Source organism: Streptomyces sp. NPDC059169, assembly GCF_042755225.1.
Taxonomy (GTDB): Bacteria; Actinomycetota; Actinomycetes; order Streptomycetales; family Streptomycetaceae; genus Streptomyces.
Map to the genome: position 1 here is coordinate 1 of NZ_JBHZCF010000030.1, position 50,127 is coordinate 50,127.

Below are 50,127 nucleotides of genomic sequence, written 5' to 3' on the forward strand. Positions count from 1 at the left end.
GTTTGTGTGCCGCGTTTGTGTGTGTGGCGGTGGGGAGGAGGCGCTGGTTGGGGGGGGGGGGGTGTGGTTTTTTGGGCACCCTCCTCCCCCCCCCCCCCCCACCGCCGGCGCAGCGCACCGTTTCGGCTCGATGCCGACCAGGCCCAGTAGCTCGAGCAGATTCCCGCCGAGGCCGTGACGAAGCCCTGCAGGGCGAACCCGCCAGGACCTCGACGCCGTCGTCGCCTGGCTCAGCAACTGCCAGAGATCCGGCGCCGTCGCAGTCCACGGTGGCAGGGCAACGCCGAGCGTCTGACTCCGCTGCAGGGGTTGTGCTGCGACCGGACCCGCCCGTCCACCTTCCCGCCTCCCTGCCGCCGCTCGTACGCGGCGGCCCGGACCAAGCGAGCCGAACTGGGCTACTTCAAGGCGGAGTTACTGTAAATTCCTGCCATGAATCAGGGCAAGGTGAGCGAGAACCCCGAGTTGCGCTTCTCCGCGGTGCTGGTGGGTTCGGCCAGGCTTCCGGGCGTGCGGATCCACCGGGAGACCTACCTCCGGAAGGCGCTGGCACGCTACTGCTCCGAGGAGGAGATCCGCAGGGCGGTCGAGGAGACCCCCGCGGCGGCGGGTATCGCCGCCGACGTTCTGGACCGGGCGGCCGACGATTCCATCCGCTACGAGACCGCCAAGGTCAGCGCTCTCTCAGCCGCTGCCGGGCTTCCGGGCCTCTTCGCCCTCCCCGCCACAGTGCCGGCCGACCTGGCCCAGTACTTCGGCCATATGCTGCGCATCTCGCAGAAGCTCGCCTACCTCTACAGCTGGCCCGACCTGTTCTCCGACGACGGCGATGACGTCGACGACGCGACCATGGGGATGCTCACGCTGTTCTTCGGCGTGATGTTCGGTACCCAGTCGGCGAATGCCGCCGTGGGGAAGGTCGCGGGGATGATGGCGGAGCAGGTCGCCAAGAAGCTGCCGCAGAAGGCGCTCACCCAGGGTGTCGTCTACCCCGTGGTGAAGAAGGTCGCGGCCTACATCGGTGTTCAGATGACGAAGCAGACCTTCGCCAAGAGCGTCTCGAAGGCCATCCCGGTCCTCGGGGCCGCTGTGTCCGGCACGCTCACCTTCACGACCTACCGCCCCATGGCCAGGCGGCTGAAGAAGCACCTCTCCGAGTCGGTTCTGGCGAAGCCGACGCACCACGTCGTGGTCGTGGAGGTCGAGGAGGTCCGCGAGACCTTCGTCCCGAAACCCGCCGAGGGCTCCGCCACCGACGGAACCGCCGCCACGGCGGAGCACCTCCGGCCCTCATAGCCCACCCAGGCCCTGCTGCTGCGCGACCACACGATGGTCCGCGACATGGCCGAACGCGTCCTCGGCAACGCCGTCATGTACACCGTCGGCTGCATGGAGCATCCGGAGGTCCCCCCCGGGCGTCGGCAAGCTCGTCGACATCGGCGTTCACCAACTCATCCTTGACACGCCCGTATGGTGGGCCCTCTGCGACGCGTACAACGAGGGCCGCTACAAGCACCACGCCCCGTTCATCGAGCGCCGCCGCGACGGGCTGTGCCTGCGCACGGCGGACTTCCTGAAGTCCATCGGCTTCGACATCGACGAGGAGCTGTGGGCGATCGACGGCACGGACTGCTCGCCGTGTGACAACAAGGTCCCCGACAGCCACTGAACGGTCCTGCGCGGGCCCCCGTCCTCGGCTCCCGGAGGACAGGGGCCGGCCCTTGCGAAGAGGAATCGCCTTGCCCGCACAGCACGACATCGCCGCCGAGACGCAGCTGTGGGACGCCTTCGCCGCTTCCGCCTTCAAGGACGACGCGGAGCCGAGCTTCTGCTGGACCCAGTACGCCGGACACGGACCCGGCCCGGAGCTACTGGGCGATCCGCGCTCCGTGCTGGAGATCGGCTGTGGCACCGGCTCTCGCCTACCTCGCCGAGCGAGGCATCGATGCCCGGGGTGTCGACCTGTCTCCCGTCATGGTCAAGAAGACCACCGCGAAATGGGGCGGCACCGGCGCAGAGTTCGTGTGCTCCGAGGTACTGGAGTACCTGAGCGAGCACGAAGAGGTGTACGACGCGGTCTACTCGATCTTCGGCGCTGCCTGGTTCACCGACCCGGGCCGTCTCTTCCCCCTGGTCCGCCGGCGGCTCAGGCCCGGCGGCGTCTTCGCGTTCTCGCAGCCGCCTGCCATCCCCGGCGCGTACGGGCCGCAGGGCATGTACAAGGGAGGCTTCGCCGGGAAGGCGATGTTCACCTACCGCTACAGCTCCCGTCCGGCCGTCTGGGAGCGACTGCTCACCCGAACCGGGTTCGCCATGGCTGACGCACAGGTCCTCGACGCTCCTCAGACTGGGCACATCGGTACGCTTCTCGTCCGTGCGGTGGTTCCATGACGGGCCCCCGTGACATGGGGGCGCTCGCCCTCCCACCCCACTGATCACCGCGAGCCGCGAGACCCCCCCGACGCTCCGGTCACCTGCGGCGGCTCCAAAGGGGTGATCTCCCGGTCGAAGAATGCGTGAAATTCCTCGCCGCGTTCGTACAGGGCATCGAATCCCGCGTTCGTCTCTCGGATCAGTGACCGATCGGTGTAGCGGTTGGCTCCGTCCGCGTTTCCGAGGTCGTCGTAGACGACCTCGTACATCACCGCATCGCCGAGAACGACGACCTCCGGAACGGGCTGAATCCGCTCGATGCCCGCAATTTCGCGAGCATCGAGAACCTTGATGTCGTCGCCCACCTCCGCGCGCACCCGCAGGACGTGCAATTCCCATTGCACGTACGGCGTGACCGGAAATTCCACGACGCGAAGACGGCGGTGTCTCACGCCCGATTGCGACGCCCGGCGCAGCTCCTGCGCATACTCCTCACGCCTCTCGTCGGCCAGGGTCAGCGCTCTCTCCCAGTCGCCGGCGGCGAAGGCCTCCCAGCTCGGGAAGCCGCGCTCCTGGAAGTGCTGGCCGCGCTCCAGCTTGTTGAGGAAGTCGATCCCGCCACCGGAGTAGATCCGGCCGAGGTCGGCGTGGTACGTGGGGCGGTCCAGGCGTTCGGAGGCGCCGCCGGGGAAGGAGTCAAACACTGGGGATGTCCGGCTTCGCCGCGATGAGCATGTTCCTCGGGATGACCACCAGTCGTTCGTCTGATCCGATCGAGACCCCGTCGGGCAGGTTCTTGCCGAGTGACTGGGTGAGGTCCCGGCCGATGACGGCGATGTCGCCGTTGGTGAGTTCCCAGATGTCAGGGCAGTCGGGAGTTCCGGTGGTGTTTCCGAGTTCCTGGGGTGATTTTCCAAGCCGCTGCTTGAAACTCGTGGCCGGATCCGCTTCCCATGGCCTGGACATCCCCATCGCCCCCTCGATCGGTCGGGATGCATCACTGTAGCCTGCAGCGGGATGACCTGGCCAGGTGTCAGACCTGGCCCGTAAGGGTATTGGCGAGGACTGATTCCTCCTTGTCCCATGGCGCTCAAGGCAGGAATGAGATTGACCGCAATGGCGATCACGTCACGTCTGACGAGTGACACTTTTCAGTTCCGCTGTCGGAAAATCAGGTGAACGGAGGGGGTGGCTGTGGACGCAGAAGTGGCATTGCTCGCACAGAGCGCGGGGACGACTCTGGTCGCGTTGATGGCGACCGACGCCTGGCAGCACATGCGTGACGGGATCACACGGCTCTGGCGCCGGACGCAACCCGAGCGCGCCGACACCGTCGCCGCCGAGTTGGAGGCCGGACGCGAGGACGTCCTGGCCGCCATCGCGACGGACGACCAGGAAACCCTGGACGAACTGCGCCTTCAGTGGCAGGGCTCGGTCCGGCGGCTGCTGGTAGCCCGGCCTGCCGCCGTCGAGGAACTGCGCGCGCTGCTGGACCAACTCGACCCCGATGGCTCGGCCGCCCGGCAGATCACCCAGCACGCCACCGCGTCCGGTCAGGGCAGGGTCTACCAGGCGGGACGTGACCAGCACATCACCGAGCGATGACAGGTGGCACGGACGGCCACGCCGAGGACCACGGGCGCGTCTACCAGTCGCGGGGCGATCAGCACATCACCGAGCACCACCACCACCACCGCAGTGAGGGTGCGGAGCACGGCGGACCGGACTCGGTGCGACGCCCGGCGGTCGGAAGGTGCCCCGTCGCGCTGCGCGACCGCAGCGAGGTGATGGAACGCCTGCGGGAGAGCGTCGGGGTGGAGTGCGGCGGCCAAGTCTATGTGTTGTTCGGCATGGGCGGCTCGGGTAAGACGGCGGTCGCCTGCGCACTGTTCGAGGAGGTCACCGGGGACCAGGGCCGGGTGGGCCTGTGGGTCAACGCAGCCGACCGCGCGAGCCTGCGCGCCGGCATGCTCGCCGTCGCCGCCGACCGAGGGGCGGCCGACGGCGAACTGCTCGCCGCGCGCAACGGCCTCAGACCTGCCGCCGATCTCGTCTGGAGATACCTCGACCGTTCCGCCGAACCCTGGTTATTGGTCCTCGACAACATCGACGAACCGGAGATCCTGCGGCACGGCAACTGGCTGCGCACCAGCCCGCGCGGCACCGTCCTGGTGACCACACGGCGCGCTGCGGCCCGGTGGTGGCCCGGCGCCGAGTTGCAGCACATCGGCGTTCTGCCCCGTGAGGACGCCGCGCTCGTCCTGCGCGATCTCGCACCGCACAGCGGGACGCCGGAACAGGCGGCGCGGGTCGCGGACCGGCTCGGGCGGCTGCCCCTCGCCCTCACCCTGGCGGGCGGCTTCCTCTCCCACCAGGTCATCGACCCCTGGACGATGGACGCCTACGGGGACCAGCTCGACGGAGACGAAGGGGTCCGGCTGATCGACCGGGGAGCCGACGCGCTGTCCGAAGCGGATCCCCGTCAACTGGTCGGCCTGACCTGGCAACTCACCCTCGACGCGTTCGAGGCGCGCGGGCTGCCCGAAGCGGTGGCCCTGCTCAGACTGCTGGCCCGGTTCGCCGCCGAGCCGTTGCCGCTGACCCTGCTCAACCACGGCGAGATCGGGGACGTGTTGCCTCGTGCCCGCACCGAGACGGCCCTCAGAGCCCTCCTCGACCAGTCGCTGGCCGAACTGGTCGACGCCGCCGGCACGCGCTGCGTGCAGAGTCACGGCATCCTGCTCGACAGCGTCTCGGCGGCCACCGCCGCGGATCTGGTGCCCGCCCTCGACACGACCGCCCTCCGGCTGCTCGACGCGGCCGTGCCCGTCACACCCGACGCGGGGCCGCACGATCCGCGGCTGCGCCTGCTGGTCCCTCACGCGCTGGCCGTGCTACGGCACATCGGCGAGCCGTCCGCAGCCGACGCACTGGCCGTCGCGACGCGGCTGGCGGTCGCCCTGCACCGGACCGGTGACTATCTCTCCGCCTGGGAGACCGCCCGCACCGCGGCGGACCTCGGACGGCGGCACCTCGGCGCGGACCACCGTACTGTGCTCGCCGCACGCTCCAGGGCGGGGCGGGCGCTGTTCCGGCTGGGCAGGTACGCCGAGGCCGAAGTGCAGCTCCACGCTGTCCGGGACATCCAGGAGCGTCTGTTCGGCGCCGACGACCCCGATACCACGGACAGCGGCTACGGGCTCCAACTAGTGCTGGCGAACCTCGGGAGACGCGAGGAATCCGTCGTACTGCTCCGCGACACCGTCGCAGGGCGGCGCTCGGCGCTGGGCGCCGAGCATCCGCTGACCCTGCGGGCCCGCGCCAGTCTGCTGGAGATGCTGCCCGCGGCCGACGTGGTCACCGAGGAAGGCGGCGCGCTGCTCGCGCTGCCGTCGGAGTGTGAGCGGTTCCTCGGCCCCGACCACACCGTGACCCTGGGGGCCCGCCACAACCACGCGTGGGCGCTGTACCTCCTGGGCCGCTTCGAGGAGGCGGACAGCGAGATCCGGCAGGTCGCCGGGACATACGTACGGCGCTTCGGGCCCGAGTACCCCGTCGTGCTCGCAGCCCGGCAACTCCTCTCCCGGACCCGGGCCGCCCTCGGGCACGTGGACGAGGCGATCGCGCTGATGACCGACGTCGTCGAGCGGCGGAAGCGCGGCCTGGGCCCCGAGCACCCCTTCACGGCCGCGAGCCGGCAACTCCTGGACGCCTACCGGTCAGGGCGATGGCGGCCGTAGTGCTTGCGACAGGACGGGGACGGCCGCACGGACGGTGCGCGAGGATATACGGCAGGTGGTCGCCGGGAGTACGGATGTAGGGTGCTGTGCGCAGGCCGTACGGGTGACGTTCAGGACGAGTCGGACCGGCCTCGGGCCCCGGCGGCGGACCCCGCGCGTCCGCGTACGAGCAGCAGCACCGACCACCGTCAGGGAGAGCGAGACCCGTAATGGCCCAGCCGCCCCTCCTCCACGATGTCATCGACATCAAGAAGAAGATCTCCACTTCGGACTTCGTGCTGTCGCTCGCCGAGGCGACGACACCCGAGGGCGCGCAGAACGCGCTCAAGGACTACGTCGTCACCGAGCGGCTGCGGGAGAACTTCGACGAGGCGCTGGCCCTGATCAAGTCCTCTCTCGACGGGCACCGCTCCAAGGCTGCCTACCTGCACGGCTCGTTCGGTTCCGGCAAGTCGCACTTCATGGCGGTGCTGTACGCGCTGCTCAGCGGCGACCCGGCCGCCCGTGCCCGTACCGAGTTCGACCCGGTGCTGACCAAGCACGAGTGGCTGACCACGGACGGCAAGAGGTTCCTGCTCGTGCCCTACCACATGCTCGGCGCGAAGGCCCTCGAGCAGCGGGTGCTCGGCGGGTACGTCACGCACGTCAAGAAGCTGCACCCGGACGCCCCTACCCCGCAGGTGTACCGGACCGACTCCCTCTTCGCCGACATCTTCGCCATGCGCGCGAACATCGGCGACGAGGCGCTCATCCGCGGCCTGGGCGGCGGGAGTGAGGCCGACGACGGCGAGGAGGACGAGTGGGGTGAGGGCTTCGCCTGGACCCCGCAGCTCCTCGACACCGCGCTCGCCGCGGAGGAGGACCACGAGGGGGGCACGCCGCTCAACCTCCGCAACCCCTCAACCCCGGTCGAACTGCGGGCCAAGCTGGTCAGCGACGCCGTCACCAACCTCTTCCCCGGCTTCGCCAGGAACGCGGCCGAGGACGAGCACGGCTTCATCTCCCTGGACGCCGGTCTTTCCGTCATCGCCGAGCACGCCAAGTCGCTCGGCTACGACGGCCTGATCCTGTTCCTGGACGAGCTGATCCTCTGGCTCGCGACCCTCATCCACGAGCAGAAGTTCGTCGCACGCGAGGCCAGCAAGATCACGAACTTCGTGGAGGGCGGTGACGCCCGCCGCGCCATCCCTGTCGTGTCGTTCATCGCCCGCCAGCGCGACCTGCGGGAACTCGTCGGCGAAGAGGTGTCCGGCGCGGCGGAAGCCTCCATCCAGGACACCCTGAATCTCGCCTCCGGACGGTTCGACAAGATCACCCTGGAGGACCGCAACCTCCCGCAGATCGCCCACGCGCGCATCCTCAAGCCGAAGGACGCCGAGGCGGAGCGACTCGTCGACGCGGCCTTCGAGCAGACCAAGAGGGTCGGCACCCAGGTCTGGGACACCCTGCTCGGCTCGGAGAAGGGCACGACCGGCGCGGACGCGGATTCGTTCCGGCTGACGTACCCGTTCTCGCCGGCGTTCATGGACACCCTCGTCCACATCTCGTCCGCGCTGCAGCGTTCCCGTACCGGTCTGAAGCTGATGGGCCAGCTGCTCGCCGACCACCGCAACGAGATCCGGCTCGGGCAGCTCATCCCGGTCGGCGATCTCTACCCGGTGATCGCGGAGGGCGGCGACAAGCCGTTCACCGACAGCCTGAAGGTCGTCTTCGAGGCCGCCGACAAGCTCTACAAGACCAAGCTGCGGCCCTATCTCCTCACCTCGTACGACATCACCGAGGACGACGTCGAGCAGTACGTCAACCGGCCCGAGGCCATCACCGACCCGCAGCGTGCCAACCGCTGCCGTATGTTCGTCGGCGACAACCGGCTCGTGTGCACGCTGCTGCTGTCGGCGCTCGCGCCGAGCGTGCCCGCGCTGGCCGAGCTGACCATCCGGCGGCTCGGCGCCCTCAATCACGGGTCGGTCCTCGCGCCCATCCCGGGCGCCGAGGTCGGCATCATCAAGAACAAGATCGCCGAGTGGGCGGCCAGGTTCCCCGAGATCAAGGAGACCGGCACCGACGCCAACCCCGGCGTACGGCTGGAGCTGTCCGGTGTCGACGTGGACTCCGTCATCGCCAACGCCCAGGTCAACGACAACCCCGGCAACCGGGTCGCCCTCGCCCGGCGCCTGCTGTCCGAGGAACTGGGCGTCGAGCACGGGCAGTTGAGCGATCAGCTCGGCTTCGTGTGGCGCGGAACCGCCCGCACCGCCGAGATCGTGTTCGGCAACGTCGCCGATGAGGACGAGCTGCCCGACCACGACCTGATGCCGCAGGAGGACGGCCGCTGGCGGATCGCGATAGACCTCCCCTACGACGAGGGCGAGTGGGGCCCCGTCGAGGACGTCAACCGCATCCGGCGGCTTCGTGAGCGCCAGCAGGGCGAACGGTCCCGTGTCGTCGCCTGGCTACCCGCCCACCTGTCCGCACAGCGCTTCGCCGACTTCCGGCGTCTCGTCGTCATCGACAAGGCCCTCGCCGACGAACACCGTTTCGACACCCAGTACGCAGGCCATCTCAACGCCGACAACCGCAGCCGTGCCAAGGGCCTCCTCGAAACCCAGCGCGAGGCGCTGCTCAAGCAGGTCAAGGGTGCCTTCAAGCAGGCGTACGGGCTCGCCCAGAAGCAGCCCGCCGACGTCGTGCCCGACTTCGACGACCATCTCGTCCCGCTCCCCGACGTCGACGGCCTCACCCTGTCCTTCGGGCAGAGCCTGCACGACGGCATCCGGCACATCGCGGGCAAGCTGCTCGCCCACCAGTACCCGGCGCACCCCGACCTCGACCCCGATGGCACCGGCATCGCCGTCAAATCCGCCGACAGCCGCAAGGTGTTCACCCATGTGCGGGCCGCCGCCGAGGCGCGGGACGGGCGAGTGGAAGTCCCGGCCGCCGACCGCAAGCTCATGCAGCGAATCGCCGGGCCCCTGCGCCTCGGGCAGCAGAAGGAGGCGTACTTCGAGCTGTCCCGCTACTGGGCCGACCATTTCCGCCAGCTCGCCAGCGCCCAGGGCGTCACCGGAGACCTGTCCCTGATCACCCTGACGGACTGGACGGACAAGCCCGACCCGCGCGGCCTGCCCGACTTTCTCGCCCGGCTCGTCGTCACCGCGTTCGCCGAGATGGACGACCGCGTGTGGGTACGGGGCGGCACCGTTCTCGATCCCGCACCCGAACTGTCCGCGATCAAGGACCATGACGCGCTGCGCAGCCAGCCGCTGCCCGCCGAGTCAGACTGGGACACGGCACGACAGCGCTTCGAGACGATCTTCGGGAAGAAGGCTCCCGCCCTGCGGCGCGGCCGAATGGTCAACCAGTTCGCACGGCAGCTCATCGAGGCCGCCCGCGACCACCGGGACCATGCGGCCGACCTGGTGCACCAGTTGGAGGCCCACGCCTCCTTCCTCGGCCTCGACCAGACCGTCGACACCGGACGGCTCGCCCTCGCCCGCCGCTCCCTACAACTGCTGGACGCGCTCACGGCGGAGGCGGGCAAGGGCGCGGCCGGGGCGAAGAAGACCGTGGAGGCCCTCGCCTCCTTCGACCTGGGCGAGACCAGCGCCGACCGGTACGGGACGTCCATCAAGCAGGCCCGCAGCGTCGCGGAGGCCGTTGCTTCCGCGTCGTGGAGCACCCTCGAACTCGCCGCCGGACTCGGTCCCGAGGGCGCGGCACTACTCGACTCGCTGTGCAACGTGGCCCGCGACGACCAGCGCACCGCGGACCTGTGCGAGGCCTTGACCCGCACCCAGCGCGAGGTCGTCGCCCTGGTCAAGCGCAGCCAGGCCGCCGCCCCGCGGCCGCCCGCGCCCGTCGCGCCGCAGCCCACGGCCGACGACCTGTCCCTGAACACACCGACCAGCGACCCGCGCATCCCGTACACCCCGCAGGAGCCCGCCGCACCGGCTTCCTCCGGCAGTGGCTCCGCGCGGAAGGCCGGTGGTCGCCGTACGACCGTGGCACGCGCTGCCGCCGACCTCCAGGCGGAACTCTCCGAGCTGGCCGCCCGCCACCCCGACGCGACCATCGAGATCACCTGGAAGGTCGTCGAATGACGAACACCGTCGCCGCGGCCCCGGGCGCCGTCCGGCTGAACAGCGCAACCGTCACCCAGTACCTGTCCTCGCAGTCCTCCCTCACCGCCTCCCTGACCGCGGACGGCGGGGGCAGGCGCCGGGTCGTGCTGCTGCGGTCCGCGCCCCAGTGGGACGGGCCCGCCGAACCCGCCTGGGGCGAGGGCCGGACGGCCGGTGTCGCGCCGGCGCCCTCACCGCTCGCCGTCCACGAACTCGTCCTCGACCATCTGACGGGCCGGCGCGCCGGCCCCGCCGTCCTGGTGGTCCTCACCGACCGTGAGCAGAACGAACTCGACCCGGCGATCACCGCCCGCGTCCACAAGCAGCGCATCGACATGGTCGACAGCTGGGACGTCGTGCGAGAGGCGTTCGGCGCCCGGCAGATCGACCCGCGCCTGAAGGACGTCAACTGGGCCGCCGAAGCGTTGCTCGACGCCACCCCGCCAGGCGGTTGGCCGCCGGTGCCCGGCGGCTGGCTGTCCCGGCAGTACGCCCTCACCGCGCTCGCCCAGCGCCGCCTGCGTCTCGGCCGCTACGACACCGAGGGCGGCCCGCGGCGCCCCGGCGAGGACCGGCTCGACGCCCAGACCCTGTTGCACTGGTCGACCCGGCCCGGAGCCCCCGAAGGACTGCTGGGCCTGCGCGGTCCCGAGCGCTCCGGGCTGACCGCCTTCCTCGGCGAGGAGGACCAGGCCGGTCTCGCCGGACGTGCTCTGCTCGCTCTGGTCGACGCCGAGCGCGGCGCGGACGCCGCCGCCTACGGCCTCGTGTGCGCGGCCTTGTGGCAGCACGCCGCACCCGCGCCCGAGACGTATCAGGCCCGGGGGCGTGCCGAACGCTACCTCGGCGACCAGCCTCCGGCCGTCGGCGACCAACTCGACGCACTGGTGGGCGTCTTCGGACGGTCCGCCGAGGAGTACGTGAGCACGCTGCTGACGGCCGGACACCGGGGAGGTGGCGCCGACGCCGACCGGGCCCGCGAGGCGCGCCGCACCAGCGGCATCGTGCTCGACCGGGCCGCCGTGCTGGCCCGCCAGTTCGGCGCGGAGGCGGCCGTCGCGGCGAGCCCCGTCCTGCGCGGCGGACTGGAAGCACGTTGCACCGCCGTCGGCCAGGCCCTCGCGGCGGGCGACACGGCCGCGGTTGTGGAGGCCGTGCGACGGCTCGCGGACCACCGGCTTGCCACCGACCCGGAGGAGTCCGCCCGCATCGAACGCGCTCGCATGGGGCAGCGTCTCGCCCTCTGGCTGGCCACCGACCCGCTCACCGACGCCTCCAGCGTCGGCGCCGCCATACAGCGGCACATCGCCGAGACCGGCTGGGCCGACCTCGCCCTGGAGCACATCGAGGCCGGTGGCGACCCGGACTCCGAGCTCAAGGCCGCCTACGACACCCTCGGCGCGCGTGTCAGGGACCGGCGGCGGCAGATCGACGCGTCCTTTGCGCGCTTGCTGGCCGGCTGGACGGAAGACGGCACCCACCCCGGCGGCATGCTCACCGTCGAGACGTTCCTCGACCGGGTGGTCGGACCCGCCGTCCGGCGTGGGGAGGAACGACGGGTGCTGCTGGTCGTGCTCGATGGCATGAGCGCGCCCATAGCGAACGAGCTCGGCGAGGAACTGCGCCGGTCCTGGGCGGAGTTCGACCCGCTGTCCGAGGGCACACCGCGTCGGCGGGCGATGGCCGCCGCCCTCCCCACCGTGACGGCCGTGTCCCGGACGTCGCTCTTCGCAGGCACTCTGATGAAGGGCACCCAGGCCGACGAGAAGAGGATCTTCCCTGCGCTGAAGTTGTGGAGCGGGGCTCCGGCCGCCGTCTTCCACAAGGACGACCTGCGCACCGAGACCGCGGGCGACACCTTCGGTCCTGTCCTCACAGAAGTGCTCGCCGACGGCAGGACCCATGTCGCCGTCGTCCTCAACGCCATCGACGACCGCCTGGCCAAGGAACAGAAACTCGGCGACGGAACCTGGCGGGTCGACGACGTGCCCGGCCTGCGCGACCTGCTCCGGGTGGCGGCGGCCCAGGGCATGGCGGTGATCGTCACCAGCGACCACGGCCATGTCGTCGACCGGCACGGGACGAAGGTCGACCCGGCCACCGAGCCCGCGTCCGCGCGCCACCGCCTGCCGGGGGGTCCGCTCGCCGAACGGGAGATCGCTCTCACCGGCCCTCGCGTAGTCTGGCCCGAACCCGGCGCGTCCATCGTCGCGCTCTGGGACGCAGACTCCCGCTACACCGCCCTCAAGGCCGGCTACCACGGCGGTGCCTCCCTCGCCGAGTTCACCATCCCGGTGCTCGCCTTCCTGCCGTTCGGGGCGGAACCGCCCAAGGAATGGCGGGAGTTGGGTGATCAGCGGCCACCCTGGTGGGCTCCGGAGGAGGCGGGGAAGCCGGTGTCGGACGAGGGCCCGGCTCAGTCGGCAGGCGCGGTTCCGAAGAAGGGGACGACGAAACCCCGCAAGAAGCAGCCCGATCCCGAGTCGCTGCCCGACGCGCTGTTCGACGTGGCGCTGACCGCCGGGGGAGACGACGCCCTGCTCACCCCGATCGTCGTCTCCCGGACCGAGGTGCTCGTTACGGCGCTGATCGACTCGGAGACATATCAGGTGCAACTCGACGGTCTGGCGCGCAAACCGCAGCAGGAGCAGGTCCACAAGGCACTCGCCGCCCTGCTCGACGCGGGCGGCACGCTGCCTGTGACCGCGCTCGCCCAGCGTGCGGGCATGCCCACCGCCCGGGGCGACGGCTTCGCCGCCGTCCTGAGGCAGCTCCTCAACTACGACGGCGTACAGGTGCTGGAGACCCTGCCGGACGGGCGCACGCTACGGCTCCAAGAGGCGCTGCTGCGTGAGCAGTTCGCCCTCCGAGCGGGCTGACGGCATTCGGGGTGCCTCCGCCGTGCGAGTCGAGGCACCCCGCCGCCTCAGGCCACGAACGCCCGCAGCAGCTTCGCGAACGTCGTCAGCTCGTCGAGCAGCTCCTGCGGAAGCGGCTTCTCGTCGAAGTGGGCGATCCGGTTGCGGATGTCCTTCACTCGTTTCAGGCGGCCGATGAACTGCTCCCTGGGCATGTTGGGCCACTTCAGGGCTTCCCAGTTGGCGTCGGCACGCTCGGCCAGCGATGTCTTCGTCTGGTCGCCGTCCAGGAGCCTCAGATAGTCGCCGAACATGAGGTCGGAGACCTGGCCGGTGCGGTGCTCGGCCCTCTTGTTCGTCTGTACGGCCTTGATGGTCTCCTCGTCCAGCGCCCCTCCCAGGCAGCGGCGCAGCAGGGACTCGATCTCCCCGACGATGAAGAAGGGCCGTGCCGCGCCCTCGAAGCGGTCCGTGACGTCCGCCGCGGTGACGATGCCCGAGAGACAGCCGTCGTCCCCCCGGACCAGGAGGTAGCCGTGCTCGCGGATCACCGGCAGGGCGGAGAAGAACTCCTGGCGGGTGTCGGCGACCGGAAAGGAGTCCTTCTCCATCGCGTTGTCCAGGGTCGGATGCTTGCCCGCCTCGTACATCTTGGCGACGGACCCCCAGGTGACCACCCCGTGGATCTGCGCCATACCGGTGGTCACCGGGACCTGGGCGATGCCCTTCGTGCGCATCAGGAACGTGGTTTGCGCCAGCGGCATACCGGGACCGACGGACACCAGGCCGCGCCGCGCCGACGGAATGTCCCCGAGCAGCAGACGCTGAGGAAGGGCGGCCGAGGGCAGGGCCTCCTCCGTCTCGTCCTCCTCCGCGTCGGCCGGAGCGGCCTGCGCGGGGACGGACGCGAGCGGCACCACGTCGACGTTGCTGCGCTGGCCGCACACGGCGAAGTCCGGCAGCGTCGTGAGACCGGCGTCCGTGAGTGCCTGAGAGATACGGTGCACCGTCCGGTGGTCACGGACCCTGACCCGGAACAGGTCGAGGATGTCCTGCACGGGGACGGTCCTGCCCTTGAGCGCGGCGAGGTCCTGGCCGCTCGGTGTGGTCGTCATCGGGTGTCGCCCTCCGTGAGGTCACGGAGCATGGTCCGCTTGCCCATGGCGGCGTGCACGAGTTCCTGCAATTGTTTGGAGCGGTCGCGGTAGAAGCGCCCGTAGTCGTTGTCGCGGAGTGCCGCCGGATCGATGAGGTGAGTGGCGAGTACGTCGTCGAACCATTCGGGGCGCATGTCGGAGGCCGCGACCATGGTGGACAGGTAGGAGGCCGGTGCCCCGGTCATGTCCATCGCCGCGCGGTAGGACAGCGGAGTCTTGTTCACGATGGAATTCGCGGGCAGGCCCTCACTGTTGCCCCGCCGGAACCATGCCTTGGGGAAGATCTGCCGGACGTCCACGCCGTACTCGTCCAGCCGGCCAGGGCTGAGCGGCCTGTCCGTGTAGTGCCAGTCCACTGCCCCCTGCTTGACCAGCAGGGCGTAGATGCCCTTGTAGGCGGCGCTGTTGCGGGTGGTGAGGCTGTCGAGGCGGTCGGCGAAGAAAAAGGCGTCCGTGACGGTGTCGGGCGCCCGGTCGTCCTGCGCGATCCAGGGGACGAACTGCTCGACGTCACGGGTGAAACGGGTCTCGGTGGAGCCGCCGTACATCTCGCCGAGCACCCCGCACCAGTACCACTGCTCGGTCTTCTCCTCCGCTCCCAAGCCGTCCAGGGCCGTGTCGAGGATGGCGCGGACGGCCGCGAGCGGGACGAGCTGCGTCTGATACGGCAGATCGTTCGGCCGGACAATGCACTGCCGTTCCAGGAAGTCACCCACCCACGCGAAGGCATCGGCGAGTTTCGGCGCCAGCCGGACGAAGTCGGCCAGTGGGAGGTCCAGCAGATCCCGGCGCTTGCACGACACCGTCGCCCCGGTGCCTGCCTGCTTCCGCTCCCAGGTGCGTACCAGCGCGATGGCCTGGAGAAAGTCGATACTGCTCAGCCCGTTCTCGATGCCCCGGTCCAGACGGCCGAAGACCGGGTACTTGGCTGCCAACCCCTGCTTGATCTCCCGCCACACTTCGGGGAGCTGGTAGTAGTCCCCGGTCCGGTCCACGTACTCGCGGTCCCCGGCGTAGGTCGCGGTGAGCAGTTCGAAGACGTTCAGGGGCACACCGCCGGTGTTGACCCGCTCGAACACCGCGCACACGGCGTCCATGGAGGTGGAGGAGGCCAGCCGGATCATCGGGACCTGGAAGGCACGGACCTGCTGGAGGACCGACTCGTCGAACTGGCCCCACAGGTCCCAGTTCCGGTCCTCGTCCGCCTTGATGTACGCCTTCTTCCACTGGTTCACGCGCTGGGCGTCGAAGACGAGGTGCAGAGGGAAGAGGCCAGCCGTGCACTCACCCTCCGTGGTGGTCAGATCCAGCACCACCGTGCGGTTGAAGTCGGTCCGGAGCACCTTGTCCGCCGGGACTGACAGGATGGCTTCGTCGCGGTCTGCGGACGGTCCGACGGCCTTCGCGATGTCGACGTAGTACCAGCGCTCGATGGGCTTGCCCCGGGCGTCCGCGGTTTCCACCGGGGCGTCCAGCCACAGGGCCTGGAAGAGGGAGGTGAGGCGCTGCTGCCCGTCCAGCAGGAGGAGCTCCGCGGCCGGATCCCCGTCCGGGCGTGCTCCGGTGAGCGTCCGGGAGCGGAATCGGGTGGCGCCGCCCGTCTGCAACGTCATCACCACGCCGAGCGGATAGTCCAGCGTCACCGTCGCGATGATGGCGCGGATCCGGTCGTCGTCCCATTTCCAGTTCCGCTGAAAGTCAGGCAGTTGTAAGGAGCCCGACGCCACGTCAGCGAGTACGTCCTTGAGCTTCACATTGTCGAGTGCCGCCATGTTCGTCCCACTCTCACCCTGGCATATGTACGGAGAGTGATTCCAGCAGCGCCTCCAGGTGACCGTCAACCGATTCAACGAACTGGGCGCCTTGCCAGGACGCCGCCGGAGGCGCGGACCCGTCGACGGCCCCCGTACGGGCGTCCCCGGCGAAATGGAAGACTGGTTCCTGTGAGCACCACCGGATCCCAGCGCCCCGCACAGGTGAGCGCCGCCCGCCGCCGTACCGTCATCGACGCGCTGCGGCGCGGTGCCGTGCCGGACAGTGGACTCGACCTACTGGCCACCGGACTCGACCGGTTCGAAGCGGCCCTTGACGCTGAGCTTGATGCCGTAGCGGCCGGCGGCTCCGTATTCAAGGCCGTGCGGGGTGAGTACGGGTCCGGCAAGACGTTCTTCACTCGCTGGCTGGGAGAGCGGGCCAAGCGCCGAAACTTCGCGGTTGCCGAGATCCAGATCTCGGAGAACGAGACCCCGCTGCACAAGCTGGAGACGGTCTACCGACGGCTCACCGAACGGCTCGCCACCTCCAGCTTCCCGCCGAGCGCACTGCGGCCCGTGGTCGATGCCTGGTTCTATGCCCTGGAGGAGGACGCCCTCGCGGCCGGTTCGACCGAGGAGGAGCTTCCGAGCGAGGTGGAGACGCTGCTCGTCGCACGGCTCGCCGAGGTCTCCCGGCACGCCCCGTCGTTCGCCACCGCTCTGCGCGGCTACCGAACCGCCCTCGCGGCCGGCGACGAGGCGACCGCCGCGGCCGTCCTGGCGTGGCTCGGTGGCCAGCCGCACGTCGCCGCCTCCGCCCGCCGGGCCGCTGGGGTGCGCGGCGACCTCGACCACTTCGGCGCGCTCGGGTTCCTGCAGGGGCTTCTCACGGTGCTGCGCGACTCCGGGCACACCGGGCTGTTCGTTGTCCTCGACGAGGTGGAGACACTACAGCGTGTTCGGTCGGACGCCCGCGACAAGGCACTCAACGCGCTGCGGCAGCTCATCGACGAAGTGCACTCGGGCCGCTTCCCCGGCCTCTATCTGGTCATCACTGGCACCCCGGCCTTCTACGACGGCCAGCAGGGAGTGCAGCGACTGGCGCCGCTCGCCCAGCGGCTGGCCACCGACTTCACCACCGACCCGCGCTTCGACAACCCTCGCGCCGTGCAGATCAGGCTTCCCGGCTTTCACCAGAAGTCCCTGGTCGGACTCGGCCTCACCATCCGTGACCTGTACGCCGACGCCGCGGAAATTCCCGAGCGTGTGCGGAAGGTCGTCGACGACGCGTATGTAGCCGACCTCGCGGTGGCCGTCGGCGGGGCGTTGGGCGGGAAGGTCGGAGTAGCCCCCCGGCTGTTCCTGAAGAAACTTGTCGGGGACGTGCTCGACCGCGTCGACCAGTTCGACGACTTCGACCCCCGGAAGCACTACCGGCTCACCGTCGCCGACAGCGAACTCACCGACATCGAGCGGAACTTGGCCGCCACGGTCTCAGGTGTGTCCGCGTCGGCCGATGACATCGACCTGGAGCTGTGATGGCGGACGTGGGACTCTCGGCCGGGAAAGACTCGGGTGACGAGGACGCCGACGTACTGGACCGACTCGACCCCGTCGTTCTGCACCACATCGTCAACACTCTCGGCTGGCCCGATCTGCGCCCCCTGCAGCGAGCGGCGATCACGCCCCTCATCGAGGGACAGGACGCCGTACTGCTGGCTCCGACGGCGGGGGGCAAGACCGAGGCGGCCTGTTTCCCCCTGCTGTCGGCGATGACCGAGCAGAAGTGGACCGGCACATCAGTGCTGTACCTGTGCCCGCTCAAGGCACTCCTCAATAATCTGGTCGGTCGCGTCGACGCGTACGCCCAGTGGCTGGGGCGACGAGCCGCGCTCTGGCACGGTGACACCAAGGAATCGACTCGCCAGCGACTCCGGACCGAGACGCCGGACATCCTGCTGACCACGCCCGAGTCGCTCGAAGCGATGCTGATCGGTGTCAAGACCGACCACGCCCACCTGCTGGGAAGCGTCCGGACCGTCGTCATCGATGAAGTGCACGCGTTCGCGGGGGACGACCGGGGATGGCACCTGCTCGCCGTGCTCGAACGGTTGGAGCGGGTCACCGGACGGCCCATCCAGCGCGTCGGCCTCTCGGCGACCGTCGGCAACCCGGCCCAATTGCTGCACTGGCTGCAAGGCGCGGGCGTGGGTAGTCGCACCGGTCAGGTGGTCGCCCCCGGAGTGCACCTGCCGGCCACCGGCGGTGGACACGGTGACCAGGCGAGTCCCGAGCCGGCCGGCAGGCCTGCGGGCGAGGTGGAGCTCGACTACGTCGGTTCACTCGACAATGCGGCCAAACTCATCGCGGCGCTGCACAGGGGAGAGAAACGGCTCGTCTTCTGCGACTCGCGCCGCCAGGTCGAGGAGTTGGGCGCGGCGCTTCGCGCGCGCGAGGTGACCGTCTTCCTCTCTCACGCCTCGCTCTCCGTCGATGAACGCACCCGTTCCGAGCAGGCGTTCGCCGAGGCCCGCGACTGCGTCATCGTCTCCACGTCAACCCTTGAGCTCGGCATTGACGTCGGTGACCTGGACCGCGTGATCCAGGTCGACTCGCCGGCATCCGTCGCCTCGTTCCTGCAGCGCATCGGCCGCACCGGCCGGCGTCCGGGCACGGTGCGGAACTGCCTGTTCCTCACCACCTGCAAGGACACACTGCTGCAAGCGGCGGGCCTGTTGCTGTTGTGGTCGCGGGGCTGGGTGGAACCGGTCGTCCCCCCGCCGGAACCGCGGCACCTGGTGGCCCAGCAACTGCTTGCCGTCACCCTGCAACAACACAAGCTCGGCGACCAGTTGTGGGACCGGCAATGGAACGGCCTTGTCCCCTTCGACACGTCGGCTGCCCCCATCCTGCGCTTCCTCACCGAGGAGGGCTTCCTCGACAGTGACGGTGGGATGCTGTTCGTCGGCCCCGAGGCGGAACGCCGCTTCGGGAAGAGGCACTTCATCGAACTCACCGCCTCCTTCACCGCACCTCCGCAGTTCACCGTCCTGTCCGGACGCACCGAGATCGGTCGCACCGACCCGAGCGTGCTCACGGAAGAGCGCCCCGGCCCCAGGCGATTGTTGCTCGGTGGACGCAGTTGGCAGGTCACGTACATCGACTGGCTGCGTAAACGTGTCTTTGTCGAGCCGGCCGACGGCGGCGGAATCGCCAAATGGATGAACGGCGGCGTCGCCGGACTGTCGTACGCCCTGACACGCGCCATGCGTGAGGTGCTGCTGGGCACGGATCCACTGGTCTCCCTCACTCGGCGGGCGGAGGCGTGCCTGGCCGAACAGCGCGAATCCGACGCACCCAACACCGTCCACCCGGGCGGCACGCTGATCACACGTGTCGGCTCCGACGTCCGTTGGTGGACCTGGGCCGGCTACCGTGCCAACGCCACCCTGGCAGCCACCCTCCAGCCGGTCACCGACCCCCTGCAACGGCCCACCGACAGCTGGCTGCGCCTACGCGAGGACCTCACCCCGGCCGCCTGGAGCGCGGCCCGTGAGAACATCGGTGAGAATCTCGTCCTGCCCGATGTGGACCGCCGGGCCGTACGTGGCTTGAAGTTCTCCAGCGCCCTCCCGGAACGCCTCGCCGTGGCCACGGTGGCGGCCCGTTTGGCCGACTTCGAGAGCGCCCACTCGGTGCTGGGCGAGCCGACGCGCTTTCAGCACGAAGGCTGAAATGGGAAGCGCCGCCGAGGCCGTTTCAGGCGGACGCCAGCTGCTCCCCTGCACCAACTGCTGCGTCCCACTCCGAGCGCAGCTGTCAACGTAGCCACACCATCACCCCCTGGCGCGATTCCACAGGTCATAGCGTTGGGGTGCTCACCCCGGCCGACAACCCGGCTCGTCTGCCGGATCGGGTGTGCCGGTTCGCGATGGGCCTTCCGGCCTGATCGCGATGCCGAGGCGCGAGAGTTCCCGGTGAAGGGTCGGTCTCCCGGGACGGCGTGTGAGGTTGCAGTCCCTCAACGCCGCTTTTGGGGGCCGAGGTTGAGCAGCACCTCGCCGAGCTGGTCGGAAGTGAGCGCCGGTGCGGGCAGAGGAGGTGCAGCCTGGCTGGTGCGGAGGCCGTCGAGGAGCAGGGCGAGCGGGCGGATCCAGGCGTCCGGGGCGATCGTGGTGAGCGCGGGAACGGCCCGGCCCAGTGCTGCCAGGGTGAAGAGCAGGTCCTCGGTGAGGAGGTCCGGGCGGATCGTGCCCTGTTCCTGACCGCGCCGGAGCAACTCGTCGATGGTTGCGCGATTGTGGGCGTGGATCGCTTCCAGGGACGTGACGCCTTCCAGGTTCGTGGTCATGAGGTCATTGGTGCCACGGTCGGCGGCCAGGCCCGCGAACACGGTTCGTAGGTACTGCGTCAGTCCCGTCCATGCGTCCTCGGCGGTTCGTGCCCGTTCGCCGGCTGCTGCGGTCTCCGTGAGCGCATCCCGGAAGACCTCGTCGACGAGCGCGGCACGGTTCGGGAAGTGGCGGTAGAGGGTGGCGTTGCCCACGCCCGCCCGCCGGGCGACGACATCCAACGGGGCGTCCAGGCCCTGTTCGGCGAACACCTCGCGGGCTTTGTCCATCAGCAGCTTCCGGTTGCGCAGTGCATCGCGGCGCCCTACCGGCGGATGCTCGCCCATCGCGTCTCCCTCTTCCCGCCCCGTACCGGGGAGTCTTCCCCGGTACTGATGCTATCGTCGATCGAGTAAACGGGGATGCCTCCCCGTTTACTCCCCGCGGGCGGGGTGTCCGCGGTCGTTCACGTGGAGGGGGCAGCATGCGCGGCACCGCACTCGTGCTCGGTGGCGGCGGACCGGTGGGCGGAGCCTGGTTGACCGGAGTGCTCGCCGGGCTCACCGAGGCCGGGATCGATCTCGGCAGCGCCGACGTCGTGATCGGTACTTCCGCCGGTGCCGTCTTCGGATCCCGACTCCGGTCCGGCGTCCCGGCCGCGGACCTCTACGAACGTCAGCTCTCCGGAGCAGACGCGGTCCGTCTGCCGGTGACAGTGCGCCAGACAGCGAGCTTCCTCTGGGCGGCGCTCGGCTCCCGCGATCCCCAGCGTTCCGTCGAACGCCTCGCCCGGGCAGCACTTCGCACCCGGACCGGCCCGGAGTCGGACGTCTTCGACGCGGTCGGTGCGCTCCTGGGCGACGTGTCCGACTGGCCGGAGCGGGAGCTGCGGATCGCCGCGGTCGACGCGCAGAGCGGACGGACCGCAGTGTTCGACGCGCACTCCGGGACGACGCTCCTCGAAGCGGTCGCGGCGAGCTGCGCCGTGCCGGTCGTATGGCCGCCGGTCACTGTGGCGGGCCGGCGCTGGATGGACGGCGGCAGTCGATCGACCGCCAACCTCCAGCTCGCACGCGGGTACCGCCGGGTACTGGCGGTCGTGCCGATCCCCCGTGCGGTCGGGCCGCATCCGAGTTCCTCGCAGCAGGCCGCGCAATTGTCCGACGACGGAGCGCGAGTCCTTCTGCTGTCGCCGGACCGCGCCGCGCGCCGCGTGATGGGCCGCAACATGGCAGACGACACACGCCGGCCGGCTGCCGCCCGCTCGGGCCGCGCCCAAGCCGGCGCGCTGGCTTCTTCGGTGGCCGACGTCTGGCACGGGTGAGGTGCGCGAAGCGCGCGTTCCACAAGCTCCTTGACCGCGGGAAGGCGAGGCCGTCTGCCGCAGGGGACCGCCCGCCGGCGAGTGCGCCCGCAGCGCTCCCGGTACCCGGTGACGGCGACTGTGTGCGGGTTCGTCGACTGCGGTCGGGGCGCGAGGACGGGCGGCGCGGCGCGGGGGTGGGAGAACGGCGGCCCGGTCGGGTACGCGGTCCTAAGGCCAAGGCCGGGCGATGGTGGCGAGCATCCGCGCCTGGCCGGTCGGGCCACGTAGCCCCGCTGGTGGTCGTCCTGCCCGTCAACCCAGCGCCCGGTCCAGGTTGAACGCCGCGCTGATCAGGGCCAGGTGGGTGAATGCCTGGGGGAAGTTGCCGCTCTGCTCGCCGGTGCGGCTGATCTCCTCGGCGTACAGGCCGAGGTGGTTGGCGTACGTGAGCATCTTCTCGAAGGCGAGGCGTGCTTCGTCCCGGCGGCCCGCCCTGGTCAGGGCCTCGACGTACCAGAACGAGCAGATCGAGAACGTGCCCTCCTCGCCGCGCAGCCCGTCCGGACTGGCCTGTGGGTCGTAGCGGTACAGCAGCGAGTCGGAGACCAGTTCCTCGCCGAGCGCGTCCAGGGTGGACATCCACTTCGGGTCGGTCGGCGAGATGAACTTGGCCAGCGGCATCATGAGGACGGCGGCGTCGAGCACGGTTCCTCCCTCGTGCTGGACGAACGCCTTGCGCTCCGGAGACCAGCCGTGCCGCATGATCCGCCGGTAGATCGTGTCCCGCGCGTGCGCCCATCGGACCTGGTCGGAGGGCAGCCCCCGGCGCTGGGCCATGCGCATGCCCCGTTCGATCGCCACCCAGCACATCAGTCGCGAGTAGAGGAAGTTCTTGCGGCCGCCGCGGGTCTCCCAGACCCCCTCGTCGGGCTGGTCCCAGTTGTCGCACACCCAGTCGACCAGATCGCACACGGTGTCCCAGTGCTCGCTGGAAATCGGCTCGCCCCATTTGTCGTAGAGGTAGATCGAGTCGATGAGCGCGCCGTAGATGTCCAGCTGCAGCTGGTCCACGGCACTGTTCCCGACCCGGACGGGAGCGGAGCCCAGGTGGCCCTCGAGGTGGGGGAGCTCGCGCTCGGGCAGGTCGCAGCGGCCGTCGATGCCGTACATGATCTGCAGCGGTCCTTCGGCGCCGCTGTCGTGGCAGGCGTACTCGGTGAGGAACCGCATGAAGGCCTTGGCCTCGTCGGTGAAGCCCAGCCTGAGCAGGGCGTAGACGCAGAAGGCCGCGTCCCTGATCCAGACGTAGCGGTAGTCCCAGTTGCGCTCGCCGCCGACCTGCTCGGGCAGGCTGGTCGTGGGCGCGGCGACGATGGCGCCGGTCGGGACGTAGGTGAGCAGTTTGAGGGTGAGTGCGGACCGGTGCACCATCTCGCGCCACCGCCCCCGGTAGCGTGACTTCGACAGCCACCGCCGCCAGTAGCGCACCGTCGCCTGGAACAGGTCATCGGCCTCGGCGAGGGGGCAGGACCGTGGTCCGACCTCGCCGCCGACCCGGTCGAGGGCGAACACGGCGGCTTCGCCCTCGTGCAGCTTGAACAGCGACCACACGTCCCGGCCGTCGTGCTCGACGGGAACGCTGGCGGTCAGTGCGAGGGACAACGACGGAGACTCGAAGACCGGGCAGCCCTGCTCGACCCGTACGGTGTGCTCGTCTGCGCCGTAGCCGAAGCGGGGCGCGACCCTGGCCCGGAACGGCAGTGACCCGCGGACGCAGATCACCCGGCGGATCAGTCGGTGCCGGTCCGCCTCGCGTGAGTCGTCGGTGATCGGCATGAAGTCCTGGATCTCGCCTACTCCGTCGTCCGCGATGAAGCGCGTGATCAGTACGTTCGTGTCCGGGAAGTAGAACTGCTTGGTGCGGGTCGGGACGTCGGGGGAGAGCTCGAAGCAGCCTCCCTTCTCGGCGTCGAGGATCGACGCGAAGACGCTGGGCGCGTCGAAACGGGAGCAGCAGTACCAGTCGATGGTTCCGTTCGTGCCGACCAGGGCGGCGCTGCGCAGGTCCCCGATCAGTCCGTGCTCGGACACGGGCAGGTAGCGGGGGCTGCTGGCGCTGCCGGGAGCGCGAGCGGGATCGGGGGCTTCCTTGATGGTAGGAGCCTCAGCAGTCACGGGGTTCTCCCTCCGCCGGGGCGGCATGTACACCCGTACCTCTGTTCTTCAGGTTAGTCCGCCCCGGGGCCCGGTGACCGCCGGTGGTGGTTCCGGGGGCGGGGGCTCGCGCGGAGCGTGCGGGGCGCGCCGGAGAAGGGGCGGGAGAGAGGCGGAGGGGCGGGAGCGCAACACGGAGGGGCGACGACACCCCTGGGGGAGGGGGTGTCGTCGCCCTGGAGGGGGCCCGAGCCCTTCGGGGCCGTCGGGCGGCTAGAAGACGAAGGGGCCGGGGTCCTGCGGCGAGGTGGCGTTGCAGGTCACGGTGAAACCGAAGACCACGATCGTGAGTGATGTCGCTTCAAGGCTGTCACCTGCGGCGACCTCGCCCGTGAGCGGTCCGGTGGACACGGCCCCGCCCGCCGGGACGGCCGGGTTGGCGTTGCCGGTGAACGTCGCCGAGTCGGAGCCGTTCTTGGTCAGGGTGAGGGTGGAGCTGACCGAGTTCGCGTCGATGGGCCAGGGCGACGTGAGGGCGGAGGTGGAGAGCTCGATGGTCGCGGTCGTGCCGTCCTGGGCGGCCGTGAGGGTCGCCTGGCCGGAGCCGATGGATCCGCAGTCGAACGCCAGCGTTGCCGTCGTCGGCTCGACCGCGTTCGCCGGAGCCGCGGCGAGGGTGCCGGCGGCTGCCGCGGCCAGCAGCGCCGTGCCGAGTCTCATGGCGCGGTGTCTCGTGGTGCGGTGCTTCATGGTCCCGCCTTTGGTGTGTGGGGGTCACGGGGTGTGGTGTCACCGGCCGGCCGTCGCACCGCGCGCCGGGTCCGGGGGTGTGACGCCGTGCGGGTCAGGGAGGAGGGCCTGTTCGCGGGCGGTGGACGCCGGTGCGGTGAGTGTTGACGGGCAGTCAGTGACCGGCTCATTGCCGCAGGAACCCGCCGAGAATGCAAGGCCGTTCACCCGGGACGGATGCGCGAACGGCCAAAAAGGGACCCCTTCCACGACGCCGGGGGTGGGCACGGCGGCGCCGCCTCGGGACGGGGTGCGCGGATGCCGTGCGGGACCACGCTTTCCTGGCTGGGCTGGTGCTGGTGCCGGTGGACTCGGGAGCGTCGTGCGGGCGCACGACCGCGACGGGTCGGAACGCGCCTGCGTGCGGCTGCACCAGACGTTCCGCGTGGTGCAGCCGTGGAACTCCGCCGGCCGGACGGCGGCTCGCGACCCTGCCGACGGACGTGCCGCACGTGCCGCGAGCCGAGGCCGCCGTGCTGCCTGGGGCTGCCGTGCTGCTCGGGGTGGCTGTGCTGCCCGGGGTCTCGTGGGGAGCGGGTGCCGATGGCGGAATCTGCGCGTCCGGCGAGCCCGGCGGGACCGGTGAGGCGCATGCGACGGCAGCGACCGTTGGCGAGTATGCGGCGGTGGCCTTCGGCGAGCATGCGGCAGCGGAACGGGGGACGAGCAGCGGGTGGCGACAGAGGCAGCTGTCCGCGACCCGGCGGACGGCGGATGCGCCGACCGGACCGCCGAGCGGGCCGGGTTCGAGCCCGTCATCGGCTGGTTCGCGCTGCCGCAGTGGGCGATGGCGGTCCTCGCCGTGCTCGAGGCCGAGGACGTGCGCCCCCGCCGTCACCGGCGGCGGCGTACCGGCCCCTCGTCCCTCAGCCGATCCGGGCCGCGGTGCCGCTGACCCGTACCCGTGGGTCGCCGGCGCGCAGCGACACGGTGAGGACGCCCGGGCGCCCCAGGTCGCCGCCCTGGTGCAGGGTGAGGAGGGCGTCTTCGGGCACCAGCCCGAGTTCGCGTGCGTACGCACCGAACGCCGCGGCCGCGGCACCGGTCGCCGGATCCTCGACGACGCCGCCCACGGGGAACGGGTCGCGGACGTGGAAGACGGTGGCGGACTCCCGCCAGACCAGCTGGACGGTGGTCAGGTCCAGTCGGTGCATCAGGGATTCGAGGCGCGCGAAGTCGTACGCGAGGTCCGTGAGCCGCGCACGGGTCGTGGCAGCGAGGACGAGGTGCCGGGCCCCGGCGAAGGAGATCCGGGGCGGGAACGCGGGGTCGAGGTCCGCGGCCGGCCAGTCGAGCGCCGCGAGGGCCTCCGCGAGGTCGTCGTCGGAGACCGCCTCGACGTGTGGTACCACGCTGGTGAGCGTGGCCCGCAGGACCTCGTCCTCCTCGACCACCGACACCGGGACGTTCCCGGACCGGGTGGCGAACACCATGTCCCCGGGGCCGGTCCGCTCGGCGAGCGCGACGGCGGTGGCGACCGTGGCGTGGCCGCAGAACGGCACCTCCGCCCTGGGGCTGAAGTACCGGACGGTGTGGGTCGCCCCCTCCGCACCGCTCCCCTCGGGCGGGGCGGTCAGGAACGCGGACTCGGAGTACCCCAACTCGGCGGCGACGGCGAGCATGTCGTCGTCCGACATGCCGGTGGCGTCGAGCACGACCCCTGCGGGGTTCCCGCCCGCGGGGTCGCTCGAGAACGCGGTGTAGCGGAGTACCTCGGGAGCACGCTCGTCGATCGTCATGATCCGTCAACACGCGGTACGCCCGCTGTGTTCCTTCCGCCGGGACCGGCCCGTCGCACCGGACCTCAGCCGCGACCGACGTACGGCATGGCGGTTGCCATCACGGTCGCGAACTGGACGTTCGCCTCCAGCGGCAGCTCCGCCATGTGCAGTACCGTCCGGGCCACGTCCGCCGCGTCCATCACCGGTTCGGGGGCCACGTCGCCGTTGGCCTGGAGGACACCCGTCCGCATGGCCGCGGTCATGTCCGTGGCCGCGTTGCCGATGTCGATCTGGCCGCACGCGATGCGGTACGGACGGCCGTCCAGGGAGAGCGACTTGGTCAGCCCGGTCATCGCGTGCTTGGTCGCCGTGTACGCCACCGAGTGCGGTCGTGGCGCATGGGCCGAGACCGAGCCGTTGTTGATGATCCGGCCGCCCTGCGGCTCCTGGTCCTTCATCTGCCGGAAGGCCGCCTGGGCGCACAGGAACGACCCCGTGAGGTTGACGTCGACCACATGGCGCCAGGCATCGTAGGGGAGGTCCTCGACGGGAACGCCGCCGGGGCCGAACGTGCCCGCGTTGTTGAACAGCAGGTCCAGACGGCCGAAGCGGTCGCGCACGACGGCGAAGAGGGCCGCCACCGCGTCCGGTGACGTGATGTCCGTGGGGACGCAGAGGACGTCCGCTCCGCCCGCCGAGGACGCCGTCTCCTCCAGGGCGGCGGCCCGTCGGCCGGCCAGGGCCACCGACCAGCCGGCGCCCGCGAGCGCCAGCGCCACGCTCCGGCCGATGCCCGAGCCCGCACCCGTGACCAGCGCACTCCTGCGTTCCGTTGCCATGGCGTCCATGACGCCGCAGCGTACGGCAGGGCGCTGCCCGTGGATCTCATCCGTCCGACACGTGGATGTTCTGTACCCGTCAACCCGAGGTCGTTCCCTCCCGCTCCCCTGTGTTGAGGACAACAGCCGCCAGGGGAGGGGTACATGACATCCGTACACCAGCACTCGGCAGAACTCCGCGCCGCCGCCCGCGCCTTGGGCCGCCGCCGCTTCCTCACCGCCACCGGCGCCGCCGCCGCGCTGGCATTCGCCGTGAACCTCCCCGTCGCGGGCGCCGCGAGCGCCGCCGAACTCGACGCGCGGAAGATCGACCGGGATCCGTTCACCCTCGGGGTGGCGTCAGGGGACCCGCTGCCCGGCTCCGTCCTGCTCTGGACCCGCCTTGCGCCCCGCCCGTACGAGCCCGGCAGCGGCCTGCCGAGGGCCCGTGTCGAGGTGGCGTGGGAAATCGCCCGAGACGCCCGGTTCGCCCGTGTCGTCAGACGTGGACGGGCCACCGCCCACCCCGAGTTCGACCACACCGTCCACGCCGAGGCCACCGGCCTGGACCCGGACCGGGTCTACCACTACCGGTTCCGCGCGGGCAGGTGGATCAGCCCGACCGGCCGGACCAGGACCGCACCCCGTCCGACCGCCCGCGTCTCCCGGCTGAAGCTCGCCGCCGTGTCCTGCCAGGCCTACCACGACGGCTACTTCACCGCCTACGGGCACCTCGCCCAGGAGGAGCTGGACGTCGTCTTCCACCTGGGTGACTACCTCTACGAGTACGCGGTCGACGCCGTCGGCGGCGCCCGCAACCACGCGGACCGGAGGCTGCCCGCCCACTTCAACCGGGAGGCCACCACTGTCCAGGACTACCGGCTGCGCTACGCCCTCTACCGCAGCGACCCGGACCTGCGGGCCGCCCACGCCGCGCACCCCTTCGTCGTCACCTGGGACGACCACGAGACCGAGAACAACTACGCGGGCGACATCCCCGAGAACGACGTCCCGCCCGCGGAGTTCCTGCTGCGCAGGGCCGCCGCTTACCGGGCCTACTGGGAGAACCAGCCGCTGAGGACGCCACAGCTGCCCGAGGGACCCGACATGAAGCTCTACCGCCGCCTCCACTTCGGCAAGCTCGCCCAGTTCGACGTCCTCGACACTCGCCAGTACCGCTCCGACCAGGCCTACGGCGACGGCTGGCAGCGGCCGGGACCCGCGTCCGAGGACCCCTCGCGCACCATGACCGGCGCGACGCAGGAGCGCTGGCTGCTCGACGGCTGGAAGGCGTCCGGGGCCGTCTGGAACGTCGTACCCCAGCAGGTCACGTTCGCCCAGCGGCGCGACGTCCCGCGCCCCGACTTCAAGCTCTCCATGGACGCGTGGGACGGCTACCCGGCGTCCCGGCAGCGGATCCTCGACGGAGCGGGAGCCGCCGGCGTCGAGAACCTCCTCGTGCTCACCGGTGACGTCCACGTCGGCTACGCCCTCGACCTGAAGGAGGACTTCGACGAACCGTCCTCGCGCACCGTGGGCACCGAGATCGTCGCGACCTCCATCAGCAGTGGCAAGGACGGAGCCGAGAAGCCCGCGAACTGGGACAACCTCACCCGGGCCAATCCGCACATGAAGTTCTACAACGGTCGCCGCGGCTACGTGACGGTCGCACTCACCCCGGAGCAGGCGCGCGCCGACTTCCGGACCGTGTCCGCCGTGACCACTCCGGGAGCGCCCGTCAGGACGGCCGCGTCCTTCGTCACCGAAGCCGGGAACCCGGGGCTGGAGCCCGCGTAACCTCCGCACGGCGCGACGGACGGGTCCCGTGGCGCAACCGGCCCCGGTGCGGTACCGAACCGCGCCGGGGCGCGGGCCGCCCGCGGCTCCGTGGCACGCCCGGCTCCCGGCGGCCCCGCGGTACCCCTTGGTCCTCGTCCCGGGCCGCCCGCCGCTCCCACCGCTCGACGGCCACTGCCCGCGCCCACCGTGCGCACCCGAATCCACCGCCCCGGTCCGCATGTCCGAGCGAGCTGAGAACATGGGGGCGACTTCACGGACAGGAGCTACTGATGGCGGAGAGCGCCCCGACCACCCGAGGACGCCTGGCGCACAACCCGCAGGTCGCCCCCGCTGCCGCGCGCCGCGCGGGCTTCCTCGTCACCCTCGTGCTCGGCGGCCTCACCGCGCTGCCGCCGCTCTCCATGGACATGTACCTCCCCGCGCTGCCGGAGGTCACCGGCGCGCTGCACGCACCGGCCGCGACCATCCAGCTCACCCTCACCGCCTGTCTCGCCGGCATGGCCCTCGGGCAGCTCGTCGTCGGCCCCATGAGCGACAAGTGGGGGCGTCGACGCCCGCTGCTCACCGGCATGGTCGTCTACGTCGCCGCCACCGCCGTCTGTGCGCTGGCCCCCGGCGCGCAGATGCTGATCGCCTTCCGGCTGCTCCAGGGCCTGGCCGGAGCCGCGGGTATCGTCATCGCCCGTGCCGTCGTGCGCGATCTCTACGACGGCGTGGAGATGGCCCGCTTCTTCTCCACCCTGATGCTCATCTCGGGCATGGCCCCGATCGTCGCGCCGCTCATCGGCGGGCAGATCCTCCGCGTCACCGACTGGCGCGGCGTCTTCTACGTCCTCGCGGTGATCGGCCTACTGCTCACGGTGGTGGTGGCGAGGTGGCTGCACGAGACGCTGCCCCCGGAGCGACGGCACGGCGGCGGGGTGGGGCAGGCCCTGCGCACCATGCGGAGCCTCCTCGCCGACCGGGTCTTCACCGGGTACGTGTTGGCGGGCGGGCTCGCCTTCGCCACCCTCTTCGCATACATATCCGCGTCTCCGTTCGTGATCCAGGAGATCTACGGGGCGTCGCCACAGACCTTCAGTCTGCTCTTCGGGCTCAACTCGGTCGGTCTGGTCGTCGTGGGACAGATCAACGGCAAGCTGCTGGTGGGCAGGGTCAGCCTCGACAAGGCCCTCGGGGTCGGGCTCTCGCTGATCGCCCTGGCCGCCCTGGCCTTGCTGCTGATGACCTCGGGGGCGTTCGGGGAGGTCGGTCTGGTGCCGGTCGCCGCCGGGCTGTTCGTGCTGATGTCCGCGATGGGCCTCGCGCTCCCGAACACCAACGCGCAGGCCCTGAACCGCACTCCGCACGCCGCGGGCTCGGCCTCCGCGCTGCTCGGCACGACGTCGTTCCTCGTCGGGGCGGTCGCCTCGCCGCTCGTCGGGATCGCAGGTGAGGCGACCGCCGTGCCGATGGCCGTGGTCCAGTTGGTCTGTGCGCTGGGCGCGGTCGGCTGTTTCACGCTCCTGTGCCGGCCGTGGCGCACGGAGGTGCCGGGCGCGCAGGAGACGGCGTAGGCAGGGGCACACGGCGTAGGCACAGGGGGCATACGACGTCGGAAGCCGACGGCGTCCCGTCCGCCGGGCGCGCTCGACACGTGAACGTCCCGCAGCGGCAAGGACGACCCCCCGGAGCCGGCTTCTTCGTCGTCCCCGGCTGATACCGGGTCCCGGACGGCGGGAAGGCCGCGCACGTCCAGCCGAGCCCTCCGGAGGGCTGCGGACCGGCGATGGGAGTGGTCACGGCGACCGCGACCCTCGGACGGCCGGTGACGGACGTCGTCGCCGAGCCGGACGAGGGCAAGCGCCGTGCAGGCGGCCGTTGCCGTCCGTGCGGACGATCCGGGACGGCTTCGTGACCGCGTCGTGCGTGAGCACCGACGCCGCGCGGCCGGTGATCGCTCGGCAGCCGGCCCGCTCGGCCGGCCGCCGACGTCCGGACCGCTGACGGCGGCTGCGAGGACCCGTCTAGAATTCGCCGGTGAACGCCACCCTCCCCGATGCCCTCGCCGAGCTGCTCGACGGCCTGCCGCAGGGGCGTGTCGCCCAGGCCGTGGACCGGCTCATCGCCAGCTACCGGGGGGCCACGCCGACCGACGCCCCGATCCTGCGGGACAGGGCCGACGTCGCCGCGTACGCCGCGTACCGGATGCCCGCCACGTTCGAAGCGGTCCGATCCGCCCTCTCTGCACTGCGCGGGGTTGCGCCCGGCTGGGCACCCGCCACCCACACCGACATCGGTGGCGGCACGGGGGCGGCGAGCTGGGCCGTCGCCGACGCCTGGCCGGTGGGCGCCCACCGCACCACGGTCCTCGACTGGGCGGAGCCCGCGCTGGCCCTCGGCCGTCAGCTGGCCGCCTCGGCGGACTCCGCCGCACTGCGGGACGCCGAATGGCGTCGGGCCAGGATCGGGCGGGCGATGGGTCTCGAACCGACGGACCTGATCACGGTCTCGTACGTGTTGAAGGAGCTGGACGAAGCAGATCGCGCGACCGTCGTCACCCAGGCCGCGCAGGCCGGCCAGGTGATCCTGGTCGTCGAGCCGGGCACGCCCGACGGCTACGAACGGATCATCGCCGCCCGCGACCTGCTGGTCTCGGCAGGGCTGCGCATCGCGGCGCCCTGCCCGCACAGCGCCGACTGCCCGATCGTCCCGGGTACGGACTGGTGCCACTTCGCGGCACGGGTCAGCCGCTCCTCGCTGCACCGCCAGGTGAAGGGGGGCTCGCTCGCTTACGAGGACGAGAAGTTCGCCTACGTGGCCGCCACCCGTTTCGCGGTGGCCCCGGCCCCGGCCCGGGTGGTGCGCAAACCCCAGATCCGCAAGGGCCAGGTGCTCCTGGAGCTGTGCGCGGCGGACGAAGCCCTGCACCGGGAGACGGTGAGCAAGCGTCACGGCCCCCTGTACCGCACGGCTCGTGACACGGACTGGGGCGACGCCTGGCCGCCGGCCGGCTGACGGGAACCGGAACGCAGGCGCGCCCCCGCGGACGTACCGCGGGAACGCGCCCGAGCGCCCGCATGGTCAGGAGCGGAGCTCCTGGGTGCAGCACTTGACGCTCCCGCCGCCCTTCAGCAGTTCGCCGAGGTCCATACCGATCGGTTCGAAGCCCCGGCTCCGCAGGGGATCGAACAGACCCAGCGCGGCCTGCGGCAGCAGGACGTGGCGGCCGTCGCCGACCGCGTTGAGGCCCAACGCCGCCGCGTCGGCCTCACGGGCGATCAGGGCGTCGGGAAACAGCCGGGCGAGGACCGCCCGGCTGCCGGGCGAGAAGGCGCCGGGGTAGTACATGATCTCGTCGTTCTCGTCGTCGAGCACGCACAGGGCCGTGTCCAGGTGGTAGTAGCGCGGGTCCACGAGGTCGAGACCGATCACCGGACGGCCGAAGAACTCCTGAGCCTCGCTGTGCGACAGCGGACTCGACCGGAAGCCCCGTCCCGCCAGCAGGTAGGTCGACGTCACGGCGAAGTCGCCCTCCCCCTCGTTGATGTGGGCCGGCTCGTGGATCTCGGTGAAGCCGTGCGATCGGAACCAGTCCAGGTGCGCCTCCGCCTCCGCCTCCCTCTCCCGGTGCGCGAAGCGGGCGCCGAGCACCCGCCCGTCGACGACGGTCGCGCCGTTGGCGGCGAAGACCATGTCCGGCAGGTCCGCGCGTGGCCGCAGCAGTTCGACGGTGTGGCCGAGTGCGCGGTAGCGGTCGCGTAGGTCCTCCCACTGGGTCATGGCCAGCGTGAGGTCGACGGGCTTCGCGGGATCCATCCACGGGTTGATGGAGTACGTCACTTCGAAGTGCGCGGGTGGGCACATCAGGTAGCGACGGGGTCTGGCGTCACGAGGCAATGCAGGCTCCTCACGAACGAGACGGGTGCACGGTTGTGCGTGCAGCCATCGTGCGCCGTCCGGAGCCATTGCGCAGTGATCCGAACGGGTGATTCATCACATGGACGCCGGTCGTTTTGGGCGCGAGTCGAATCGTTACCGTCACAGGCTCCGTCGCCCGCGACCCGGCGCCCAGTTCGGGGAGAAGCTCCTCGAAACCCGACGGTCGGGCCGCGTGCCGAGTGAGTGACCGACCACACGATCGGGGGGTGCGGCCACCCGGCGCGCCCGATGGTGGGACGATGGCAGCGGCGTCGACACGTGGCTCCGCCGTACTGGCCTGGCGCGAGCACTGAGGTGTGAGGGGATAGATGGGCGACGGTAAAGGCCGCTACCGCGGCACGGAGAGCAGGGCCTCCTGGGAGAACCGGCTGCCGAGGTGGCTGCGCCGGGGCACCCGTGAGGGCGCCGGGGGCGACGCCGCGTCCTCCGACGCGCACGCCGCCCGACTGACCCTGCTGCTGGCCGTCGCCGCCGCCGGACTGCCGCTCGCCCCCGCCGCGTACCCCTCCGGATTCCGGTGTTCCTGCGAACGCATCGGCTGTCCCACCCCGGCCCGACACCCCGTGTCCTTCGCCTGGCAGACGCAGTCCACGACGGACGGTGAGCGCATCGAACGCTGGGCCGCGGAGCAGCCGGAGGCGAACTTCATCACCGCCACCGGCATGGTCCACGACGTCCTCGACGTGCCCCTGGAGGCGGGGCGCAGGGCCCTGGAACGCCTGCTCGCGGACGGTACGGACGTCGGCCCCGTAGCCGAGTCCGGGAGACCGGCCACACCGCAGGGCGCCCGAGGGGAGGCCCGGATGCTGTTCTTCACTGCGACCCGGGGCACGCCGGAGGACGAGGACGAGTGGTGGCCCTGTGAACTGGACTGCCATCCCGAGACGATGGACGAGCACCCGGGACTGCGCTGGCACAGCCGGGGGTCCTACGTCCTCGTGCCCCCCGCCCGCCTGCCCGACGGGCTCGCCGTGCGCTGGGTGCGCGGCCCCGAGCACCCGCTGCCCGATCCACTGACGCTGCTCGAGGCCCTCGCCGACGCCTGCGGCAAGTACGCGGACGAGACCGGGCAGGCGGACCTGGACCACCACTCGGTGGCCTGGCCGACGCGCCGCTGACCCGCCGGTGACCCCTCCGGTCCGCTCTGGTGACCGGTGACGGTGACCGGTGGCGTATGGCGGGAGGATCCCGTGCGGGTCCGGGCCCCGAGACCCTCACCGGCTCCGCACGCTCAGGACCCCTGTGCCGCCACCACGCCCTGCAGCCTGCTCATGATGGTCACCGCGGGCCGGCCGTTCGCCCCGCTCGGTTCCACCTTCACCGCCTGGCTCGACACCCATTCCTTGGTGAGTGTGTTCTTCACCTCGCCGGTGGTGAGCGCCTTCACGTCCGGACTGACCTTCGGCCGGTAGCCCTGTGCCGCGGTCTGCCGGTCGAAGTACCGCAGGGCGAAGAACACCAGCGCCCCGCCGTCCTCGGTGGCCAGCCCGAGCGGTGCGAAGTCGCCGGTGTCCAGCGGCTGGTCGACGTACTGGGTGGTCAGCCCCGCCCGCTTCAGGTTGCGCTCGCGCTCCTCGCGCCAGCCCGTGGTCTCCGGGCCCGGGGCGAAGTGGTCGGGCTTGCCGCTCTGCAGGTACGCGGCGTACTCCTCGCTGAGATCCCGCGGGGCGACCGCGGTCCGTGCCGAGTCCGGCTCCACCTGCTCCGCCCAGCCGTCCTGGTCCGTACGGAACTTCGGCACGTCGCGCGGCGCCAGGATGGCGAGGTACGCGGCTTCCCACAGCGCCTTGCTGCTGTTCTTGACGAACACCACGATCCAGCGGCTGTCCTGGGGGCCGGAGTCCGTGTCCCGGTTGCTGTCGGTGTCCGCGAGGAACCAGCGTGGCCAACCGGCCTTCTTCGGCACGTAGAACTTCGCGTCCGACAGCTCCAGGGGGACGTGCCGCGGATTGCCGTCCGGGCTCGTGATGTTGTGCGCCTTCAGCCCCGCCTGGTTGATCGCGCCGAGGGCGCCGGTGACCCGGCCCGCGTCGAGGGCCGGGTCATACGCCTTGTCAGCCTTGTTGTAGGCGTCGGTGAAGTCCTTCAGGGCCTCCGCGGCCTCACCCCTGCTCGCCGACGGTACGACTTCCAACTCCCCGTGCACCGTCACGCACCCGCTCGCCGTCAGCGACAGCACCATCACCGTCGCGAGCCCCGTCGCCACCCGACCCAGCGTTCTCATCGGTTGCCTTCTGCTTCTCGACCCGCACTGAACGTCCGAACCCTACCGGGGCGAGGAACAGCGCGAGTGTCGGTACCAGATACAGGGCCCACACCGACAGCTGGACGACGGTCGGATCGGGCTGGAAGTTGAACACGCCCTTCAACAGTGTGCCGTACCAGCTGTCCGGCGGGATCGTCGCGCTGACATCGAAGGCCTTGTCCGCCAGACCGCCCAGGAAACGGGCCTCCTGCAGGTCGTGCACGCCGTAGGCGAGCACGCCGGCGGCGACGACGACGAGCATCCCGCCGGTCCATGTGAAGAACTTCGCCAGGTTGATCCGCAGGGCGCCCCGGTAGAACAGCCAACCCAGCACGATCGCCGTGGCGATGCCGAGCAGCACCCCGACCAGCGGTCCCGTCGTGCCGTCGCTGGAGGCCCGCACGGACGCCCAGACGAACAGCGCCGTCTCCAGGCCTTCCCGTCCCACCGCGAGGAACGCGGTCGCGACCAGCGCGCCCGTGCCCATCTGCAGCGCACTGTCGAGCTTTCCGTGGAGCTCCGCCTTCAGGTGCCGGGCGGTGCGCCGCATCCAGAAGACCATCCACGTCACCAAGCCCACGGCGAGGATCGACAGCGAACCGCCGAGCAGTTCCTGCGCCTCGAAGGTCAGCTCCTGCGAACCGAACTCCAGGGCGGCGCCGAAGGAGAGCGACAGCCCGCAGGCCACCCCGATGCCGATCCAGATCGGCCTCAGGGCGTCCTTGCGGCCCGTCTTCACCAGGTACGCGACCAGGATGCAGACGACGAGGCTGGCTTCCAGTCCCTCGCGCAGGCCGATGAGGTAATTGCCGAACACGGCGGGTCCCTTCTGACTACGAGAACAGCGCCCGGCCCCACCAGTCGTCCTTGTCGCGGACGCCCGGCGGCACGGCGAACAGGGCCGAACCAACGTGCTGGATGTACTCGTTGAGGTCGTCCGAGGAGAGGTTGCGCTGCACCGGGATGAATCCCTTGGCGACGTCCCGCTGGTAGGCGAGGAAGAACAGGCCCGCGTCGAGGCGGCCGAGTCCGTCCGTGCCGTCGGTGAAGGAGTAGCCGCGGCGCAGCAGCTTCGCACCTCCGTTGGAGTCCGGGTGGGCCAGCCGCACGTGCGAGGTCGGCAGCATCGCGGGCAGGAACGGCTCGTCGCGCTCCTTCGCCCTGCCGACCGGAGCACCCTCGCCCTTGTCGCGGCCGAAGATGTCCTCCTGCTCCTGCAGCGGCGTGCGGTCCCAGGCCTCGATGTTCATCCGGATCCGGCGGGCCACGAGGTAGGAGCCGCCGGCCAGCCAGGACGGGCCGTCCTTCTCGGACACCCACACGTGCTTCTCCAGGGCCGCGTCGTCGCTGCCGGAGATGTTCCGCGTGCCGTCCTTGAAGCCCATCATGTTGCGCGGCGTCTGCTCCTCGGGCGTGGTCGAGGAGGTCTTGCCGAAGCCGAGCTGGGACCAGCGCACCGCGATCTTCCCGAAGCCGATCCGGGCGAGGTTGCGGATGGCGTGCACGGCGACCTGCGGATCGTCGGCGCAGGCCTGGACACACAGGTCACCGCCGCTGCGGGCCGGGTCCAGGTTGTCGTGCGCGAACGCGGGGAGGTCGACCAGCGCGGCGGGCCGACGGTCCTTCAGACCGAAGCGGTCGTCGAACAGCGAGGGGCCGAAGCCGATGGTGAGCGTCAGCCGGGACGGCTTCAGTCCGAGGGCTTCTCCCGTGTCGTCCGGCGGTGCCTCGGCGAGTCCGCCGTAGGCGCCCTCACCGACCGCCTGCCCTGCGGTCATCTGCCGGGCGGCCCTCGTCCAGTCCTTCAGCACCTGGATGAGTTCGGCACGGTCCTTGGTCTTCACGTCGAACGACGCGAAGTGCAGCCGGTCCTGCACGGCGGTGGCGATGCCCGCCTGGTGCGCCCCGTGGAAGGGCACCGCGGCTCCGCTCATCGCCGCGGGGACCGTGGTGTCCCCGGAGCGGGTCACGGCGGCGGCGGCTCCGCCGGCCACGGCTGCGCCGAGTGCGATCCCGGCACTTCCCCAGCCGAGCAGGGTGCGCCGCGACGGGGCGGCCGTGGCGGTGGACCCGCCGTCCTTCTCTTCAGCGGCCGTTCCGGCGCCTTCGGCCTCGGCCGCGCCCTTGTGCGTGGTCTCCTGCGACATCTTCAGGTCCCCCCTGCTGGCTACTTGACGACCGCGGCGCCGAGCTTGGACAGCGGCTCCGCAAGGGCGTTGACACCGTCGGACAGCTCCTTGCGCTGCGGTGCGGTGACCTTGTCGTACGACGTGAAGACGTAGGTGTTCTTGTCCGCGCGGTACGTGTCCAGCAGCGCCTCCATCGCGGCGAACTGCTTGTCCAACTCGGCGACGAGCTTCGGGTCGTTCTTGGCGGCGACCGGCTTCAGCAGCTCGAAGGACTTCTGCGCGCCCTCGACGTTCGCCTTGAAATCGACCAGGTCGGTGTGGGAGTAGCGCTCCTCCTCACCGGTGACCTTGCCGGTGGCGACCTCGTCCAGCAACTCCTTGGCGCCGTTGGCCATGGAGGTCGGGGTGATCTCCGCCTTGCCGACGCGCCCGGCCCAGTCGGCGAGGTCCTTGTCGAGGGCGTCGGCGAGCGCCTTCTCCTCGGGGCCGAGCTTCTTGTCCTGCCACAGGGCCTTCTCCAGGCGGTGCCAGCCGGTCCACTGCTCGCCCTTCTTGAGGTCGGCCACTCCGTCCTCGCGGAGGTCGACCTTCGGGTCGATGTCACCGAAGGACTCGGCGACGGGCTCGGTGCGCTCCCAACCGATGCGGGAGTCGGCGTACGCCTTCTTCGCGGCCTCGACGTCGCCGGCACGGACGGCGTCGGTGAACACCTTCACCTTCGGCAACGTCTCGTCGGCCTGCTGCTGGACGTAGGTGCGGAAGTCGGCGACGGCCTTGTCCATCTCCGGGGACCGCTTGACGGTCTTGCCACCGGTCGCCTTGACCTGCTGGCGGATGCCGTCGCCCTTCATGCCGGGCTTGCAGGCGACCTCGTAGTCACCGGCCTTGACCTCGGCCGTGATGCTCGCCTTGGTGCCGGGGCCGATGTTCTCGCGCTCGGTGACGATGCGGGCGTCCGGGAAGAGGAGGTACACCTCGGTGACCTTGGAGCCCTTGTTCTCGATGTCGAAGGTGACGTGCCCGGCGGGGAACTCCTTCTTCGACACCTCGCAGGCGTCGTCCTTCGCAGTGACGGTGATCGCTCCGTCGCCGCCCTTGGCGTCGCCCTTGTCGGCACAGCCCGTGAGGGCGGTCAGAGCGGTCACGGCGGCTGCGGCGGTGACAACGGAGAGACGGACGGGTCGCATACTCAGGCTCCACGGGGACGGGACACGGGTGAGGCGGACCTAACTTAACCGAGGCTTACCTGACTGATACCCGTCAGTGGCGTGATTCAGCTCTCATCCGGCCGCGCCACCCCGGGCTACCGAAGGGTCGGACACGGGGAAGACACGGGGAAGACACGGCGCGGTCGCGGACGGACCAAGCGAGGGTCAAGTCCCCGCGGAGGCGGTCGGGTGCGGTGGGCGGGCGCCACGCAACGGCGGCCACGCGGTGGCCGCGACGGTCGGACGGCGTGACTCGGCGGTCCGTCGGCGTCGAGCAGTCGGTGCAGGTCCGGCGAGGCCACGGCTTCGGCGGGCGGCGAACAGCGGTGTGCCACCCGGGCGTGCCCACTCAGGCGAGCGCCGTGTGTGCCTCCCGGCCGCCTCCGGTGTCCCCGCCGCGGCAGGGGCGGGCGCGGTCGCCATCGTGCGCCGTCGCGCAACCGCCCGCCCCTGACACGTCCGTGTGACGATCGCCGCTCCGGTCGCTCTGCGTACGCGGGCAGCGATTCACGCGTCCGGGTGCTTCAATGCCCGGGTGAACGAACTCGACGTGCTCAAGGTCTTCTGTGCCGGTGACGGCCGGTTCGGCAACACGCTCGGTGTCGTGCGCGACCCGCGAGGCTGGCCCGACCAGGCGTCCCGGCAGGCACTCGCCGCCGAACTGGGCTTCAGCGAGACCGTGTTCGTGGACGATCCCGAGCGCGGCAGCGTCGACATCTACACCCCCGGGGTGCGGCTGCCGTTCGCCGGTCATCCGCTCGTCGGGGTCGCCTGGCTGTTGGACCTGGAAGCCGTCAACCCGCCCGCCGGTGAGGTGTGGGTGCGCGACGACGGCGAGTTCACCTGGATCACCGCACGCGCCGAGTGGGCGCCGCCCCGCCGACTGGAGCAGTACCCTTCGGCCGCCGACGTCGAGGACCTGCCGGCACCGCCGCCGGGCGAGGGCTGGCTCTACGCCTGGGCGTGGGAGGACGAGTCGGCCGGACGCGTGCGGGCGAGGGCCTTTCCGCGACGTGACGACGGCATCGTGGAGGACGAGGCGACCGGTGCGGCGGCCCTGCTGCTGACCGCCCACCTCGGGCGCGCCCTGAACATCACCCAGGGCCGGGGCTCGCAGATCCTGACCGCCCCGGGTCCCGACGGCATCGTGGAGATCGGGGGACGGGTGCGTCTCGCCGGACCAGCGGCGGCTCCCGCGCGGTCGAAGGGTCCCGCTGGTGAGCACGCGCCCCGCCCGGCCGGCCGGATAGCGCCGCTCCGGCGGGCGGAGCGGTCCCGCTTGCCGCACGTGGTCAGTGTGCCCGGGAGTGCGGGCTGAGCCGGATCGTACGGTCGGCCCGTGCGTCGGCGTTCGGCCCGGTCGTCATCGGCCCTGGGCGCCGGGCTCCGGACCCCGGTAACGGCCCCGGCCCGCGCGCGGCGGCCCTCGGTGATGCTCCCGGTGCGCCCGCCCGCCGTTCGGCTTCCCGGGCGGACCCGCGGCGTGCACCGCGCGCTCCCGCCAGGCCTCAGGTCCTCAGGAGCTCAGGCGCTCAGCGGGAACTCCGCCCCGAGCTCCCGGAACACCGCGCCGTTGAAGTCGAAGGCGCGCCGGCACTCGTCGATGATCCGCTGTTTCTCCAGGTCGTCGGCGTTCATGCCGTCCAGCAATTCCCGGTACGCCCGTTTGAAGGCGGCGGGGTTGGGGATCTGGTCGAAGACGTAGAAGCGGACGCCGTCGCCCCTGCGGGCGAAGCCCCAGGTCCGTTCCGCCCTGTCGCGGATGATCTGGCCGCCGGAGAGGTCACCGAGGTAGCGCGTGTAGTGGTGGGCCACGTAACCCGCGGGCCAGGCGCGGGCGCACTCCTCGACCCGCGCTGCGTAGGCCGCGGTGGCCGGCAGCGGCTGGAGGCCGTCCCGCCAGCCGGCCCCGCGCAGGTGTGCCAGGTCCCGTTCCAGCTCGGGTGTGCGGAACAGCTCGGGCCGTATGAACGGACCGGCCACGGGGTCGTGTCGGAGCCGCCCCGCCGCAGCTTCCAGGGCCCGGTACACGAACCACAGCTGCTCCGTGTACCGGGCGTACGCCCCCACCGTGAGCCGGCCGCCGAGCAGATCGCTCATGAAGGTCGAGGTCTCCGCCTCGGCGTGCTGTTCGTGCGAGGCGACACGGATGAGCGTCGAGAAGGGCGTGTCCAGCGTGTCCAAGGCGGACCTCCGGGGACCGATGGGGACGGGAGCCAATGAGGATCTTCCTACTTAGGCTTGCCTAAGTCAATAGGTTCCCGACGTCCTGTCGGTAAAAAGCTACCCCGTCGGAGCCTCAGGGCAACGTCAGGATTTCGGTGCCGCTGTCCGTCACCACCAGGGTGTGCTCGAACTGCGCCGTCCGCTTGCGGTCCTTGGTCACCACGGTCCAACCGTCGTCCCACATGTCGTAGTCGTGCGTGCCGAGGGTCAGCATGGGCTCGATCGTGAAGGTCATTCCGGGCTGGATGACGGTGGTCGCGTGCGGGCTGTCGTAGTGCGGGATGATCAGGCCGGAGTGGAACGACGCGTTGATGCCGTGTCCGGTGAAGTCGCGGACGACGCCGTAGCCGAACCGCTTCGCGTACGACTCGATGACCCGCCCGATGACGTTGATCTGGCGACCCGGCTTGACGGCCTTGATGGCCCGGTTCAGCGACTCCCGGGTCCGCTCGACCAGGAGCCTCGACTCCTCGTCCACGTCACCGCACAGGTAGGTCGCGTTGTTGTCGCCGTGGACGCCGTGGATGTACGCGGTGACGTCCAGGTTCACGATGTCGCCGTCGCGCAGCACCGTCGAGTCCGGGATCCCGTGGCAGATCACCTCGTTCACCGAGGAGCACAGCGACTTGGGGAAGCCGCGGTAGCCGAGCGTCGAGGGGTACGCCCCGTGGTCGCACATGAACTCATGGGCGACGCGGTCCAGTTCGTCCGTGGTCACACCCGGTGCGATCAGTTTCGCGGCCTCCGCCATCGCCTGCGCGGCGATGCGGCCCGCGATCCGCATGTTCGCGATGGTTTCGGCGTCCTGGACCTCCGGCCCGGAGTACGGGGTCGGCGCGGGCTTCCCGACGTACTCGGGGCGCCGGATGTTTCCGGGGACGGAGCGGGTGGGAGAGAGCTCCCCTGGTACGAGCAGCGACTGGCCAGACATGCCGCGAGTCTATCCGGGGGGTCCGCACGCGCCCTCCGGCGTAGCGGGCGCGGGGTGGGGCAGCATGGCGACAGAGGAAGGAGCCGACGAATGGCCCTGTTCAAGAAGAGCACGGTGGGCAAACCGGGCGAGTGGTACTACTGCCTGGAGCACAGAAAGGTCGAGGAGGGTCCCGAGTGCCCGGCGAAGGACCGCTTCGGCCCGTACACCACCCGCACGGAGGCGGAGCACGCGATGGAGACCGCGCGCGAGCGGAACCTCCAGTGGGAGAACGACCCCAGGTGGCACGACGCCCCCCGGGGCGAGGACGCCGGCGACTGATCAGGAGGTCACCCCGGCACCCACCCCGGCGTCCGACCCCGCCGCCGCTTCCTTCCGGGCGCGGCGGCGCAGGGCGTCCTCGTCCGTCCGTGCGTCGTACGTGACGAGCTTCGGGAGCACCGCGGCCAGCAGACCGACCGAAGCCACGCAGGCCAGCCCGCCGCTCCAGAACGCGGCCCGGGTACCGGTCCAACCGGCCGCCGCACCCGCACGGACCTGACCCAGCTGTGGCCCCACGCTGTACGAGAGCACCTCGATGCCCGCGAGCCGGCCGCGCAGCTCCTCCGGGACGGTCTGGTTCCAGATCGTCGACCGCCCGAGGCCGCTGAGCATGTCGCCCGCCCCGGCGAACGCCAGGCACAGCAGAACCAGCCATACGTCGGTGAACCAGCCCGCCGCCGCGACCGCCAGGCCCCAGCCCGCCGCACCGAACACCACGAACAGCCCGTGGCGGCGCACCCGTGACGTCCACCCGCTGGTCAGGCTCAGCACGACGGAACCGACCGAGCCCGCCGCGTACATCAGCCCCAGCGACCACTCGGCGTCCAGGTCGGCCGCCAGGAACGGGAAGATCGTGTTCGGGAACGCGAAGAACATCGCAGCCAGGTCGACGGCGTAGGTGCCGAGCAGCACGGGACGACTCCAGGCGTAGCGGGCACCCTCCGCTACGCCGCGCAGGGACGGCTTGGCCGCGTCGTGCGCGGGCGGGGCGGGGGCCAGCCGGGTACAGAGCAGCACCGAGACCACGAGGCCGCAGACCGTCGTCGCGTACGCCGCGGCATGTCCCGCGTAAGCGACGACCAGGCCCGCGAGTGCGGGACCTGCGATGGCCCCGATCTGCCAGCGCAGGGCGTTGAGCGCCGCTGCCGCGGTCTGCTGGTCGTGCGGCACGATCCGCGCCATCAGCGAGTCGAGGGCGGGACGCTGGAGGCCCGCGAGGGCCGAGACACCGGCGGCGACCAGGTACAGCGGCCACAGTGCCGGCTCCGGCAGGAGGGCGTTGACCAGCAGGGTGGCGGCCATGACGGCCGTCCCCGCCTCCGTGAGCAGCAGCACCCTGCGGCGGTCGCCGGCATCGGCGAGGGCCCCGCCGTACAGCCCGAAGACGACCAGCGGCACCAGCTCGACGGCTCCCATGACGCCCACCGCGAGCGGCGACCCGGTCAGCTCCTTGATCTGCAGCGGCAGGGCCACCATCGCCATGAAGCTGCTGAAGAAGGTCACCAGCCCCTGGATCCACAGCAGCCGGAAGTCGCGGGACGAACGCCAGGGCGAGAGGTCGGGGAGCACGGAGCGCAGTCGGGATGCCACAACGGTGCATGCTGCGCGCACGTCCCCGCGCGGGCAATCGAATTACCCGGGGACGGGCCGGCTACCAGAGGGGCGGTGGCGGCGCCGTCAACTGGTCCGCGAGCCGGGACAACCGGCCGCGCAGCCCGCGGCGGCCCCGCCGGGCGGGCGCCGGTCCGGTCTCGCCCGCAGCCGCCCCGACCAGGTGCTGCACCGTGTCGAGGTCGACCTCCGCGGTGTCGGTGACGGTGAGGGCCTCGTGCGCGAGTCCCCGCACCTCCCGGTCCCCGCCGTCCAGCGACAGGACCGTCGCACCGGAGCGCCGGGCGTCGTGGACCCGTTCCAACAACGCGCAGTCAGGCGCGTCCGGCGCCACCAGCAGCAGCGTCTCGCCGCGGCCCGCCGCGGCGACCCTGCCGAGCCCGACCGCCAGGTGCGCCGGATCCCCGGCCTGCACCCGGTGCCGCACGAGCGTGGGGGCGAGCTCGGGCTGCCCCGACCAGGCGGCCTCGTCCACGAGGTGCGCCGCGAGGTGCCACGGTTCGTACGCGGCCGTGCCCACCAGCAACAGTCCCCCACCCCGGGAGACGACCGAGGAGCGCAGGGCCCCGGCGAACCGACGGGCGGCCGCGGGCCACTCCGTCCCGGCGAGGACCTCTCGCAGCAGTGCGACGCGTACGGCATCCATGGCCCGGCATCCTGCCGCAGGGCGGCGGTCGGCGGGGCCCGTACGGCCGGGGCTCACCCTCGCGGGGACGAGGAGATGGGAGTACTACCTGCAAGTAAGGTCGGGCCATGACCTCTCAAGACAGCAGCGCGCCCAAGCCCCCCGCCAAGGATCCTCGGGATCTCCCCGACGTCTCCGGCCTGGTCGTCGGCGTCCTCGGCGGCACCGGGGACCAGGGCCGGGGCCTCGCCTACCGGCTCGCCCGGGCCGGCCAGAAGGTGATCATCGGTTCCCGGGCAGCCGAGCGCGCCCGCACCGCGGCCGTCGAGTTGGGCCTCGGCATCGAGGGTGCCGAAAACGCCGAGTGCGCGCGGCGCAGCGACGTCGTGATCGTGGCCGTGCCGTGGGACGGCCACGCCAAGACCCTGGAGGCGCTCCGCACGGAGCTCGCCGGGAAGCTCGTGATCGACTGCGTGAACCCGCTGGGCTTCGACAAGAAGGGCGCCTACGCGCTGAAGCCGGAAGAAGGCAGTGCGGCCGAACAGGCCGCCGCGCTGCTGCCGGAGTCCCGGGTGACCGCCGCCTTCCACCACCTCTCGGCCGTGCTGCTGCAGGACGAGTCGATCGAGGAGATCGACACCGATGTGATGGTGCTGGGCGAGGTACGTACCGACACGGACGTGGTGCAGGCCCTCGCGGGCCGCATCCCCGGGATGCGGGGCGTCTTCGCCGGCCGGCTGAGGAACGCCCACCAGGTCGAGTCGCTGGTGGCCAACCTCATCTCGGTCAACCGCCGATACAAGGCGCACGCCGGCCTGCGGGTGACCGACGTCTAGATCGCGCACGGGCATGGGGGACACTGGTCCGGAACACCCCTGACCGGACAGGAGCCGACCCCCATGCCCCGCCTCGCCCTCTACGCCATCGTCATCTGCGTCCTCGCCGTCGCCGCCGCGGTCGTGTCGTTCGCGGAAGGAAGCTGGCTCGGGATCGTGTGGGTGCTGCTCGCCGGGGTGTCGTCGAACATGGCGATCTACTACGTCCGGCGGGCGCGGGCCGCGAAGCGCTCGTGATCAGACGCCGATCGCGGCCTCGCACGCCGGGTTCGACCCGGTGAGGAACCGGTACAGGCTGAAACCGCAGTAGGTGTCGGCCTGGGGCACTCCGAGCCCCCGGAGTACCGCGTCGACGGCGTCGAAGAAGACGTGGTTGACCGCGGGGATGAACAGCACGGCGAAGACGAGCAGCAGTCCGAACGGGGCGATCGGCTCCACCTGGCGCCGGACGCGCTGGGACAGCCACGGCTCGACCACGCCGTACCCGTCGAGGCCCGGGACCGGCAGGAAGTTCAGGATCGACGCCGTCACCTGCAGCAGTGCGAGGAAGGCCAGGGCGAAGCGGAAGGCCACCGGCACGCCGGCGAGCGCCCCCAGCCAGAACGGGGCGGTGCACACCACGGCGAACGCGACGTTCGTCAGAGGGCCCGCCGCGGAGATCAGACTGTGCTTCCAGCGGCCCGTGATGCGATGGCGCTCGATGAAGACCGCACCGCCCGGCAGCCCGATGCCCCCCATGATGACGAAGAGGACGGGCAGCACGATGCTCAGCATCGCATGGGTGTACTTGAGCGGGTTGAGGGTCAGATAGCCCTTGGCGCCGATGCTGAGGTCGCCGCTGTGCAGCGCCGTCCGGGCGTGGGCGTACTCGTGCAGACAGAGCGAGACGACCCAGGCGCCCGTGACGAACAGGAACAGCGCGAGCCCCGTGCGGGACGCGAAGCCCGTCCACACCGCCCAGCCGGTGACCGCCGTGACCGCGGCGATGCCGAGAAAGACGGGCGAGATCCGCCGGTCGCTGCTGCGGGTGGTGGCGGTGGTCATGAGCGGTGCTCCCGGATGCGTGGTCGGCGGGGTCGGGCTGCCGACCGTACAGGCGGCAGGGCGGGAACGTCTCGCCCGGGGCGGGAGTTCCGCACGCGAGCCGCAGCAGGTGACCGGGGCGCGTCACGGAGAATGGGCGGGTGCGCTACTCCGTACTCGGCACCACCCGGGCCTTCCACGATGACGGCACGGCCGTCCCGCTCGGCGGGGCGCGCCTGCGCGCGCTGGTGACGGCGCTCGCCCTGCGGGGCGGCCGTACGGTGCCCGTGGAACGGCTCGTCGACGAGGTCTGGGACGGTGGGCCGCCGGTCGACGCGGTCGGCGCGGTCCAGGCGCTCGTCGGGAGGGCACGACGGGTGCTCGGACACCGGTCGGTGCTGTCGGTAGACGGGGGATATCGGCTCGCCGCCGAGCCCGAGGACGTGGACCTCCACCGGTTCGAGCGGCTCGTGCGGGAGGGCACCAGGGCCTTTGCCGAGGGCGCCCCGGACCGGGCGGCAGCCGTGCTCGACGAGGCGTTGGCGCTGTGGCAAGGGCCGGTGCTGGCCGACCTCCCGGACCGCACTGCGGAAGCCGCCCGCTGGGAGGCACGGAGGCTCGACGCCCGGCGCACCCGACTGGCGGCCTCCCTCTCCCTCGGCCGGGCCGAGGAGACGCTCCTGGAACTCGTCGCGCTGTGCGAAGGGCACCCGCTCGACGAATCCCTGCACGCCCTCCGCATCCGTGCCCTGCGTGCGGCGGGGCGTACGGCCGAAGCCCTCGCGGCCTACGACCGGGTGCGCCGGGAGCTCGTCGCACGGCTGGGCACCGATCCCGGTCCCGAACTGCGGGCCCTGCACGCGGAGCTGCTCGACCCGCACGGCACCCGCGGCCCCGGTGCGACGGCCGTGCCCGCCGCGCCGTCCACCACGCCCCCCGCCCGAGGGCCCCGCGACCGGGTGCCGGGGAATCTGCGGGCACGGCTCACCAGCTTCGTCGGACGCGAAAGCGACATCGGAGCTCTCCGCGACGACCTCTCGCGGGCGCGTCTGGTCACCTTGCTGGGGCACGGCGGCGCCGGGAAGACACGGCTTTCGCAGGAGGCGGCCGAGCAGACGTCCGACGGGTATCCGGACGGCGTGTGGCTCGTGGAGCTCGCGCCCGTCGGCGACCCGGACGACGTACCGGAGGCCGTCCTCGCCGCGATCGGGGCGCGCGGGACCGTGCTGCGCGGTGCGGGCGCAGAGGAACTCCGGGCGGTGTCCGATCGGCAGGGCCACGATCCGCTCGTCCGTCTCACCGAGCACTGCGCGCGCCGGAGGATGCTGCTCCTCCTCGACAACTGCGAGCACGTCGTGGGTGCAGCCGCGGTCCTGGCGGAACAGCTCCTCGCGCACTGTCCGGAGCTGACCGTGCTGGCCACCAGCAGGGAACCCCTGGGAGTGCCCGGAGAGGTCGTGCGTCCCGTCGGTCCCCTGCCCGACGCCAAGGCCCTGCGTCTGCTCGCCGAGCGGGGTGCTGCGGCGAATCCCGCGTTCAGCATCGAGGACGACCTCGCGGCGGCTGGTGAGATCTGCCGCCGTCTGGACGGGCTGCCGCTGGCCATCGAACTCGCCGCCGCCCGACTGCGGATGCTCACGCTCCGCCAGATCGCCGACCGTCTCGACGACCGCTTCCGGTTGCTGACCAGCGGCAGTCGCACGGTGCTGCCGCGCCAGCAGACACTGCGGGCCGTGGTCGACTGGTCGTGGGACCTCCTCGACGACGCCGAACGCACCGTGCTGCGCCGCCTCTCCGTCTTCGCCCGGAGCTGCGACCTGCCCGCGGCCGCGGCGGTCTGCGCGTCCGGGCCGGGCTCCCGGGACGTGGCCGACGTGGACGTGGTGCCGGTGCTCGGAGCCCTCGTCGACAAGTCCCTGGTCGTCGCGGCTCCGGCGGCGGACGGTGACATGCGCTACCGGTTGTTGGAGACCGTCGCCGAGTACGCGGCCGAACGCCTCGACGAGTCCGGCGACCGTGAGGACGCCGAGCGCGCCCACCTCACCCACTACCGCGAACTGGCCCGCCGTACTGATCCGTTGTTGCGCGGGCGGGAGCAGAGCCGTGCCATCGCCCGGCTGGAGGCGGAGGAAGGGAACCTCCACACGGCGTTGCGCCGAGCCGTCGCCGCCGGGGACGAGGAGGAGGCGCTGTGCCTGGTCCTCTCGCTGGCCTGGTACTGGGCGATGCGGGACCTGCACGACGCCGCACGGCACTGGACCCAGGCGGCCGCCGCCCTCGGACCCGATCCGTTCGCGCCGCCCCTGGTGCCGGCTCCGCCGCTACAGGACAGGGTGACGGACACGCCGCCGCCGTTCACCGCCGAGCAGCTCCAGGAGGCCAGACGGGCGGTGCGGATGATCGGGATGGTCACCGCGGAGGGCGGGGCCGCCCAATGGGCCGAGCCCGAGCAGCGCGACTGGTTGCACCGTGTCTCCGAGGTCTACCGGCCCGGGCTGCCGCAGACCTGCCGATTCCCGGGGTCCCTCTCGTTCTTCGCGGTCCTGTTGACCGGGGACGGCGAACGAACCCGCCGGGTGCTCGACCTGTCCGTGCGCGGCTGTGAGGAGTCCGGTGACGAGTGGGCGCTCGCCGGTGCCCTCAGAATGCGCGCCGACATGCTGGCCAACCGCAGTCAATGGGCGGCCGATGCGGCCCGGGACGCCGATCGCAGCCTGGCGATCTTCGAACGGCTCGGCGATCTGTGGGGCGCGGCGGAGGCGCTGTCCGCACGCGGTGAGGCCCGTGAGCGGCAGGGCGAATTCCTGCTCGCCGCGGAGGACTTCAGTGCCGCGGTGGACCGCGCGGAGCGGCTCGGTGCCCAGAGCCAGATCCCCCTGCTGCGCGCCAGGCTCGCCGCGGTCCTCGGCGAACTGGGGCGGGATGCCGAGGCGGAGTCGATCCTGCGTGACGTGCTGGCCCGGGTGCCCGAGGGCGCCGTCCTCCATGACGCCGTTCCCGTCGCCCGGCTCTTCCTCGCGCTCCAACTAGGCCGCACCGGGAGGACATCCGAGGCCCGCGAGCAGTTGGACCTGCTGGCCCGGGACGTCCGCTCGACCGGTTTCGCGATGTTCGAACAGTTCGGCACAGGCTGCCTCGCCTGGCTGGACTGCCTGGACGGCCACTACCAGGACGCCGTCGATCACGCCGGCAGTGCGCTGGACGGAGCGCTGACCCCGTTGTCGCGGATGGTCGCGCCGCACATGGCCGCCATACACCTGGCGACGGCGGCCGAGGCACTGGCCGCGCTCGGTCCGCAGGCCGCGGCCGATGCCGCCCGGCTCCTCGGTGCCTACGAGCGGGCCTTGCCGCCCGGGCACGTCGCAGCCACCTCCCTGGAGCGCGAGGGCAGGGAACGCGCCGAGCGTGCCACCCGCGCGGTGTTGGGCGAGACGGAGTTCGAGGCCCGGTGCGCCGAGGGCAGCCGCCTCACCGTGGAGGAGGCCGCCGCCCTCGTGCGCCGCCGGGTCAGGACTTCGTACGGAACACCCGTATCGACACCGGAGCCATCACCGCGGTGATCGCGACCGACCAGAGCAGCGTTATCGACACGCTGTGGGCGACCGGACCGCCGTTCATCAGGCCGCGGGCCGCGTCCGCGAGCGTCGACAGCGGGTTGTATTCGGTGAACGCCTGCAGCCAGCCGGGCATCGAACTGGTCGGTGCGAAGATCGAGGAGCCGAACTGCAGGGGCAGCAGCACGAGCATCCCCATCCCTTGAATGGCCTGGGCGTTCTTCATCATCACGCCCATGGTGAGGAAGATCCACATGATGGCGGAGCCGAAGGTCAGCGACAGGCCGATCGCGGCGAACATCCCCGCCACGTTCTGCACGGACAGACCGAGCATGAACCCCACGGTCAGCAGGATCGTCGTGGCGACCAGCATCCGGCAGATCTCGACGGCGATCTTGGCGAGCAGCACCGAGGACCGGGCGATCGGCAAGGACCGGAAGCGGTCCATGACACCGGTCTGGAAGTCCTGGTTGAAGCCCGTCCCGACGCCCATGGCGAGATTCATGCCCATCATCGCCATCATGCCGGGCACCACGTAGTTGACGTACTGCTCCTGGTTGTCCTTACCGGCGATCGCGCCGCCGAAGACGAAGACGAACAGCAAGGTGAAGACGATCGGCATCAGAACCGCGTCGAACATGGACTCCGGGTCCTGACGTATCCACAGCAGATTGCGGCGGACCAGCGCGCCGATGTGCCGCAGATTGCCGCGCAGGCCGATACGGCCCTCGCCCGCGGCGACGGTTGCAGTGGCGGCGCTCATGCCGCCCTACCTTCTTGAGTGCGTCCCGTGAGTTCGCGACTCTGGGACTGCGCGGGTGGGGCAGGGATGGTTTTCATGCTGGCTGCCTCCG

Annotated in this window: 38 protein-coding genes and 3 pseudogenes; 21 read left to right on the forward strand and 20 right to left on the reverse strand. The window is 71.1% G+C overall.

What is annotated here, in order from left to right; genetic code table 11:
- Positions 1-432: 432 nt before the first annotated feature.
- From ACFXOM_RS34575 to ACFXOM_RS34585, 3 genes and pseudogenes are all read left to right on the forward strand, one after another.
- Positions 433-1,296: a hypothetical protein gene (locus ACFXOM_RS34575; RefSeq protein ID WP_385041377.1), complete on the forward strand. Its 864-nt coding sequence runs from the start codon at positions 433-435 to the stop codon at positions 1,294-1,296.
- Between the two features lie 9 nt (positions 1,297-1,305).
- Positions 1,306-1,669: pseudogene (locus ACFXOM_RS34580) on the forward strand (hypothetical protein); the annotation flags it as partial.
- A 70-nt stretch (positions 1,670-1,739) separates the two neighbouring features.
- Positions 1,740-2,391: pseudogene (locus tag ACFXOM_RS34585) on the forward strand (class I SAM-dependent methyltransferase).
- Positions 2,392-2,435: 44 nt separating this feature from the next.
- Here ACFXOM_RS34585 and ACFXOM_RS34590 read toward each other — a convergent pair.
- Together ACFXOM_RS34590 and ACFXOM_RS34595 are read right to left on the reverse strand one after the other, a co-directional pair.
- Positions 2,436-3,077, reverse strand: coding sequence for a DUF6879 family protein (locus tag ACFXOM_RS34590; RefSeq protein WP_385041380.1), 642 nt, complete (start codon positions 3,075-3,077; stop codon positions 2,436-2,438).
- Entirely contained in the window at positions 3,070-3,339 is a 270-nt protein-coding gene (locus ACFXOM_RS34595) for a hypothetical protein (protein WP_384938526.1), read from the reverse strand. The genes ACFXOM_RS34590 and ACFXOM_RS34595 overlap by 8 nt, the downstream gene beginning before the upstream one ends.
- A 228-nt stretch (positions 3,340-3,567) precedes the next feature.
- On the opposite strand from ACFXOM_RS34595, the gene ACFXOM_RS34600 reads away from it, so the two are divergent.
- From ACFXOM_RS34600 to pglZ, 4 genes are all read left to right on the forward strand, one after another.
- Complete coding sequence (locus ACFXOM_RS34600) at positions 3,568-3,978, forward strand: hypothetical protein (RefSeq protein WP_384938528.1); 411 nt, start codon at positions 3,568-3,570, stop codon at positions 3,976-3,978.
- Positions 3,975-6,113, forward strand: a complete 2,139-nt coding sequence (locus ACFXOM_RS34605; RefSeq protein ID WP_385041383.1) for a tetratricopeptide repeat protein — start codon at positions 3,975-3,977, stop codon at positions 6,111-6,113. Before ACFXOM_RS34600 ends, ACFXOM_RS34605 begins: the two co-directional genes overlap by 4 nt.
- 209 nt (positions 6,114-6,322) lie before the next feature.
- A complete protein-coding gene (locus tag ACFXOM_RS34610) occupies positions 6,323-10,213 on the forward strand; it encodes a phage resistance protein (RefSeq protein WP_385041386.1) in 3,891 nt (1,296 codons plus the stop codon).
- Entirely contained in the window at positions 10,210-13,113 is a 2,904-nt protein-coding gene (gene pglZ / locus ACFXOM_RS34615) for a BREX-2 system phosphatase PglZ (protein WP_384938534.1), read from the forward strand. The genes ACFXOM_RS34610 and pglZ overlap by 4 nt, the downstream gene beginning before the upstream one ends.
- A 47-nt stretch (positions 13,114-13,160) precedes the next feature.
- Here pglZ and ACFXOM_RS34620 read toward each other — a convergent pair whose 3' ends face one another.
- Together ACFXOM_RS34620 and ACFXOM_RS34625 are read right to left on the reverse strand one after the other, a co-directional pair.
- The gene (locus ACFXOM_RS34620) at positions 13,161-14,207 is read right to left on the reverse strand and encodes a CBS domain-containing protein (RefSeq protein WP_385041389.1); all 1,047 of its coding nucleotides are present in this window, start codon (positions 14,205-14,207) and stop codon (positions 13,161-13,163) included.
- Positions 14,204-16,021 carry a DUF262 domain-containing protein gene (locus ACFXOM_RS34625; protein WP_384938538.1) on the reverse strand — a complete coding sequence of 606 codons (1,818 nt, stop codon included), beginning with the start codon at positions 16,019-16,021 and terminating at the stop codon, positions 14,204-14,206. The genes ACFXOM_RS34620 and ACFXOM_RS34625 overlap by 4 nt, the downstream gene beginning before the upstream one ends.
- Positions 16,022-16,192: 171 nt before the next feature.
- Between ACFXOM_RS34625 and brxD the strand changes: the two genes are divergently transcribed.
- Together brxD and ACFXOM_RS34635 are read left to right on the forward strand one after the other, a co-directional pair.
- On the forward strand, positions 16,193-17,542 hold the full coding sequence (brxD, locus tag ACFXOM_RS34630) for a BREX system ATP-binding protein BrxD (protein WP_384938540.1): 1,350 nt from the start codon (positions 16,193-16,195) through the stop codon (positions 17,540-17,542).
- Positions 17,542-19,737, forward strand: coding sequence for a DEAD/DEAH box helicase (locus ACFXOM_RS34635; RefSeq protein ID WP_384938542.1), 2,196 nt, complete (start codon positions 17,542-17,544; stop codon positions 19,735-19,737). The genes brxD and ACFXOM_RS34635 overlap by 1 nt, the downstream gene beginning before the upstream one ends.
- A gap of 287 nt (positions 19,738-20,024) precedes the next feature.
- Here ACFXOM_RS34635 and ACFXOM_RS34640 read toward each other — a convergent pair whose 3' ends face one another.
- A complete protein-coding gene (locus ACFXOM_RS34640) occupies positions 20,025-20,681 on the reverse strand; it encodes a TetR/AcrR family transcriptional regulator (RefSeq protein ID WP_384938544.1) in 657 nt (218 codons plus the stop codon).
- Positions 20,682-20,818: 137 nt separating this feature from the next.
- Between ACFXOM_RS34640 and ACFXOM_RS34645 the strand changes: the two genes are divergently transcribed.
- Positions 20,819-21,658, forward strand: coding sequence for a patatin-like phospholipase family protein (locus ACFXOM_RS34645; protein WP_384948243.1), 840 nt, complete (start codon positions 20,819-20,821; stop codon positions 21,656-21,658).
- A gap of 294 nt (positions 21,659-21,952) precedes the next feature.
- On the opposite strand, the gene ACFXOM_RS34650 is transcribed toward ACFXOM_RS34645, so the two are convergent.
- Together ACFXOM_RS34650 and ACFXOM_RS34655 are read right to left on the reverse strand one after the other, a co-directional pair.
- Positions 21,953-23,842, reverse strand: a complete 1,890-nt coding sequence (locus tag ACFXOM_RS34650; RefSeq protein WP_384938548.1) for a glycoside hydrolase family 15 protein — start codon at positions 23,840-23,842, stop codon at positions 21,953-21,955.
- Positions 23,843-24,067: 225 nt separating this feature from the next.
- The gene (locus tag ACFXOM_RS34655) at positions 24,068-24,544 is read right to left on the reverse strand and encodes a hypothetical protein (RefSeq protein WP_385041392.1); all 477 of its coding nucleotides are present in this window, start codon (positions 24,542-24,544) and stop codon (positions 24,068-24,070) included.
- Between the two features lie 712 nt (positions 24,545-25,256).
- On the opposite strand from ACFXOM_RS34655, the gene ACFXOM_RS34660 reads away from it, so the two are divergent.
- Entirely contained in the window at positions 25,257-25,478 is a 222-nt protein-coding gene (locus tag ACFXOM_RS34660; protein WP_384938551.1) for a hypothetical protein, read from the forward strand.
- Here ACFXOM_RS34660 and ACFXOM_RS34665 read toward each other — a convergent pair.
- Positions 25,450-26,322 (reverse strand): PhzF family phenazine biosynthesis protein, encoded by an 873-nt coding sequence (locus tag ACFXOM_RS34665; RefSeq protein ID WP_385041395.1) that lies wholly within the window; start codon positions 26,320-26,322, stop codon positions 25,450-25,452. The two genes, ACFXOM_RS34660 and ACFXOM_RS34665, sit on opposite strands and share 29 nt — an antisense overlap.
- Positions 26,323-26,387: 65 nt before the next feature.
- On the reverse strand, positions 26,388-27,143 hold the full coding sequence (locus ACFXOM_RS34670) for an SDR family oxidoreductase (protein WP_384938647.1): 756 nt from the start codon (positions 27,141-27,143) through the stop codon (positions 26,388-26,390).
- A 144-nt stretch (positions 27,144-27,287) separates the two neighbouring features.
- Here ACFXOM_RS34670 and ACFXOM_RS34675 point away from each other — a divergent pair, with 144 nt between their 5' ends.
- The 4 genes and pseudogenes from ACFXOM_RS34675 (at position 27,288) to ACFXOM_RS34690 (ending at position 31,919) form a co-directional block, all read left to right on the forward strand.
- A complete protein-coding gene (locus tag ACFXOM_RS34675; protein ID WP_384938555.1) occupies positions 27,288-28,919 on the forward strand; it encodes an alkaline phosphatase D family protein in 1,632 nt (543 codons plus the stop codon).
- Positions 28,920-29,191: 272 nt separating this feature from the next.
- Positions 29,192-30,478 (forward strand): Bcr/CflA family multidrug efflux MFS transporter, encoded by a 1,287-nt coding sequence (locus tag ACFXOM_RS34680; RefSeq protein WP_384938557.1) that lies wholly within the window; start codon positions 29,192-29,194, stop codon positions 30,476-30,478.
- Positions 30,479-30,687: 209 nt separating this feature from the next.
- Positions 30,688-30,768, forward strand: a pseudogene (locus tag ACFXOM_RS34685) (DUF4442 domain-containing protein); the annotation flags it as partial.
- 173 nt (positions 30,769-30,941) lie between these two features.
- The gene (locus tag ACFXOM_RS34690) at positions 30,942-31,919 is read left to right on the forward strand and encodes a small ribosomal subunit Rsm22 family protein (RefSeq protein ID WP_384948232.1); all 978 of its coding nucleotides are present in this window, start codon (positions 30,942-30,944) and stop codon (positions 31,917-31,919) included.
- Positions 31,920-31,985: 66 nt separating this feature from the next.
- Here the strand turns inward: ACFXOM_RS34690 and ddaH are convergent, their stop codons facing one another.
- Positions 31,986-32,801 carry a dimethylargininase gene (ddaH, locus tag ACFXOM_RS34695; RefSeq protein WP_384938561.1) on the reverse strand — a complete coding sequence of 272 codons (816 nt, stop codon included), beginning with the start codon at positions 32,799-32,801 and terminating at the stop codon, positions 31,986-31,988.
- A 350-nt stretch (positions 32,802-33,151) separates the two neighbouring features.
- On the opposite strand from ddaH, the gene ACFXOM_RS34700 reads away from it, so the two are divergent.
- Positions 33,152-33,961: a bifunctional DNA primase/polymerase gene (locus ACFXOM_RS34700; protein ID WP_384938563.1), complete on the forward strand. Its 810-nt coding sequence runs from the start codon at positions 33,152-33,154 to the stop codon at positions 33,959-33,961.
- A gap of 113 nt (positions 33,962-34,074) precedes the next feature.
- Here ACFXOM_RS34700 and ACFXOM_RS34705 read toward each other — a convergent pair whose 3' ends face one another.
- Genes ACFXOM_RS34705 through efeO form a run of 4 tightly spaced genes read right to left on the reverse strand, consistent with a single transcriptional unit; the run spans position 34,075 to position 38,404 of the window.
- Positions 34,075-35,025, reverse strand: coding sequence for a hypothetical protein (locus ACFXOM_RS34705; protein WP_384938648.1), 951 nt, complete (start codon positions 35,023-35,025; stop codon positions 34,075-34,077).
- A complete protein-coding gene (gene efeU, locus ACFXOM_RS34710; RefSeq protein WP_384938565.1) occupies positions 34,946-35,905 on the reverse strand; it encodes an iron uptake transporter permease EfeU in 960 nt (319 codons plus the stop codon). The genes ACFXOM_RS34705 and efeU overlap by 80 nt, the downstream gene beginning before the upstream one ends.
- Before the next feature lie 16 nt (positions 35,906-35,921).
- Positions 35,922-37,235: an iron uptake transporter deferrochelatase/peroxidase subunit gene (gene efeB, locus ACFXOM_RS34715; protein WP_385041398.1), complete on the reverse strand. Its 1,314-nt coding sequence runs from the start codon at positions 37,233-37,235 to the stop codon at positions 35,922-35,924.
- A gap of 20 nt (positions 37,236-37,255) precedes the next feature.
- Positions 37,256-38,404 carry an iron uptake system protein EfeO gene (gene efeO / locus ACFXOM_RS34720; protein WP_384948230.1) on the reverse strand — a complete coding sequence of 383 codons (1,149 nt, stop codon included), beginning with the start codon at positions 38,402-38,404 and terminating at the stop codon, positions 37,256-37,258.
- A 556-nt stretch (positions 38,405-38,960) separates the two neighbouring features.
- On the opposite strand from efeO, the gene ACFXOM_RS34725 reads away from it, so the two are divergent.
- Positions 38,961-39,743, forward strand: a complete 783-nt coding sequence (locus tag ACFXOM_RS34725) for a PhzF family phenazine biosynthesis protein (RefSeq protein ID WP_384938571.1) — start codon at positions 38,961-38,963, stop codon at positions 39,741-39,743.
- Between the two features lie 206 nt (positions 39,744-39,949).
- Here the strand turns inward: ACFXOM_RS34725 and ACFXOM_RS34730 are convergent, their stop codons facing one another.
- Positions 39,950-40,600: a heme oxygenase (biliverdin-producing) gene (locus tag ACFXOM_RS34730; RefSeq protein WP_384938650.1), complete on the reverse strand. Its 651-nt coding sequence runs from the start codon at positions 40,598-40,600 to the stop codon at positions 39,950-39,952.
- A 124-nt stretch (positions 40,601-40,724) separates the two neighbouring features.
- Positions 40,725-41,582: a type I methionyl aminopeptidase gene (gene map / locus ACFXOM_RS34735; RefSeq protein WP_384938573.1), complete on the reverse strand. Its 858-nt coding sequence runs from the start codon at positions 41,580-41,582 to the stop codon at positions 40,725-40,727.
- A gap of 90 nt (positions 41,583-41,672) precedes the next feature.
- On the opposite strand from map, the gene ACFXOM_RS34740 reads away from it, so the two are divergent.
- Positions 41,673-41,903 carry a hypothetical protein gene (locus ACFXOM_RS34740; RefSeq protein ID WP_384938575.1) on the forward strand — a complete coding sequence of 77 codons (231 nt, stop codon included), beginning with the start codon at positions 41,673-41,675 and terminating at the stop codon, positions 41,901-41,903.
- On the opposite strand, the gene ACFXOM_RS34745 is transcribed toward ACFXOM_RS34740, so the two are convergent.
- Both ACFXOM_RS34745 and ACFXOM_RS34750 read right to left on the reverse strand, forming a co-directional pair.
- Positions 41,904-43,214: an MFS transporter gene (locus ACFXOM_RS34745; protein ID WP_385041401.1), complete on the reverse strand. Its 1,311-nt coding sequence runs from the start codon at positions 43,212-43,214 to the stop codon at positions 41,904-41,906. It abuts the gene before it with no gap.
- 61 nt (positions 43,215-43,275) lie between these two features.
- A complete protein-coding gene (locus tag ACFXOM_RS34750) occupies positions 43,276-43,881 on the reverse strand; it encodes a hypothetical protein (RefSeq protein ID WP_385041404.1) in 606 nt (201 codons plus the stop codon).
- Positions 43,882-43,988: 107 nt separating this feature from the next.
- On the opposite strand from ACFXOM_RS34750, the gene npdG reads away from it, so the two are divergent.
- Entirely contained in the window at positions 43,989-44,696 is a 708-nt protein-coding gene (gene npdG / locus ACFXOM_RS34755; protein ID WP_384948225.1) for an NADPH-dependent F420 reductase, read from the forward strand.
- Positions 44,697-44,759: 63 nt separating this feature from the next.
- A complete protein-coding gene (locus ACFXOM_RS34760; protein WP_384938582.1) occupies positions 44,760-44,933 on the forward strand; it encodes a hypothetical protein in 174 nt (57 codons plus the stop codon).
- Here ACFXOM_RS34760 and ACFXOM_RS34765 read toward each other — a convergent pair whose 3' ends face one another.
- Positions 44,934-45,740 carry a site-2 protease family protein gene (locus ACFXOM_RS34765; protein WP_385041407.1) on the reverse strand — a complete coding sequence of 269 codons (807 nt, stop codon included), beginning with the start codon at positions 45,738-45,740 and terminating at the stop codon, positions 44,934-44,936.
- 140 nt (positions 45,741-45,880) lie between these two features.
- Between ACFXOM_RS34765 and ACFXOM_RS34770 the strand changes: the two genes are divergently transcribed.
- Positions 45,881-49,279 carry a BTAD domain-containing putative transcriptional regulator gene (locus ACFXOM_RS34770; RefSeq protein WP_384938586.1) on the forward strand — a complete coding sequence of 1,133 codons (3,399 nt, stop codon included), beginning with the start codon at positions 45,881-45,883 and terminating at the stop codon, positions 49,277-49,279.
- Here ACFXOM_RS34770 and ACFXOM_RS34775 read toward each other — a convergent pair.
- Positions 49,227-50,036 (reverse strand): ABC transporter permease, encoded by an 810-nt coding sequence (locus ACFXOM_RS34775; RefSeq protein WP_385041410.1) that lies wholly within the window; start codon positions 50,034-50,036, stop codon positions 49,227-49,229. The genes ACFXOM_RS34770 and ACFXOM_RS34775 overlap by 53 nt on opposite strands.
- Between the last annotated feature and the right edge of the window lie 91 nt (positions 50,037-50,127).

Bases quoted from the DNA above. Each gene is read 5' to 3' on its own strand.
- ACFXOM_RS34765 (WP_385041407.1), bottom strand. From the start codon at position 45,740: ATGACCACCGCCACCACCCGCAGCAGCGACCGGCGGATCTCGCCCGTC.
- ACFXOM_RS34775 (WP_385041410.1), bottom strand. From the start codon at position 50,036: ATGAGCGCCGCCACTGCAACCGTCGCCGCGGGCGAGGGCCGTATCGGC.
- ACFXOM_RS34645 (WP_384948243.1), top strand. From the start codon at position 20,819: ATGCGCGGCACCGCACTCGTGCTCGGTGGCGGCGGACCGGTGGGCGGA.
- map (WP_384938573.1), bottom strand. From the start codon at position 41,582: ATGTCTGGCCAGTCGCTGCTCGTACCAGGGGAGCTCTCTCCCACCCGC.
- ACFXOM_RS34605 (WP_385041383.1), top strand. From the start codon at position 3,975: ATGACAGGTGGCACGGACGGCCACGCCGAGGACCACGGGCGCGTCTAC.
- ACFXOM_RS34705 (WP_384938648.1), bottom strand. From the start codon at position 35,025: ATGGTGCTGTCGCTGACGGCGAGCGGGTGCGTGACGGTGCACGGGGAG.
- npdG (WP_384948225.1), top strand. From the start codon at position 43,989: ATGACCTCTCAAGACAGCAGCGCGCCCAAGCCCCCCGCCAAGGATCCT.
- ACFXOM_RS34700 (WP_384938563.1), top strand. From the start codon at position 33,152: ATGGGCGACGGTAAAGGCCGCTACCGCGGCACGGAGAGCAGGGCCTCC.
- ACFXOM_RS34740 (WP_384938575.1), top strand. From the start codon at position 41,673: ATGGCCCTGTTCAAGAAGAGCACGGTGGGCAAACCGGGCGAGTGGTAC.
- ACFXOM_RS34625 (WP_384938538.1), bottom strand. From the start codon at position 16,021: ATGGCGGCACTCGACAATGTGAAGCTCAAGGACGTACTCGCTGACGTG.
- ACFXOM_RS34640 (WP_384938544.1), bottom strand. From the start codon at position 20,681: ATGGGCGAGCATCCGCCGGTAGGGCGCCGCGATGCACTGCGCAACCGG.
- ACFXOM_RS34665 (WP_385041395.1), bottom strand. From the start codon at position 26,322: ATGACGATCGACGAGCGTGCTCCCGAGGTACTCCGCTACACCGCGTTC.
- ACFXOM_RS34760 (WP_384938582.1), top strand. From the start codon at position 44,760: ATGCCCCGCCTCGCCCTCTACGCCATCGTCATCTGCGTCCTCGCCGTC.
- ACFXOM_RS34680 (WP_384938557.1), top strand. From the start codon at position 29,192: ATGGCGGAGAGCGCCCCGACCACCCGAGGACGCCTGGCGCACAACCCG.
- ACFXOM_RS34595 (WP_384938526.1), bottom strand. From the start codon at position 3,339: ATGTCCAGGCCATGGGAAGCGGATCCGGCCACGAGTTTCAAGCAGCGG.
- efeO (WP_384948230.1), bottom strand. From the start codon at position 38,404: ATGCGACCCGTCCGTCTCTCCGTTGTCACCGCCGCAGCCGCCGTGACC.
- ACFXOM_RS34610 (WP_385041386.1), top strand. From the start codon at position 6,323: ATGGCCCAGCCGCCCCTCCTCCACGATGTCATCGACATCAAGAAGAAG.
- pglZ (WP_384938534.1), top strand. From the start codon at position 10,210: ATGACGAACACCGTCGCCGCGGCCCCGGGCGCCGTCCGGCTGAACAGC.
- ACFXOM_RS34670 (WP_384938647.1), bottom strand. From the start codon at position 27,143: ATGGCAACGGAACGCAGGAGTGCGCTGGTCACGGGTGCGGGCTCGGGC.
- efeB (WP_385041398.1), bottom strand. From the start codon at position 37,235: ATGTCGCAGGAGACCACGCACAAGGGCGCGGCCGAGGCCGAAGGCGCC.
- ACFXOM_RS34655 (WP_385041392.1), bottom strand. From the start codon at position 24,544: ATGAAGCACCGCACCACGAGACACCGCGCCATGAGACTCGGCACGGCG.
- ACFXOM_RS34750 (WP_385041404.1), bottom strand. From the start codon at position 43,881: ATGGATGCCGTACGCGTCGCACTGCTGCGAGAGGTCCTCGCCGGGACG.
- ACFXOM_RS34675 (WP_384938555.1), top strand. From the start codon at position 27,288: ATGACATCCGTACACCAGCACTCGGCAGAACTCCGCGCCGCCGCCCGC.
- ACFXOM_RS34620 (WP_385041389.1), bottom strand. From the start codon at position 14,207: ATGACGACCACACCGAGCGGCCAGGACCTCGCCGCGCTCAAGGGCAGG.
- ACFXOM_RS34575 (WP_385041377.1), top strand. From the start codon at position 433: ATGAATCAGGGCAAGGTGAGCGAGAACCCCGAGTTGCGCTTCTCCGCG.
- ACFXOM_RS34650 (WP_384938548.1), bottom strand. From the start codon at position 23,842: ATGCCGCCCCGGCGGAGGGAGAACCCCGTGACTGCTGAGGCTCCTACC.
- ACFXOM_RS34635 (WP_384938542.1), top strand. From the start codon at position 17,542: ATGGCGGACGTGGGACTCTCGGCCGGGAAAGACTCGGGTGACGAGGAC.